The sequence below is a fragment of the Desulfovibrio desulfuricans genome, from assembly GCF_004801255.1.
Classification (GTDB): domain Bacteria; phylum Desulfobacterota; class Desulfovibrionia; order Desulfovibrionales; family Desulfovibrionaceae; genus Desulfovibrio; species Desulfovibrio desulfuricans_C.
Map to the genome: position 1 here is coordinate 1,823,880 of NZ_CP036295.1, position 57,125 is coordinate 1,881,004.

The 57,125-nt window shown below is 58.4% G+C and carries 51 protein-coding genes and 2 pseudogenes (1 of these 53 only partly in view); 23 read left to right on the forward strand and 30 right to left on the reverse strand.

The window, feature by feature from the left end:
* From argH to DDIC_RS07640, 14 genes and pseudogenes are all read left to right on the forward strand, one after another.
* A protein-coding gene (gene argH / locus DDIC_RS07575) for an argininosuccinate lyase (protein ID WP_136399876.1) crosses the window boundary here: on the forward strand, positions 1-245 show its 3' portion. 1,159 nt of this gene lie to the left of the window's left edge; the window shows 245 of its 1,404 coding nt (coding positions 1,160-1,404); the start codon falls outside the window, past its left edge; its stop codon occupies positions 243-245.
* A 14-nt stretch (positions 246-259) separates the two neighbouring features.
* Positions 260-1,132, forward strand: a complete 873-nt coding sequence (locus tag DDIC_RS07580; protein WP_136399877.1) for a hypothetical protein — start codon at positions 260-262, stop codon at positions 1,130-1,132.
* A 182-nt stretch (positions 1,133-1,314) separates the two neighbouring features.
* The gene (fusA, locus tag DDIC_RS07585) at positions 1,315-3,357 is read left to right on the forward strand and encodes an elongation factor G (protein ID WP_136399878.1); all 2,043 of its coding nucleotides are present in this window, start codon (positions 1,315-1,317) and stop codon (positions 3,355-3,357) included.
* A gap of 6 nt (positions 3,358-3,363) precedes the next feature.
* Positions 3,364-4,185 (forward strand): 16S rRNA (adenine(1518)-N(6)/adenine(1519)-N(6))-dimethyltransferase RsmA, encoded by an 822-nt coding sequence (gene rsmA / locus DDIC_RS07590; protein ID WP_136399879.1) that lies wholly within the window; start codon positions 3,364-3,366, stop codon positions 4,183-4,185.
* Between the two features lie 110 nt (positions 4,186-4,295).
* Positions 4,296-4,568, forward strand: coding sequence for an HU family DNA-binding protein (locus DDIC_RS07595; RefSeq protein WP_136399880.1), 273 nt, complete (start codon positions 4,296-4,298; stop codon positions 4,566-4,568).
* Positions 4,569-4,861: 293 nt separating this feature from the next.
* Positions 4,862-5,065, forward strand: a complete 204-nt coding sequence (gene rpsU / locus DDIC_RS07600) for a 30S ribosomal protein S21 (RefSeq protein WP_136401063.1) — start codon at positions 4,862-4,864, stop codon at positions 5,063-5,065.
* Positions 5,066-5,222: 157 nt separating this feature from the next.
* Positions 5,223-5,690 carry a GatB/YqeY domain-containing protein gene (locus DDIC_RS07605; protein WP_136399881.1) on the forward strand — a complete coding sequence of 156 codons (468 nt, stop codon included), beginning with the start codon at positions 5,223-5,225 and terminating at the stop codon, positions 5,688-5,690.
* A 67-nt stretch (positions 5,691-5,757) separates the two neighbouring features.
* Complete coding sequence (locus DDIC_RS07610) at positions 5,758-5,976, forward strand: hypothetical protein (protein WP_136399882.1); 219 nt, start codon at positions 5,758-5,760, stop codon at positions 5,974-5,976.
* 12 nt (positions 5,977-5,988) lie between these two features.
* Positions 5,989-8,406: an endonuclease MutS2 gene (locus DDIC_RS07615; protein WP_136399883.1), complete on the forward strand. Its 2,418-nt coding sequence runs from the start codon at positions 5,989-5,991 to the stop codon at positions 8,404-8,406.
* 18 nt (positions 8,407-8,424) lie between these two features.
* Positions 8,425-10,158, forward strand: coding sequence for a DNA primase (dnaG, locus tag DDIC_RS07620; RefSeq protein ID WP_136399884.1), 1,734 nt, complete (start codon positions 8,425-8,427; stop codon positions 10,156-10,158).
* On the forward strand, positions 10,145-11,914 hold the full coding sequence (rpoD, locus tag DDIC_RS07625; protein WP_136399885.1) for an RNA polymerase sigma factor RpoD: 1,770 nt from the start codon (positions 10,145-10,147) through the stop codon (positions 11,912-11,914). Before dnaG ends, rpoD begins: the two co-directional genes overlap by 14 nt.
* 351 nt (positions 11,915-12,265) lie before the next feature.
* A pseudogene (locus tag DDIC_RS14095) lies at positions 12,266-12,753 on the forward strand (thermonuclease family protein).
* Complete coding sequence (gene queC, locus DDIC_RS07635; protein WP_136399886.1) at positions 12,750-13,502, forward strand: 7-cyano-7-deazaguanine synthase QueC; 753 nt, start codon at positions 12,750-12,752, stop codon at positions 13,500-13,502. The pseudogene DDIC_RS14095 and the gene queC overlap by 4 nt, the downstream one beginning before the upstream one ends.
* Positions 13,502-14,047: a serine/threonine protein kinase gene (locus tag DDIC_RS07640; RefSeq protein WP_136399887.1), complete on the forward strand. Its 546-nt coding sequence runs from the start codon at positions 13,502-13,504 to the stop codon at positions 14,045-14,047. Before queC ends, DDIC_RS07640 begins: the two co-directional genes overlap by 1 nt.
* A gap of 178 nt (positions 14,048-14,225) precedes the next feature.
* On the opposite strand, the gene dxs is transcribed toward DDIC_RS07640, so the two are convergent.
* The 7 genes from dxs to ispG all read right to left on the reverse strand — a co-directional run bounded on the left by dxs (position 14,226) and on the right by ispG (position 22,729).
* Positions 14,226-16,130, reverse strand: coding sequence for a 1-deoxy-D-xylulose-5-phosphate synthase (dxs, locus tag DDIC_RS07645; RefSeq protein ID WP_136399888.1), 1,905 nt, complete (start codon positions 16,128-16,130; stop codon positions 14,226-14,228).
* A gap of 1 nt (position 16,131) precedes the next feature.
* Complete coding sequence (locus DDIC_RS07650) at positions 16,132-17,025, reverse strand: polyprenyl synthetase family protein (protein WP_136399889.1); 894 nt, start codon at positions 17,023-17,025, stop codon at positions 16,132-16,134.
* Positions 17,026-17,028: 3 nt separating this feature from the next.
* The gene (gene xseB, locus DDIC_RS07655; protein ID WP_136399890.1) at positions 17,029-17,289 is read right to left on the reverse strand and encodes an exodeoxyribonuclease VII small subunit; all 261 of its coding nucleotides are present in this window, start codon (positions 17,287-17,289) and stop codon (positions 17,029-17,031) included.
* The gene (locus tag DDIC_RS07660; protein ID WP_247647418.1) at positions 17,286-18,215 is read right to left on the reverse strand and encodes a M23 family metallopeptidase; all 930 of its coding nucleotides are present in this window, start codon (positions 18,213-18,215) and stop codon (positions 17,286-17,288) included. The genes xseB and DDIC_RS07660 overlap by 4 nt, the downstream gene beginning before the upstream one ends.
* Position 18,216: 1 nt before the next feature.
* A complete protein-coding gene (gene xseA / locus DDIC_RS07665) occupies positions 18,217-19,734 on the reverse strand; it encodes an exodeoxyribonuclease VII large subunit (RefSeq protein ID WP_136399891.1) in 1,518 nt (505 codons plus the stop codon).
* A 191-nt stretch (positions 19,735-19,925) separates the two neighbouring features.
* On the reverse strand, positions 19,926-21,656 hold the full coding sequence (locus tag DDIC_RS07670; protein WP_136399892.1) for a proline--tRNA ligase: 1,731 nt from the start codon (positions 21,654-21,656) through the stop codon (positions 19,926-19,928).
* On the reverse strand, positions 21,656-22,729 hold the full coding sequence (ispG, locus tag DDIC_RS07675) for a flavodoxin-dependent (E)-4-hydroxy-3-methylbut-2-enyl-diphosphate synthase (RefSeq protein ID WP_136399893.1): 1,074 nt from the start codon (positions 22,727-22,729) through the stop codon (positions 21,656-21,658). Before ispG ends, DDIC_RS07670 begins: the two co-directional genes overlap by 1 nt.
* 414 nt (positions 22,730-23,143) lie before the next feature.
* Here ispG and DDIC_RS07680 point away from each other — a divergent pair, with 414 nt between their 5' ends.
* The 4 genes from DDIC_RS07680 to ychF all read left to right on the forward strand — a co-directional run bounded on the left by DDIC_RS07680 (position 23,144) and on the right by ychF (position 26,176).
* Positions 23,144-23,818 carry a FlgO family outer membrane protein gene (locus tag DDIC_RS07680; RefSeq protein ID WP_136399894.1) on the forward strand — a complete coding sequence of 225 codons (675 nt, stop codon included), beginning with the start codon at positions 23,144-23,146 and terminating at the stop codon, positions 23,816-23,818.
* A gap of 13 nt (positions 23,819-23,831) precedes the next feature.
* Positions 23,832-24,191, forward strand: coding sequence for a hypothetical protein (locus tag DDIC_RS07685; RefSeq protein ID WP_136399895.1), 360 nt, complete (start codon positions 23,832-23,834; stop codon positions 24,189-24,191).
* An 8-nt stretch (positions 24,192-24,199) separates the two neighbouring features.
* Complete coding sequence (locus tag DDIC_RS07690; protein ID WP_136399896.1) at positions 24,200-24,808, forward strand: FlgO family outer membrane protein; 609 nt, start codon at positions 24,200-24,202, stop codon at positions 24,806-24,808.
* Positions 24,809-25,075: 267 nt separating this feature from the next.
* A complete protein-coding gene (gene ychF, locus DDIC_RS07695) occupies positions 25,076-26,176 on the forward strand; it encodes a redox-regulated ATPase YchF (protein WP_136399897.1) in 1,101 nt (366 codons plus the stop codon).
* A 207-nt stretch (positions 26,177-26,383) separates the two neighbouring features.
* Here ychF and DDIC_RS07700 read toward each other — a convergent pair whose 3' ends face one another.
* From DDIC_RS07700 to DDIC_RS07775, 16 genes are all read right to left on the reverse strand, one after another.
* Positions 26,384-27,505: a glycosyltransferase family 2 protein gene (locus DDIC_RS07700; RefSeq protein WP_136399898.1), complete on the reverse strand. Its 1,122-nt coding sequence runs from the start codon at positions 27,503-27,505 to the stop codon at positions 26,384-26,386.
* A 614-nt stretch (positions 27,506-28,119) separates the two neighbouring features.
* Positions 28,120-29,433: a cell division protein FtsZ gene (ftsZ, locus tag DDIC_RS07705; RefSeq protein WP_136399899.1), complete on the reverse strand. Its 1,314-nt coding sequence runs from the start codon at positions 29,431-29,433 to the stop codon at positions 28,120-28,122.
* Between the two features lie 44 nt (positions 29,434-29,477).
* The gene (gene ftsA, locus DDIC_RS07710; protein ID WP_136399900.1) at positions 29,478-30,713 is read right to left on the reverse strand and encodes a cell division protein FtsA; all 1,236 of its coding nucleotides are present in this window, start codon (positions 30,711-30,713) and stop codon (positions 29,478-29,480) included.
* 68 nt (positions 30,714-30,781) lie between these two features.
* Positions 30,782-31,666 (reverse strand): cell division protein FtsQ/DivIB, encoded by an 885-nt coding sequence (locus tag DDIC_RS07715; RefSeq protein WP_136399901.1) that lies wholly within the window; start codon positions 31,664-31,666, stop codon positions 30,782-30,784.
* Complete coding sequence (murB, locus tag DDIC_RS07720; RefSeq protein ID WP_136399902.1) at positions 31,651-32,541, reverse strand: UDP-N-acetylmuramate dehydrogenase; 891 nt, start codon at positions 32,539-32,541, stop codon at positions 31,651-31,653. The genes DDIC_RS07715 and murB overlap by 16 nt, the downstream gene beginning before the upstream one ends.
* Positions 32,534-33,907: a UDP-N-acetylmuramate--L-alanine ligase gene (gene murC, locus DDIC_RS07725; protein WP_136399903.1), complete on the reverse strand. Its 1,374-nt coding sequence runs from the start codon at positions 33,905-33,907 to the stop codon at positions 32,534-32,536. The genes murB and murC overlap by 8 nt, the downstream gene beginning before the upstream one ends.
* Positions 33,908-34,000: 93 nt before the next feature.
* A complete protein-coding gene (murG, locus tag DDIC_RS07730) occupies positions 34,001-35,065 on the reverse strand; it encodes an undecaprenyldiphospho-muramoylpentapeptide beta-N-acetylglucosaminyltransferase (RefSeq protein WP_136399904.1) in 1,065 nt (354 codons plus the stop codon).
* Positions 35,047-36,225 (reverse strand): putative lipid II flippase FtsW, encoded by a 1,179-nt coding sequence (gene ftsW, locus DDIC_RS07735; protein WP_136399905.1) that lies wholly within the window; start codon positions 36,223-36,225, stop codon positions 35,047-35,049. The genes murG and ftsW overlap by 19 nt, the downstream gene beginning before the upstream one ends.
* A complete protein-coding gene (murD, locus tag DDIC_RS07740; RefSeq protein WP_136399906.1) occupies positions 36,222-37,526 on the reverse strand; it encodes a UDP-N-acetylmuramoyl-L-alanine--D-glutamate ligase in 1,305 nt (434 codons plus the stop codon). Before murD ends, ftsW begins: the two co-directional genes overlap by 4 nt.
* A 10-nt stretch (positions 37,527-37,536) precedes the next feature.
* Complete coding sequence (gene mraY, locus DDIC_RS07745; RefSeq protein WP_136399907.1) at positions 37,537-38,613, reverse strand: phospho-N-acetylmuramoyl-pentapeptide-transferase; 1,077 nt, start codon at positions 38,611-38,613, stop codon at positions 37,537-37,539.
* A 74-nt stretch (positions 38,614-38,687) separates the two neighbouring features.
* A complete protein-coding gene (locus DDIC_RS07750) occupies positions 38,688-40,139 on the reverse strand; it encodes a UDP-N-acetylmuramoyl-tripeptide--D-alanyl-D-alanine ligase (RefSeq protein ID WP_136399908.1) in 1,452 nt (483 codons plus the stop codon).
* Positions 40,130-41,584, reverse strand: coding sequence for a UDP-N-acetylmuramoyl-L-alanyl-D-glutamate--2,6-diaminopimelate ligase (locus tag DDIC_RS07755; RefSeq protein ID WP_136399909.1), 1,455 nt, complete (start codon positions 41,582-41,584; stop codon positions 40,130-40,132). Before DDIC_RS07755 ends, DDIC_RS07750 begins: the two co-directional genes overlap by 10 nt.
* A 117-nt stretch (positions 41,585-41,701) precedes the next feature.
* Positions 41,702-43,843, reverse strand: coding sequence for a penicillin-binding transpeptidase domain-containing protein (locus tag DDIC_RS07760; protein ID WP_136399910.1), 2,142 nt, complete (start codon positions 43,841-43,843; stop codon positions 41,702-41,704).
* Positions 43,844-43,936: 93 nt separating this feature from the next.
* Positions 43,937-44,239, reverse strand: a complete 303-nt coding sequence (locus DDIC_RS07765; protein ID WP_136399911.1) for a hypothetical protein — start codon at positions 44,237-44,239, stop codon at positions 43,937-43,939.
* Entirely contained in the window at positions 44,236-45,219 is a 984-nt protein-coding gene (rsmH, locus tag DDIC_RS07770; RefSeq protein ID WP_136399912.1) for a 16S rRNA (cytosine(1402)-N(4))-methyltransferase RsmH, read from the reverse strand. Before rsmH ends, DDIC_RS07765 begins: the two co-directional genes overlap by 4 nt.
* 8 nt (positions 45,220-45,227) lie before the next feature.
* On the reverse strand, positions 45,228-45,674 hold the full coding sequence (locus DDIC_RS07775) for a division/cell wall cluster transcriptional repressor MraZ (RefSeq protein WP_136399913.1): 447 nt from the start codon (positions 45,672-45,674) through the stop codon (positions 45,228-45,230).
* A gap of 396 nt (positions 45,675-46,070) precedes the next feature.
* Here DDIC_RS07775 and pyk point away from each other — a divergent pair, with 396 nt between their 5' ends.
* Complete coding sequence (gene pyk / locus DDIC_RS07780; protein ID WP_136399914.1) at positions 46,071-47,489, forward strand: pyruvate kinase; 1,419 nt, start codon at positions 46,071-46,073, stop codon at positions 47,487-47,489.
* Positions 47,490-47,492: 3 nt separating this feature from the next.
* Positions 47,493-48,542: an HD-GYP domain-containing protein gene (locus tag DDIC_RS07785; RefSeq protein ID WP_136399915.1), complete on the forward strand. Its 1,050-nt coding sequence runs from the start codon at positions 47,493-47,495 to the stop codon at positions 48,540-48,542.
* A gap of 349 nt (positions 48,543-48,891) precedes the next feature.
* On the opposite strand, the gene DDIC_RS07790 is transcribed toward DDIC_RS07785, so the two are convergent.
* From DDIC_RS07790 to DDIC_RS07800, 3 genes are all read right to left on the reverse strand, one after another.
* Positions 48,892-49,680, reverse strand: coding sequence for a 4Fe-4S binding protein (locus tag DDIC_RS07790; RefSeq protein ID WP_136399916.1), 789 nt, complete (start codon positions 49,678-49,680; stop codon positions 48,892-48,894).
* Between the two features lie 95 nt (positions 49,681-49,775).
* A complete protein-coding gene (locus tag DDIC_RS07795; RefSeq protein ID WP_136399917.1) occupies positions 49,776-50,018 on the reverse strand; it encodes a glycine zipper domain-containing protein in 243 nt (80 codons plus the stop codon).
* Positions 50,019-50,059: 41 nt separating this feature from the next.
* Entirely contained in the window at positions 50,060-50,416 is a 357-nt protein-coding gene (locus DDIC_RS07800) for a hypothetical protein (protein ID WP_247647419.1), read from the reverse strand.
* Positions 50,417-51,407: 991 nt separating this feature from the next.
* On the opposite strand from DDIC_RS07800, the pseudogene DDIC_RS13955 reads away from it, so the two are divergent.
* The 3 genes and pseudogenes from DDIC_RS13955 to DDIC_RS07810 form a co-directional block, all read left to right on the forward strand.
* Positions 51,408-51,571 (forward strand): annotated as a pseudogene (locus DDIC_RS13955) (transposase); the annotation flags it as partial.
* 35 nt (positions 51,572-51,606) lie between these two features.
* Positions 51,607-51,873, forward strand: a complete 267-nt coding sequence (locus DDIC_RS07805; RefSeq protein ID WP_247647420.1) for a pseudouridine synthase — start codon at positions 51,607-51,609, stop codon at positions 51,871-51,873.
* Positions 51,874-51,953: 80 nt separating this feature from the next.
* A complete protein-coding gene (locus DDIC_RS07810; protein WP_136399920.1) occupies positions 51,954-53,456 on the forward strand; it encodes a KAP family P-loop NTPase fold protein in 1,503 nt (500 codons plus the stop codon).
* A 58-nt stretch (positions 53,457-53,514) separates the two neighbouring features.
* Here DDIC_RS07810 and DDIC_RS07815 read toward each other — a convergent pair whose 3' ends face one another.
* The 4 genes from DDIC_RS07815 to DDIC_RS07830 all read right to left on the reverse strand — a co-directional run bounded on the left by DDIC_RS07815 (position 53,515) and on the right by DDIC_RS07830 (position 56,203).
* Positions 53,515-54,747 (reverse strand): hypothetical protein, encoded by a 1,233-nt coding sequence (locus tag DDIC_RS07815; protein WP_136399921.1) that lies wholly within the window; start codon positions 54,745-54,747, stop codon positions 53,515-53,517.
* Between the two features lie 65 nt (positions 54,748-54,812).
* Positions 54,813-55,541 carry a type II toxin-antitoxin system death-on-curing family toxin gene (locus DDIC_RS07820; RefSeq protein WP_136399922.1) on the reverse strand — a complete coding sequence of 243 codons (729 nt, stop codon included), beginning with the start codon at positions 55,539-55,541 and terminating at the stop codon, positions 54,813-54,815.
* A 25-nt stretch (positions 55,542-55,566) separates the two neighbouring features.
* Positions 55,567-55,911, reverse strand: coding sequence for a DUF4875 domain-containing protein (locus DDIC_RS07825; RefSeq protein ID WP_136399923.1), 345 nt, complete (start codon positions 55,909-55,911; stop codon positions 55,567-55,569).
* Entirely contained in the window at positions 55,904-56,203 is a 300-nt protein-coding gene (locus DDIC_RS07830) for a hypothetical protein (protein ID WP_136399924.1), read from the reverse strand. Before DDIC_RS07830 ends, DDIC_RS07825 begins: the two co-directional genes overlap by 8 nt.
* Positions 56,204-57,125: the final 922 nt, after the last annotated feature.

Here is a 57,125-nt window from a genome sequence, read left to right on the forward strand (position 1 = left end):
ACCACATCACCGGGCAGGCCGTAGCCATGGCCGAAAAGGCGGGCAAGGGCCTTGAAGACCTCACCCTTGGCGAGCTTCAGACTCTTGAACCGCGTATCGACGATTCGGTGTATGCGATTCTGGAATACGCTGCAGCCGTAAGCCGCCGCGAAACCCCCGGCGGCACAGGCCCCCGTTCGGTGGAAACCCAGCTCGAACAGATGCGCTACTGGCTTGGCCAGATTCTCGGCAAGGATAACGACTGAGCGAGGTAGACGCCATGTCCCAGTTTGATACCGAATTGCGGCAGGAGCAGGGGGCGGAAGCTCCCTCCCCCGTCTGCTGGCCCCAGTGGGCGGAAGACGCCCGACTGGACGACGCGCTGGCCGCAGCCGCCTACGAGGCTACCCCCGCGCACCTGCGAGCCGCAGTCAAAACAGGGCTGGCGCTGGCGCACATGCACTTTGGCGAAAGCACCGCCAGCCAGCGCAGCGAGGTGCGCAACACGCATCTGGGCTTCTGGCGGCGCGCAATCTCGCACCCCGCGCCCTGGGCCGTCATTGCCTTTACGCCCGCATACGCCGCTGCAGCCCGTCTTGCCGCCGCCTGCGTACCCGCCCTGCTGGGCGGCGTGCCGCTGGTCGGGGCCGTGTGCGTGGGCGGCGCGCCCGCTGGCAACGCGCTGGTAACGCTTGAGCTGGCAGGAGTGGAAGATATTTTTGTCATGGACAGCGCTGGCCTCTGCACCCTGCTGGAAGAAACCCAGCCGGGGCCTGGCAGGCTGGTGCTGCTGCACAGGGGCGAACTGGACGGCGTGGCCGGAGCCGCGCGGGCGCTGGAACTGCCCTGCTATGAAGAACGCCGTTCGCCCGTGCTGTGCCTGCCCAAGCCTGAGGCCTTTGACCTTGAGGCTCTGGCCTTTGCCCAGGCCGAGGCGCTGGACGCGGCGCTCGATACCTCGCTGCGCCTCACCCCCGACGCCACCTACCTTGCGCCAGTGGCGGCCCTTGGGCATTGCCGCGAGCGGCGTACCGGTCCCTTCCCTTACAGCGGCGCGCCGGCGTTCACGCCGGGCTGCGAGGGCTTCTGGCTGCATCCCGGCCTCACGCCCGACTTTTTCCGCGTGCAGCGGCAAGCCTTCGGGCTGCTCTAATCCATAGCGGTTGCGCCGTGCTCGGCGTCCGGTCGTTTACCTTCTGCATACGCCCATCGCCAGGGATACTTGCAGGCGGTCTGCCCGGCCTTTCCCACCAGGAAAAGCCGTTGCGGCCATCCTTGCCCTGCGCCTGAAAAAGCCGTAATCATTCAGAGACATCACGTTTTGGGAGCAAAGCCATGCCCAGCATCAAGCATATCCGCAACATAGGCATTATTGCCCATATCGACGCGGGCAAGACCACGCTCTCGGAGCGCATGCTCTTTTACAGCCGCAAAATCCACCGCATGGGCGAGGTGCACGACGGCGCGGCCACCATGGACTACATGCCCGAGGAGCAGGAGCGGGGCATCACCATCATGTCCGCCTGCACCACCTGCCAGTGGGGCGAAAATACCATCAACCTCATCGACACCCCCGGCCATGTGGACTTTACCATTGAGGTGGAGCGATCCCTGCGCGTGCTGGACGGAGCCGTGGGCGTTTTTTGCGCCGTGGGCGGGGTTGAGCCGCAGTCAGAGACCGTATGGCGGCAGTCGGAAGATTTTGGCGTGCCCAAGATCGCCTTCATCAATAAGATAGACCGGCTGGGCGCGGATTTTGAGGCCGTGCTTGAGGCCATGCGCCAGCGCCTGCAGGCAAACGCCGTGGCGGTCACCATTCCCTTGGGCCAGGGCGAAAATTTTAGCGCCGTGCTTGATCTGGTCAATGAGCAGACCCTGACCTTTGATCAGGCTGATCAGGGGCAGACCATGCACCGCGCGCCGTTTACCGAGCAAGAAGCCGCCCTCGCCGCTCCCTGGCGCGAAACCCTGCTGGAAAAACTGGCCGAGGCCGACGACGCCTTTGTGGACCGTTATCTCGAGGGCGCGTTTACCCTGACCGACGTCAACGCCGCCCTGCGCCGCGCCACGCTTGCCCGTACGCTCACGCCCGTATTTTGCGGCTCGGCCCTGCGCAACATGGGCGTGCAGCCCGTGCTCGACGCCGTGTGCAGCCTGCTGCCCTCGCCCGTCGATGTGCCCGCCCCGGTGGGCCGCGACGCCGAAGGCCGCGACATTGTGGTGGAGGCAACGCCCGACGCGCCCGCCGTGGCCCTGGTCTTCAAGGTATTGCTGGAAAACGGCCGCAAGCTGGCCTTTTTGCGCATGTACGCGGGCCGCATCCATGAAGGGGAAAACCTGCGCAACACGGCAAGCGGCAAGGACGACCGTCTTGGCCGCATCTACCGCCCCCACGCCGACCGGCGCGAGCAGCTCGAATGCGCCGGGGCGGGAGAAATCGTGGTGGTTGTCGGCCTGCGTTCGGCCCGCACGGGCGAGACCTATACCGCCCGCGAGCGGCAGCTTTTGCTGGAGAGCATCGACGCCTACGCGCCTGTCATCACGCTGGCGCTTGAGCCCCGCAACGCTGACGAAAGCAAGATTCTGGACGAAGCCCTCGCCCGCTATACCGAAGAAGACCCCACCCTGCTGGCGCGGCTCGACGACGACACCGGTACGCGCATGGTCTCCGGCATGGGAGAGCTGCATCTGGACGTGCTGCTTGAACGCATGAAGCGCGAATACGGCATCAGCCCCCGCGCGAGCAATCCGCAGGTGGTGCTGCGCGAAACTGTACGCAAGGAGGCCGAGGCGGCCGCTGTGTTTGACAAGGAGCTGGGCAAGGAGCGTCATCAGGGTTCTGCGGCCCTGCGCGTGGCTCCGCGCGCCAGAGGCACGGGCAACACGGTTGAAGTGGGCGATTTTTTGCCGCAGGATGCCGCCGAGGCCCGCAAAATTCTGCCCAGGGTCTACCTTGACGCCGCCCTTGAAGGCGTGCGCGACGCCCTGCAAAGCGGCGATCTCACGGGCTACCCTGTGGAAGACGTGGCTGTCACGCTCACCGCTGTGGACAGGCAGGAGGGGGTGACCACTATCCCCGGTTGCCGCATGGCTGCCGGTCAGGCCCTGCGCGAAGCTCTGGCGGCTGCAACGCCTGTGGTTATGGAACCAGTGATGCGCGTGGAAATTACCGCTCCAGAGGACTTTTTGGGCGCGTCCATTACACTGTTTACGACCTGCGGCGGCAAGGTCGAGGATATGGAAGACCATGGCGGGCGCAAGACCCTGCGCGGTACAGCGCCCCTGCGCCGCCTGTTTGGCTTTTCCACCTCGCTGCGCTCGGCCACGCAGGGCCGCACAGGGCTGGTGATGACTTTTGACCGTTTTGACCTGCCCTGAGGAACCATGCAGCAACACGAATCAACACACGGCCAGCCCCGCGCCAAAAAGAGCCTTGGGCAGCATTTTTTGAAGCGCGAGGATATCTGCCGCCGCATCGCCATGCTGCTGTTGCCCCGGCCCGAAGATATGGTGCTGGAGATCGGCCCCGGCCCCGGTGCTCTGACCCGCGCCATTGAAGAACAGCCCCATGCCCGCCTGCTGTTGCTTGAAAAAGACAACCACTGGGCGGCAGAGCGCCAACGCCTTGGCGAGGCCCGCACCCAGGCGGTGCTGACCGACGCACTGCGCTTTGACTGGCGGCGCATCACGCCCCAAACCCCCTGGAAGATCATCGGCAATCTGCCGTACAACGTGGCCTCGCCCCTCATCTGGGACATTGTCTCGCGCGCAACTGGCTGGCAGCGGGCGGCATTTATGGTGCAAAAAGAGGTAGGACAACGGCTGGCGGCGCAACCCAACACAAACCACTACGGCGCGCTCTCGGTATGGGTGCAAAGCTACGCCCGCCCGCGCATGGAGTTTATTGTGGGGCCAGGGGCCTTTAGCCCTCCGCCCAAGGTAGATTCGGCCGTGCTTTCGTTTGAACCGCTGCCGCCAGAGAGCAGGCCTGCCCACCCCGAGGTGCTGGCGCGGCTTTTGCGCGTGTGCTTTCAGCAGCGCCGCAAACAGCTTGGCGGCGTCTTTCGGCGCAGCGGCCAGCCCGGCCTTGAGGCGGCCCTGGAAAAAACCGGCCTCGACCCAAGCCTGCGGCCCGAGGCCCTTGCCAATAAAGATTTTCAGGCACTGGCCGCTTTTTGGGCCGAGCAGCTTGACAATAATGCATAAAAAGCTTTGAGTTTACGCACTGTCCATTAAACGTAATGCGTGGCATTATTTGCCTCGCTGTATGCTGACAGAACAACTCAAGCCGGGGAAATTTTCAGGAGGATGTGCTGATGACTAAAGCTGATCTGGTTGAAAAAATCGCCGCCAAGGCAAATCTGACCAAGGCTGCCGCCGAACGTGCACTTAATGCTTTTCTTGGCTCTGTTGAAGACGCTCTGGTTAAAGAATCCAAGCTGACCCTCACGGGCTTTGGCACCTTTGCGGTCGAAACACGTAAAGCTCGCCAGGGGCGCAACCCCCGCACGGGCGACACGCTCACCATCCCAGCCTGCAAAATTCTCAAATTCCGTCCTGGCAAGATGCTCAAGGACTCCCTGAACTGAGTTTAAGCCGTTATGCCCTGTGCATAACGGCTTTTTGCTTTGCGCCAACGACTGAGAGGCCGTTGGGCTTTGTTGTTGACTTGCCGCACCGCATAAACCGCAGTCGCATATTGGGGGGCTGTCTGGTTTTGGGCTGCGGCGCCGGGCATTGAAACTGCCAGGCTGGTTGTGGAAAATATTTATTTTTCCGCACTAGGGGCTTGCCTTTTTTTCAGGGGGGAGCTACAACGGCAGTTCATATTTTGAGGGCTATGGTCGTTGACCATGCCCCACCGCCGAAGGGGGTGATTTTCTTGCCCGGAGTTTTTCTTAACGACGACGACTATAACTTCGACATCGCACTGCGCCGCTTTAAGAAGCAGGTAGAAAAGGCCGGCATTCTTTCTGAAATGAAGAAGCGCCAGCACTACGAAAAGCCCAGCGTTATGCGCAAAAAGAAGAAGGCCGCCGCCCGGAAGCGGCTGTTGAAAAAAATCAGGAAGATGAACATGGCCTAGGCGGCAACGCCTTGCGCCGTCTTGTCGGGCACAGCCCGCCAAAGCGGCAGGCCGCGCGGCATCTGACGCCGCCCCTGTTCATTCGGCCAGTTATGCGGGAGGCCCCTCGGGCTTCCCGCGTTTTCTGCTTTTCTCCACCCTTCACCCCACCACCGCCATGACCGTCACCACCACGCTTTTTGAGCAGATCGACAAAGACTACGTCCGGGCCTACAAAGCCAAGGACAGTGTGCGCCTTACCGTACTGCGCCTCCTCAAAACGGCGGTAAAAAATCGCCTGGTGGATCTCAAACGTCCTGGCGGCAGCCTTGCCGATGAGGAGATGCTTGACCTCATCATCAAGGAGGGCAAGCAGCGGCAGGACTCCATCGACCAGTTTACGGCTGCGGGCCGCAGCGATCTAGCCGACAAGGAAGCCGCCGAGCTTGTTGTTCTCAAGGAATACCTGCCAAAGCCCCTCTCGACCGAAGAGCTGGCCACCCTTATCGATGCCACCGTGGCCGAGGTGGGCGCTACTTCTCCCAAGGATATGGGCAAGGTCATCTCTGCCATCATGGCGGGGCACAAGGGCCGTGTAGACGGCAAGGCCCTGTCTGAAGCAGTCAAAAAGCGTTTGCAGCCTTAGGCGGCAGCCGCTTTTCCATTTGGGGAAAGCCCCGTTTCCGTGTCCCGTTTTGAGTTGGCATGCAATCTTGCGGGAGTCGCCTCGTCTTGGAACAGCCAGCCTTGCACAGCTCTCTTGCGCCCACGGGGCGACGGCCCGGCAGCGCCTTGCGGCATTGCCGCCTGCGCAGCCACCAGTAAAGATTGCCGAGCTCTTGCGCAAGGCTGACCTGCCCGACGGTTCACGACTTTTACGCACGCATCACGGGCGCGAGCCCTTTGTGCTGCGCATACCCAAACGCTTTTGAGGCAGTTACCGCATGATCCACGCCCGCACGCTCACCGCTCTTGAATTTCACCGCATTGCCGAGCACCTTGCCTCACTGTGTCTCTCGGGCGTTGGGCGCGAGCGCGCCCAGGCCATTGCCCCGCTGGAAAATGCGAATGCCGTGACGCTTGCCGCCCGCATATATGAGGAAGCCGCCGACTGGGCCAGCCGCCCGGCAACCGGCGGCGCGGTTTTTTGCGTTTGCTCCTTCCCTGATGTGAGCGGTCTGCTGCGCGCTGCGGCTGTCAGCCGCGCCCATGCCTTTCAGCCCGATGTGGACGCCTTTTGGGCGCTGTGTGAAGTGCTGCGCCTTGCCAGGGATGCCCACGCCGCCATTGCCCAGCCCGAAGCCTCAACCCGCTGGCCGCATCTGCTGGCCATGGCCGACGGCTCTCCCCTGCCTGCGCAGCTCACCGCGGCTCTGTTGCGCTGCATATCTGACGACGGCCTGCTGCGCGACGAAAGTTCGCCCGAGCTGTACCGCCTGCGCGGCGAACTGCGCCGCCTGCACCAAAGCTGCATGCGCAAGGTCAAGGATTTTGCCCAGCAGTACAATATGCTGGCCTATTTGCAGGACGAGTTTATGACGCTCTCGTCCGACCGCTACGTGCTGCCGCTCAAGGCCAACTTCAAGGGCCGCATGCAGGGCATCATCCACGACTGGTCGCAGACAGGCGAGACCTGCTATTTTGAACCCATGTTTCTGGTTGAAATCAACAACCGTCTGCAGGAGCTGAAGCGCGAAGAGCGCGAAGAAGAACGCAAGGTCCTCGTCTACCTGCGCACCCTGCTTGAGGCCGAGCTGCCCGGTGCGCGCGCGGCCCTCGAGCTGCTGGCCCAGCTCGACGTTTTGCAGGCCAAACGCAGGCTTGCCGCACTTTTTGACGGGCGCTGCCTGCCCCTGACGCCAGTGGCCGAGGGCATTCAGTTGCTTGAGGCGCGCCATCCCCTGCTGCTGCTCAACCGCACTGCCGAATGTGCCAGGGACAAAGCCAAGGACGCCAAGGCAGCCGCCAGCGCCGCTGCACAAAGCAAGGTGCGGCCTCTGGACATCGTGCTGCGCCCTGGCGAGCGTGCGCTCGTCATCACCGGCGGCAACGCGGGCGGCAAAACCGTGTGCCTCAAAACCCTGGGCCTTATTGCGGCCATGACCCTGAGCGGCCTGCCCGTGCCCGTGGGCGCTGGCTCGCACCTGCCCTGGTTCAGTCGCCTCGACGCCTTTATTGGCGACGAGCAAAGCCTTGCCGACAACGTCTCTACCTTTACCGCCCAGATTGAGCACCTTGCCAAGGCCTGGCGTCACCTGGACGCAAGCAGCCTCGTGCTGCTTGACGAATTTGGCGCAGGCACAGACCCGGCCCAGGGCGCGGCCCTTGCACAGGCAGTACTTGACGAATTGCTGGACAAACATACCTTTGTTCTGTCGGCAACGCATTTTCCCGCGCTCAAGAGCTATGCCCTTACGCGTGAAGGCGCACGGGCGGCCTCCATGCTGTTTGATCCGCAAAGTAAAAAGCCCCTGTTCCGGCTGGCCTATGATCAGGTGGGCGCCAGTCAGGCCCTTGATGTGGCCCGCGAGCACGGGCTTGCCGAGAGCATTGTACGCCGGGCCGAGCACTATCTGCTGCAGGACGGGCAGGACGCCACGGCCCTGCTGGGCAGGCTCAACGACCTGGCCGCCAAACGAGAGGAAGAACTGGCCGAGCTCAAGCGCGAGCAGGATAAAGCCCGCCGTCAGACGCAGGACCTCAGGGAAAAGCTGGACAAGGAGCGTACACGCCTGCACGACGAGGTACGCACCAAGGCAGGCGAGCTCATGCGCGCCTGGAAGGAAGGCCGCGCCACCCACAAGCAGGCGCTTAAAGAAATGTCGCGTCTGCGCGCCTCGCTGGCTCCCACGCAGGACGAAACGGCTGAAAACCAGTCTGTTTTGCCCCGGCCGCAGACGTTCGCGCCCGGGCAGCAGGTGCTGCACACCGTGTTTAACAAGCGCGGGGTTATCACAGACGTGGACGAGCGCCGTGGCCGTGTGCGCCTGGACATGAACGGCGTCAACCTGTGGGCCGAGATGAAGACCTTGCGCGTGCCGGGTCAGGCATCAACCCCGCAAGGCCAGGCAAAAAGCGCCCCCAGAGGCGTTGTGGGTCGCACGTCCGACGATTCGGCCGCCTCATTGCGCCTTGACATGCGCGGCATGCGGGCCGACGTGGCCATAGCCGAGCTTGAGCGTTTTTTGGACAAGGCCCTGCTTGCCGGTTTTGCCGAGGTAGAGGTGGTGCACGGCAGGGGCACGGGCGCGCTGCGTCGGCAGGTGCACGAATTTTTGCGGGACTTTCCGGCTGTGGGGCAGTTTGCCCTTGCTCCGGAAGACCGAGGCGGCGACGGCATGACTATAGTAAACTTTCGCTAACATACGGGCGTGTGACCCATGCAGTCGAGGGATGCAATCCGCGCCATCAAAGAGCGCATCAACATCGTTGACGTGGTGCGCCGTTATGTGGAGCTGAAGCGCAACGGGCCGCGCTGGGTGGCGCCCTGCCCCTTCCATCAGGAAACCAAGCCGTCGTTTTCGGTCAATGAAGACCAGGGCCTTTTTTACTGTTTTGGCTGCCACGCATCGGGCGACGTTTTTGATTTTTACAGCCGCATCAACGGGCTTGATTTTAAAGAAACACTTGAGCAGCTGGCAGCCGAGGCGGGCGTTACCATTGACCGGGGCCCACGCGACCCCCAGCGTGACGGACAGGAGCGCAAACAGCGCTCGGCGCGGCAGCAGATGCTGCGCATGTACGAGCTGGCGGCAGGCCATTTTGCCTCGGCCCTGCAAAGTCCTGAGGCTGATGAATGTAGACGCTATATAGAAAAACGCGGTTTGAGCGATGAGATTGTACAGCGCTTTGGCCTTGGCTGGGCCAGGCGTGAATGGCAGTCGCTGGCTGATGCCCTGCGCAGGGCGGGTTTTGACCTGCGTATGGCCGCAGAGGCCGGGTTGGTGGGGCAATCAAGCGCCGGGAGGCCTTACGACAGGTTTCGCGGGCGGCTCATCTTCCCCATCAAGAGCCTGTCAAACCAGATTATCGCCTTTGGCGGCCGTATAATCGCCGATGAGGAAGAAGCCAAGTACATCAACAGCGCCGACACGCCCCTTTATAAAAAGGGCGAGCACCTCTACGGGCTGGCGCAGGCGCGGCGGGGCATCGTCACCAAGGGCCGCGCGCTGTTGACTGAAGGATACATGGATGTGCTCACCCTGCACCAGTTCGGCTACGACAATGCCGTGGGCGTACTGGGTACGGCGCTGACGCCCGAGCAGATAAAACGCCTTTCGGGTTTTGCATCGCAGATGACGCTGCTGTTTGACGGCGACCGTGCCGGACGCAAGGCGGCGTTGCGCTCGTGCGAAATGCTGCTCACGCGCGGCCTTTCGTGCAGCGTGGTAATCATGCCCGAGGGTGAAGACATAGACAGCCTGCTGCGCGGCGCAGGGCCGGATGCCTTTGAGGCTTTGCAGGCCCAGGCCCCGGACGGACTGCGCTTTTGCGTGGATGTGCTCAAGGCCCTTGCCCCGCGCGAAACGGTGGAATGGGCGCACAACTTTTTGCGCCAGCTTGATATCCCCGAGCTGATCAGCCCGTATATTTCACGGCTGGCGGCGCACCTGCAGCTTTCGGAAGCCGACCTGCGCGAGGGCCTCGCGGGCACGCGCGGGCAGCGCAAGGACGGACAGGCCCAGCCGGTATCGACTGCCCGGTCGCGGCAGAATATACGCGACCGACAAATAATGATGTTTGCCGTGCGCTACCCCCACCGCCTGCGTGACATGCAGGAAATGGGGGCAGACCTTGCCCTGAGGTCTGATATAGCACGGCGGCTGTGGGACAAGATAGAAACCCACGGCCCGGAAGAAGTGTTTCATCAGCTTGACGAACGGGAAAAAAACTTCTGGTGCAAATGTCGCGGCCCGGAAGCCGCGCCATGCGACAGCGGCGAAAAGGAACTGGAATTGTTGCGACAGTCGCTAGACCGATATTACGCGTCAGCACAGGCATCATCATTGTCGGCGGCCATGCGGGCCAATACCGGCATAGGTGACTTTGAAGCTGATTTGGATTATCTTCGCGCACTTAAGGAAACCTTGGAGAAAGGGCATGAGCAATCTTAAAGATATCCAGCAGATACAAACCCTTATTGCCAAAGGCAAAGGGGCGGGCTTTCTGACCTTTGAAGAGGTCAACAAGGCCCTGCCCGTCGAAATGAGCACGCCTGAGCAGTTTGAGGAAATAATCGGCATCTTTGAACAGCTCGAAATCGTCATTGTTGATTCGGAAAAGGACGGAAAAAAGATTTCCGCCGCCACCACCGAAACTGACGAAGACATTACCGAAGGTTCGCTGGATCTGACTGAAGACGAGGACACAGCAGACTATTCCTCGCGCAGCACCGACCCCGTGCGCATGTACCTGCGCGAAATGGGCGCCGTGCCCCTGCTCGACCGCGACGGCGAAGTTGTTATCGCCAAAAAGATCGAAATGGGCGAGCAGGACGTGCTGTACGCCCTGGTCGAAGTGCCTGTGGCCGTTGAAGAACTCATCAATGTGGGCGAAGACCTGCGCCAGAACCGCGTCAAGCTTAAAGATGTGGTCAAAACCATTGAAGAGGACGACCCCAGCGAAGACGAAATGAACCAGCGCACCCGCGTTATTCTGCTGCTGGACGAAATTAAACAGACCTTCAAGAAAAAGCGCAAGATTTACAAAAAGCTCGATGCCTGCGCCTGCATGGACCGCCGCGTCACCGCAGTGCAAAAAGAAATCATCAGCTTCAAGGACGAAATCGTCACCCGCCTGCGCGACATCAAGCTGGAAAAAACGCTCATCGATCGCATCATTGAAACGGTCGAAGACTACGTACGCCAGATGCACAACTGCCAGCGCGACCTTTCGGCCTATATCCTTTCCACCGGGCGTACCCAGGCGGAAATTCAGGCAATGTTCGACGGCCTGGACAAGCGCGAGGTAAACCCCAACGATGCGGCCCGCGACCTCAAGCTGAGTGTGGACGAGCTGTTTTCGTTCAAGGAAATGATCATCGGCAAGATCGAAATTCTCAGCCGCCTGCAGGAAAAATGCTGCCACAACGTCACTGATCTCGAAGAAGTGCTGTGGCGCATCAAGCGTGGCAATACCGCCGCCATGCGCGCCAAGCAGGAGCTTATCCGCTCCAACCTGCGCCTGGTCGTGTCCATTGCCAAAAAGTACACCAACCGCGGCCTGCAGTTCCTTGACCTGATTCAGGAAGGCAACATCGGCCTCATGAAGGCCGTGGACAAGTTTGAATACCAGCGCGGGTACAAGTTTTCCACCTACGCCACATGGTGGATACGTCAGGCCATCACCCGCGCCATTGCGGACCAGGCCCGCACCATCCGTATCCCCGTGCACATGATCGAAACCATCAACAAGCTTATCCGCACCTCGCGCTACCTTGTGCAGGAGCTGGGGCGCGACCCCACCCCCGAGGAAATTGCCGAGCGTATGGAGTACCCGGTGGAAAAAGTCAAAAAGGTGCTCAAAATCGCCAAAGAGCCCATCTCGCTTGAGACGCCCATCGGTGATGAAGAAGATTCGAGCCTCGGCGACTTTATTGAAGACAAAAAAGCCGTTGCGCCAGCTGAAGAAGTCATCAACACCAAACTTTCCGAGCAGCTGGCCGCCGTGCTGGCCGACCTTACTCCCCGTGAGGAGCAGGTGCTGCGCAAACGCTTTGGCATTGCAGAAAAGAGCGACCACACCCTTGAAGAAGTGGGCAAGCTCTTTAACGTCACGCGTGAACGCATCCGGCAGATCGAGGCCAAGGCGCTGCGCAAACTCCGCCATCCCGTCCGCAGCCAACCTCTGCGTTCCTACTACGAAAACTGATTATTTCCTCGCAAGCCCGACGAGTTACCTGCTGCCGGGCTTGCGAGGTAGTTGTTGCCCCTGCGCATTGCGCCACACCGACAGCAACGGATGAGCATAGCACCCATGCTGAGCAAAATGCCAAAGTTTATACGCAGGCCCTCTCTTTGGGACGGCAAAAATCATGTTACACTACAGGCCGTTGCACTGGTTGTCCTGTGCCTGCTGGCACTCGCAGCCTACGCCGGGCCAGCCCCTGCCGCCGAGCAGATCGCCAACCCGCAGGGCAAGGTAGCCAAGTGCTTTGACGGCGACACCCTCAAGCTCACCGACAGGCGCACTGTTCGCCTGGCGGGCATAGATACGCCCGAGATGGACCATGGCAAAACCAGGCCGCAGTACTACGCGCGCGAGGCCATGGACCAGCTGACCCAACTGGCGCAGGGCAAGGAAGTGCGCCTTGTGGCCGTAGACGCCAAGGGCAAGGATCATTATGGCCGCATTGTGGCCGACGTTGTCCTGCCGACGGGCGCTCGCTTTCAGATACCCTGGTTCGCAACGGCGCTGCCTTTGTCTACCCGCACAGCGACCTCAACCCCCATTTTCTGGAGCGGCTGCGCAAGTTCCAGCATGAGGCCATAGCGGCCCGGCGCGGCTTGTGGGCGCATCTGCTCACCCTGCCCGCCGCCAAAAAAACCTACCTTGGCAACCGCGAATCCATGCGGTTTTTCCCCACCGACTGTGCCGAGGTACAGCATATAAAACCACGTAACCGCGTGTTTTTTGGCACACTTATGGACGCATTTATGGCTGGGTACGCCCCGGCCAGACCCTGCAACTTTTGGCCTACAGTAAAATGAACACCACCTCGCCGCTGCTGGAACAACAGGCACTTGTCGTTTTTTCTGGCGGGCAGGATTCCGCCACCTGCCTTGCCTGGGCGCTCAGCCGCTTTCAGCGGGTGCTGACCCTGGGTTTTGACTACGGCCAGCGGCATTCTGTAGAACTCGCCTGCCGCCAGCGCGTACGCGAGGGCCTTGCGCGGCTCAACCCCCTGTGGGCCAGCCGCCTTGGGCCGGATGCCCTGCTCAACATCGATATTTTTCGCCAGCTGGCCGATACGGCCCTGACCTCGGACACGCCCATCGACGAGCACGGAGCCAACGGACTGCCCAATACCTTTGTGCCGGGCCGCAACCTTATCTTTATTTTGCACGCGGCCGCCTGGGCCTATGCCAAAAACATCCGGCACATGGTGCTGGGGGTCTGTCAGAGCGATTATTCCGGCTATCCCGACTGCCGCGACGACAGCATCAAGGCCATGCAGGTGGCGGTAAACACCGGTATGGACGCGCACTACACCCTGCACACGCCGCTTATGTGGCGCAGCAAAAAAGACGCCTGGATGCTTGCCCGCGAGCTTGGCGGCGACCCCCTGGTAGACCTGATTGTGGAAGAAAGCCACACCTGCTACCAGGGCCAGCGCGGACAGCGCCAGCCCTGGGGCTACGGCTGCGGCGCCTGCCCGGCCTGTCGGCTGCGCGCCGCTGGCTATACCGCCTATGCGGAGGAGCAGGCCGCGCAAAACCGGCAAAAGGATGACGCCTGATGTCCAAAAAACAGCTCAGCGCCGCGCAGGGCGTGCAAGCGGCCTGCATACTCTTTGAACTCAACAGCAAAACCGTTGACATCATCAACATGGCCAGCAGCGCGCACATGCCCGACGAATACCTTTCCGGCCCAGGGGCGGAGATGTTTTGCTCCGAGTGGCGGGCTTTTGTCCATGCTGTGGTCACGGCGGCCCTGATGCAGCATGCGCCCAATACAGTATTTTTGGCTTACCTGCGGCAGACGCGCAATCTGCTGACCGCTGCCGGCAGCAATGACGCCCCGGCGGACGAACAGGCCATGGAAGCCGCCGTCACCGCCTTTGTGGACGGCCCCTTTGCCCAGTATATGCCCCTGCTTGCGCAGGAGCAGCAGGTGCGCTGCCCCGAGCTTTTCTGCCAGCGCCTTGCGGTGCAGGCCGCCAACCTGCGCGGTCAGGCAACCCCGCCGGACGACCACGCCAAAGCCCGCCTTGCGGCCATTATGGCCATGGTCATCAGCGCTATATGGGACAAGCTGGAGCAGTACGACATTCAGCCGGAATAACGCTCTGCCGCGTAATATCTTTACTGTGCCGACGGTCGCTGATGACCGGACCAATCGGGCGCATTGCCGCAAAACCAACCTTACCCCCAAATGCATAACGCCGGGATTTTGATGCTCACGTACGCATGTACGCAGCGTTCAACATCCCGGCGTTTTTTTAAAAAAGCTCTCTGCTGCCCTATTTTTTTTCCAGCAGTTCCAGCATGGCCTGGGCAATGTTGTTGGTGCGCAGGCCTACAAGCTCGCGCAGGCGCAGCTGGCTGCCGTGCTCCACAAAATGGTCGGGCAGGCCAAGGCGCTTGATGCGCTGGCCGCGCATGAGACCGTGATCGTTCCAGAATTCCAGCACGGCAGATGAAAAACCGCCAGCCAGCACGCCTTCTTCAACCATCAGGATGCGGTCAAAGGATGCGGCGATATCAGCCAGCTGCTCTTCGGGCAGGGGTTTAAGCCACACGGGGTCAAACACAAAAGGTTTTACGCCTGTCTGCCGCTCAACAATCGTCGCAGCCTCAAGGGCCGGGTGGGCGCGGTTGCCTACGGCTATGACGGCAAGGCCCTCGCCCTGCTGCAACACTTCGCCCCTGCCGGGGGTCAGCAGACGGGGCGCGCCGTCCGGGGCAACGCCAAAGGCGCTGCCGCGCGGGTAACGCAGGGAGCAGGGGCCGGGGTGGCACAGGGCCGTGTGCAGACAGTGGCGCAGCAGATTTTCGTTGCGCGGGGCCAGCATGGTAATGTTGGGGATATGCCGCAGGTAGGCGATGTCAAATGCGCCGTGGTGCGTGGCCCCGTCCTCGCCCACAAGGCCCGCCCGGTCAACGCAAAAGGTCACCGGCAGGTTTTGCAGGCATACGTCGTGCACCACCTGGTCGTACGAGCGCTGCAAAAAGGTTGAGTACACCGCAAGCGCGGGCCTGTATCCCTGACTGGCAAGGCCTGCCGCAAAGGTTACGGCGTGTTGCTCGCAAATGCCCACATCCACAAACCGGTCGGGGAACCGCGCGCGGAATTTGTCCGTACCCGTGCCTTCTGGCATGGCCGCCGTTATGGCGATAATCTTATCGTTATGCTCGGCCAGTTCGACCAGCGTATTGCTGAACACCGAGGTAAACGACGGCACTTTTGCTGTGGAAGCCACCGGCTGCCCTGTTTCGGGCGTAAACAGGCCGATGCCATGGTACAGGGTGGGGTTTTTTTCCGCCGGGCCATAGCCCTTGCCCTTTTGGGTGCGCACATGCAGCAGTACCGGGCCGTCCTCAATGGCGGCGGCCATCTCGAGGTGACGGCGCAGGCTCGTGATGTCGTGCCCGTCCACCGGGCCGATGTAGTTAAAGCGAAAGGCCTCGAACAGCATGCCCGGCGTAAAGAAAGACTTGAAGCTCCACTCGCCGCGCATGGCGTAGACCGCCAGCTTTTGCCCGATGCGCGGTATGGAGCGCAAAAAATTGAGCACTTCCTTGCGGGTCTGGCGCACCCAGCGCTGCGAAAGAGTGCGGCTCAAAAACAGCGACAGCGCCCCCACGTTGGGCGAGATGGACATCTCGTTGTCGTTGAGCACCACAATGAGCCGCCGCCCCATATGTCCGGCCAGGTTGAGGCCTTCAAAGGCCTCGCCTGCGGTCAGTGAACCGTCGCCGATAACGGCCAGCACATGGTGCTTGAGACAGGAGAGGTCGCGGGCCAGCGCCATGCCCAACGCCGCCGAGATGGATGTGGAGGAATGCCCCACCCCAAAATGGTCGTACGGACTCTCCGCCATACGCGGAAAGCCGGAAATACCGCCAAAAGACCGCAGGGTGTGAAAGTTTTTGGCCCGGCCCGTCAGCAGCTTGTAGGCATAGGCCTGATGGCCCACGTCCCAGATAAGCTTGTCGTGCTCCACATTAAACGTGGCCAGCAGGGCCAGCGTCAGCTCCACCACGCCCAGCGAGGGCGCAAGATGCCCGCCGTTGCGTGAAACAGTCTCAATGATGCGGCTGCGCACCTCGGCAGCCAGTTGCGCAAGCTGCGCGTCCGAAAATTTGTTCAGCTGGGCCGGGTTTTCAATGCCGTCCAGCAAGGCGCTTTGCTCTGTCGTATCCATCTCAGGCCGCCCTGTTTACCGTGTAGTCGGCCAATGCCCGCAAAAAATCCGCCTCCGGCCCGTCAAACGAGGCCAGCGCCTTCTGGGCAGCCAGCGCCTGCTCACGCGCAAGTTCGCGGCTTTTTTCAAGCCCCAGCAGCGCGGGATAGGTGCTCTTGCCCTGCTCCTCGTCGCTGCCGGCCGGTTTGCCCAGGGTCGCGGTGTCGGACACGACGTCGAGTATATCGTCTGCAATCTGAAAGGCTACGCCAAGCGCAGCGCCATACGCGGCTATGGCCTCGCGGGCGGGTTGCTCCGCCCCGGCAAGTATGGCGCCGCACAGGCACGACGCCCGCAGGAGCGCCCCTGTCTTCATGGCGTGCACGGCGCGCATCTGCTCAAGCGTAATGGAGGTAGCGCCGGTATAGATCATGTCCCATTCCTGTCCGCCCACCATGCCGGAAGACCCCGCCGCCAGCGCAAGCTCGGCAACAGCCGCAAGCACGCGTTCCGGCGCTTCGGGGGTACGGCACATGACAACAAAGGCGTCGGTAAGCAGCCCGTCGCCAGCAAGAATGGCCGTGGCCTCGTCAAAGGCCTTGTGGTTTGAGGGCTTGCCGCGGCGCAGGTCGTCGTCGTCCATGGCGGGCAGGTCGTCGTGAATAAGCGAATAGGTGTGGATCATCTCGATGGAAGCGGCAAAAGGCATTGCCCGCTGCGGCGAAAGGCCGCACAGCGCCGCCGTGCTCAGGCACAAAACCGGCCGCAGGCGCTTGCCCCCGGCCTGAAGACTGTACAGCATGGAATCCTTGAGCCTCTGGGGCATGTCGCGCCCGTCAAGGCAGGTGGCCAGATAGGCTTCCACATCCTTGCCCCGCGCGTGCAGCAGGGCCTTCATGTCAGCAACGCACATCATCGCCTATTCCGCCTCCTCTTCTGCGTTCAGCCCGCCATCGGCCACTGCTCGCGTCTGCAGCGGCTGCGCCTGACCATCCTGCCAGACCTCAAGCTCGTGACGGGCTTTTTCCAGCTGCTCGCGGCAATAGCGTGAGCAGGCAGCACCTTCCTTATACAGAGCCATGCCCTTTTCCAGAGGCAGATCGCCGTTTTCGAGCGCCGCCACAATTTCCTGAAGCCGGGCCATCTTTTTTTCAAAAGTATTGTCAGTTTTGGCGCTCATGGATTTTTTTCCTTAACGGCGTTGGCGGTGGTCAAAAAAGGCTGCGGGTCAACCGACTCGCCCTGCACCATGAGTGAAAGATGCAGATGCGGCCCGGTCACGCGCCCGGTAGCGCCAACCAGCCCCACAACCTGGCCCTTGCGCACCTTGTCGCCATTTTGCACCAGTATTTCAGAGAGGTGCAGATACGCGGTAAACACCCCTTCGCCGTGATTGATGTACACTACATTACCAGAGAAGTACAAATTACCCGTAAGCCCCACCTGGCCGTCTGCGCAGGCAAGTACCGGCTGCCCCTGCGGGCCGCGCAGATCAAGCCCCTTGTGCACGCCGCGCGGCTGGCCGTTGAACACTCGCTTGAGTCCGTACAGGCTTGAGACGTCGCCGGGCACAGGCCGCACAAAGGGCAAAACCCACAAACGTTCAGGCAGGCGCTGGGCCAGCGCCTGACGCACAAGCTCCCTGTCGGCCTTGATGCGCGCCATCTCAGCCGCCGGAGGGTCAACGTATTTTTTATCCACAGTGATCTTTTGCACCGGGCGGTCTTTGTCAAAAAAAGTAATTTGGCGGGTCGCCGCTGGGGCATCCTTGCCGTTGCCCGTGGCCACGGCAAGATCGCGCGCCGATTCTTTTTCTTCCAGCGGCACGGGCAGCAGCATGACAGCCTGCCAGCGGGGGGTAGCCCCGGCAGCAGTGTTGGTGCTCACCTGCTCGGCCCTGGCCTCATAGGTTTTGCCCAGCCAACGGAAAGTAAACGTCTTGGCAGGCGCGTTGCTGACCGCCAAAGCGGGAAAGGCGTCGCCCCTGGCTACGGACTCTGGCGCGTCAAGTATGAGCGAGGGCGCAGCCAGCGCGGCAGTCCCTCCCAGACAGATGCTCCACGTCAGCAGCGCCATGATGAGGCGTACAGGCACAGATACGGACATATCAGCTCTTCCGTCCTTGTTTTTGGGCAACCTGTGCGACTTCTGACGCGGCGGATCGTTCCGCATCCGGCTGCACCTTGCTAACCACGGCGGCAAGGCTGCCGTCCGCCAGCCGCACAGATATGGCGCTGCCCACAGGGGCTGCCGCTACCGAGCGCAGCAAACCGCCATCCGCGCCGCGCACCAGCGCATAGCCCCGTTTGAGCGGTGCAAGCGGGTTGGCCGCCGACAGCGCAAATTCCAGTTTATCCAGCTCGCGCCCCGAACGGGCGAGCATTTCCTGCTCTGCCGTTTGCAGACGCTGGTGAGCGGCATCAAGCCGTTGCTGTTGGGCTGTCAGCAGGCGCGGCATGGCTGCCGCCATATTGGCCGCAAGCGCGTCAACCCTGCTGGCCAGCAAGTCCAGCCGCGCCGGGCTCAGGGCTGTCCGCAGCGCACGTGCAAGGCGGTCGCGCCGGGCTTCGACGCTTTCGACCCACTGCAGGGCGGCCCGCTGCAGGCGGTGGTGCAGGCCTTCAAGCTGTTCCCAAAGGCGGGCCTGATGCCGCATGGGCGAAAACCAGCGCAGGGCGCTTTCGTACTGGGCAAGACGTTGCCCCGCCGTTTCAAGCCGCCGCCGTGCGGCACGCACCAGGGCTGCCTCCGCCTCGTCCACCAGCTGAAAAAGTTCGGCCCGCGCGGGCCAGAGCAGTTGCGCCGCGTGCGAGGGCGTTGCCGCGCGCAAATCTGCCGTCATGTCGGCAAGGGTAACGTCCACCTCATGCCCGATGCCCGCCAGCACCGGCAGGCGCGACTCAAATACGGCCTCGGCCACGGCCTCTTCATTAAAGGCCCACAGGTCTTCCAGCGAGCCGCCGCCGCGCACCAGCACGATAACCTGCGCCCAGCCCTGCTCGTTGGCCTGCTGCAGCGCCCGCACAATGGCCGGGGCGGCCTCAGCCCCCTGCACCAGAGCCGGAAACAGACGGATGCGCGCCCCGCTGCCACGGCTGGACGCCAGCTCCATAAAATCGTGAATGGCCGCGCCCGTTGGCGAGGTGATGAGCGCCACCCGCTGCGGATCGTGCGGCAGGGGCCGCTTGCGCTCGCGGTTGAAATATCCCAGAGCCGCCAGCTTGCGCTTGCTGGCCTCAAAGGCCTGCGCCAACAGCCCCTCGCCCGCTGGCTGCATCAGCTCCACGGCCAGCTGGTACTGCCCGCGCGGGGCATACAGCGTGATGCGCCCGGCGCACAGCACATCAAGGCCGTTGCGCAAAAGCTCCAGCGGCGACGGGCGCGGCGAATCAAAGACCTCGCCCGTCAGCGGGTCAAAGCCCTGGCTGGTCTGCCGCTGCATGTGGCGAAACCACACGCACTGCAACTGGGCGTCCGCATCCTTGAGCGTAAAGTAGACGTGCCCCGAGTTGGGACGGGTAAGGTTGGTCACCTCGCCCCGCACCCAGACAAAGGGAAAACGCCCCTCGAGCGTTTTGCGCAGCTGCTCCGTAAGCTCACGGACAGACAGTATGGCTTCCTGCATGGTGCTCCGTGCAAGGCAGATATTGAGGCCTTGCTGGGGCTGCGTTGTCGAAAGGGCGCTGTACGCGCCCCTTCAACAATACTGGTCAGCCCGGTCCCCCCCCAGCGCGCATGACGCCGGTTGCCCGGCCCAATGCTGGAGGCGGGGGATTTAAAGGCCAGGAATGTTCTCTTGCCTATCTGTTGGCAGCGTTACCCCTGCTGCTGTTCCCAGCCTTCGCGCACCTTGGCGGCCCAGGCCGTAAAGGCTTCCGTCATGGCGTCGGCGGGCAGCTCGCCCTTTTCGCCGCTGCGGCGGTCCTTGCATTCCACAATACCCTTGGCAAGGCCCTTGCCGCCCACCACGAGCTGCATGGGGATACCCAGCAAATCCGCATCCTTGAACTTGACGCCGGGACGTTCGTCGCGGTCGTCCATCAGTACATCCACGCCCATATCCCTGAGCATGGCGTAGATCTGCTCGACCTTGGCGGTGACCTCGTCGTTGCGCGGGTCAAGGTTGAGCAGGATGCAGTCGTAAGGGGCCAGCGGCGGCGGAAACACAATGCCGTGCTCGTCGTTGTTCTGCTCGATGGCTGCTGCGGCCACGCGCGAAACGCCGATGCCGTAGCAGCCCATGATCATGATCTGTTCCTTGCCGTTTTCGTCAAGGAATGCGGCGTGCATGGCGTCGCTGTATTTGCGGCCAAGCATGAACACGTGGCCCACTTCGATGCCGCGCGTAAGCTCGATGCGCCCCCCGCAGCGGGGGCACTTGTCCTCGGGGGTGATGGCGCGCAGATCGGCCCAGGCAGCAACGGCAGCGTCGCGCTTGAGGTCCACATGTACAAGATGGGCGTCGGCGGCGTTGGCCCCGACCACATAATCCGTACCCGCCTGCAGCTCGGCATCGGCGTAAACGGGGACGCCCAGCCCCACAGGCCCGGCAAAGCCCACGGGGGCCTTGGTCAGCTCCTGCACGGTGGCGGCGTCTGCCATCACCACATCCTGCGCGGCAAGCAGGTTTTTGAGCTTGATGTCGTTTACTTCGCGGTCGCCGCGCACAAGCACGGCCACGGGCTTGCCGTCCACCCTGAAGAGCATGGTCTTGACCACAGTGGACGCGGCCACGCCAAGCAGGGCCGCCACTTCTTCAACCGTATGCGCGTTGGGGGTGGCTACCTTTTCTGCCGGGGCGCAGGCCTGGGTGCAGGGCTGTCCGTTCCAGACCACCTCGGCGCGCTCGACGTTGGCCGCGTAGTCGCAGTGGTGGCAAAAGGCGATGGTATCCTCGCCCGTATCGGCCAGCACCATGAATTCGTGCGAAAAGTTGCCGCCGATGGAGCCGGAGTCGGCCTCCACAGGGCGGAACTTGAGCCCAAGGCGCTGGAAAATACGCTTGTAGGCAGCGTGACAGGCCCAGTAATTCTGCTTTGAGCCTTCTTCGGTGGCGTCAAAGGAGTAGCCGTCCTGCATGATAAATTCGCGCCCGCGCATAAGGCCGAACCGGGGGCGGATTTCGTCGCGAAACTTGGTCTGTATCTGGTACAGGCGCACGGGCAGCTGGCGGTACGAGCGCACTTCGCCGCGCACGAGGTCGGTGATGACTTCTTCGTGCGTGGGGCCAAGGCAGTATTCGCGCTCGTTGCGGTCCCTGAAGCGCAGCAGTTCCTTGCCGTAGTGCTCCCAGCGACCCGATTCTTTCCACAGGTCGGCGGGCTGCACCATGGGCATCAGCAGCTCTTCAAAATTGGCGACGGCCATTTCTTCGCGCACAACGCGGCTTATTTTTTCAATTACCCGCAGGCCCAGCGGCAGATAGGTGTACATGCCCGAAGTAAGCCTGCGCACCATACCGGCACGCAGCAAAAGCTTGTGGCTGATTACTTCGGCATCGGCCGGGGATTCCTTGAGGGTGGGAATATAGCAGTTGCTGAAACGCATTACTGTGATTCCTTTTCGTTGAGCAGTTGTTGCAGTTCTTCCATAAAAGCCGCCAGCAGGGCATCCTGCCCCTTGACCGAGCGGATGACCTCGCCCTTGCGAAATATGATGCCCTTGTCGCGCCCGCCAGCAACGCCCAGATCGGCCTCGCGGGCCTCGCCGGGTCCGTTGACCACGCAGCCCATGACCGCCACCTTGATGTCGGCCTTGGAGGTCGCCAGGCGGTCTTCCACCGCGCGCGCGAGCGAAAAAAGGTCAATCTCCGTGCGCCCGCAGGTGGGGCACGATATGATCTCCGGCCCACGCGAGCGCAGACCAAGGGCACGCAGAATTTCCCACGCCACGGTTACTTCTTCCGCCGGGTCGGCGGTGAGCGAAACGCGCAGGGTGTCTCCAATGCCCTCGTGCAGCAAGATACCCAGCCCCACGGCGGATTTGACCGTGCCGCGCATGAGCCCCCCCGCCTCGGTCACGCCGATGTGCAGCGGGTAATCGCACACTTCTGCAAGCTTGCGGTACGAGGCGATGGTATCGAGCACCGATGAAGACTTGAGCGAAATTTTGGTGTCGTAAAATCCACGGGCCTCAAGCATGCGCACATGGCCCAACGCGCTCTCGACCAGCGCCTCGGGGCAGGGGCCGCCGTACTGCTGCAGCAGGCGCTTTTCAACCGAGCCGGAGTTGACCCCCACGCGAATAACCGCGCCATGGGCCTTGGCGGCATCTACCACGCGGTCGACATGCTCCCTTGGGCCAATATTGCCGGGGTTGATGCGCAGGCCCTCAAGCCCGGCCTCAAGCGAAGCCACGGCAAGGCGGTAGTCAAAGTGGATATCCGCAATAAGCGGCAGGCGCGTACCGGCGCGGATGGCGTGCAGGGCCGCAACAGCAGCCTCGTCGGGCACGGCCACGCGCACGGCCTCGCAGCCGCGAGCTTCAAGGCGCGCAATCTGCGCCAGCGTGGCCTCGGCATCGCGGGTATCGGTATTGGTCATGCTCTGCACCATCACAGGTGCGCCGCCGCCAATGGAAAGCCCGCCCAGTTTGATGGCGCGGGTTGTGCGCTTGTGCATGCTTCCCTCTCAAAAATATCATGGAGCTGCGGCCACAGGCCGCAGCGTTCCGTAAACGAATCTTGTATGCTATTTCCCCTTGCAAGCCAAGTGCGCCGACAGGCTGCGGCGTACGCCGTTTGCCCCCCCCCAGCAACCACAGGTAGTAAAAATTTTGCCTGCGCCCGCCTGCCCGGCAATGGGAAAAAGTTAACTCTGGAACGTGTCTTGCAAAGTTTTTGACCAAAGGCCGCGTGCAGACGTTTTTTCCGTCTGCACTCAAGTTTGCGGCCATCATGACGATAAGAATAAGGAATAGAGCTGCACCCAAGGCTGCGGGCAACGGCCCAAACGCGCCGGCAGACGGCCTGCAACATGGCAGGGCGTATCCCGCCGCACCGCACAGGGCGCTCGCGAACACTTATTGGGGTTTATATGCATATCATGCCGCGTCTGCTTATACTTTGCGCACTGTTGCTGCCGCTCGTACCCGGCTGCACCAAGAGTGGCCCGTCGGCCCTTTCGCCCGGCTACACTGATGCCGTGGAGCTCAAGCTCAAAAGCCGCGAGCTGGCCGAGCAGATGCTGGCCACCATGCCCAACGACGCTATACAGGGTTTTGTGGCCATGCCCACGGCTTTTGTTAACCAGAACAACACCTCGCAAAGTTCGCCCATGGGCAGGCTTATGGCCGAATCGCTGTTTTACGAATTTAACCAGCGGGGCTTTCCCACGCGTGAATACAGGCTCAACGGCGTCATCAACGTGCAGGGCGGGCGTGATGATCTTGCCCTTGCAGCCAACCAGATGGTCTCCACCACCGGGCAAAAGTGGGCTGCGGTGGTTGTGGGCACATATTATGTAGACAAGGACGCCACCTTTATCAATGCGCGCCTCGTTCGTACCAGTGATGGCCTTGTGCTGCGCACGGGCCAGCTTGTGCTGGTAAATACGCCCATAGTGGAGCGCATGGCGCAGGCAGACACGCCCCCGCCGGTCAAGACAGCCGACAACAGCTCCGCAGCAAAGGCCAGACCAGCCCCAACCTCGCTCTACACGCCTGCCAGCAGCATCAGCAGCGGCACGCTTACTATCAAACAAGGCCGGTAACGCCGGAATTGCCATGAAAACATTGTTAAACAACATTTGCGCACTCTGCCTTGCAGTATCGGCAGCCCTGCCCCTGGCGGCGCTGCCGTCGGCCCCGGCCCTGGCGGACAGCATGTCGACCTACAGCGGCCAGAGCGCTTCTGACGCACAGGCAAAGCGCGAGGCAACGGACCGGGCCAACTACCTTTACGACGCCAACAAGCACAGCCTGGCCTATCTTGACCAGGCCCGGCAGTTTCGTGAACAGGGACGTTATGAACTTGCGCGGCAGCGGTATCTTCAGGCTCTCTCCATTTGCGCTGACGACCAGACCCTGTCTGTCATCAAAAGAGAGCTGTCTGGCATTGAACTGCTTTTGCGCACCATGCGCTGAGGATTGACATGAACCGCTTTTTTATCACCATTCTTGTACTTGCGGCCCTGCTGTTTCCCCTTACGGCAGCGGCGGCGGGCAATGTGCCCAAGGCGGCAGAAAGCCTCGCCAAACAGCTTGACGAGCAGCTCATGATGCGTTTTTCGGGCGACAGCCAGGACATGAGCCGCAAGGACCGCGAATCCCTGGCCAGGGCGCGCATCATGATCATGGGCACTACCCCCGTGAACATCAACAACCTTGACGAGGCCTCGCCCCTGGCCCGCCAGATGACGGAAGAAATCTCGCGCTGGCTCATCAATGCGGGCTACCGATTTCAGGAGCTGCGCAAGGGCCGCGACATACGCTTTGACAAGCTCAAGGGCGAGTTTATCCTCACCCGCGACGTGCGCCAGCTTTCCAGCTCCAGCGGCACAAGCCAGGCCGTGCTGGCGGGCACGTACATTGCCACCAGCGAGCAGGTGCGCTTCAGCATCCGCCTTATCCACACCTCAAGCAACGAGGTGCTGGCCATGGCCACGGCCACGGTGCCCATTACGGACGATCTGCGCCCCCTGGTGCGCGAGGCGGGCCCCGGCGACGGCCTGACGCCCACCGTGCGCACGCGCCTGCAGTAGCTCGCCCTTGCTGCGGGTGATCGTAGTATGGCCCGCAGGCTTCTTGCTTCACTTGCGCTTTGCGTCTATAACATGCCCGCGCCTGTCTGCATGACGGCGCGGGTTGCCTTTGGGGCAACGCATGGTTCCTGATTCCGTCTTGCCCGCAAGGGCAAAACCGTAGCTGATTTCTGAACCCAGGCCGCCGACGCTTTCGGCTGCCAGACCCGCGCGGGCACGCCGCCCACTGCGGGCTATACGCTTTTTTGCGCACGGCAAGGAGACAACATGTCGCTCAGCATTGGTATTGTGGGCCTGCCAAACGTAGGCAAATCAACCCTGTTCAACGCCCTGACCAAAGCCCAGAACGCTCAGGCCGCCAACTACCCCTTTTGCACCATCGAGCCCAACAAGGCCACCGTGGCCGTGCCGGACAAGCGGGTGGACGCGCTGACCGCCAAGGCCAAGCCCAAAAAGACCATCTACGCCAGCGTTGATTTTATCGACATTGCCGGTCTGGTGCGCGGGGCCAGCAAGGGCGAAGGGCTGGGCAACCAGTTTTTGGGCAATATACGTGAATGCGCGGCCATTGTGCATGTGGTGCGCTGCTTTGAAGATGAAAACATCACGCATGTGGACGGCGACGTTGACCCACTGCGCGATGTGGACACCATTGAAACGGAACTTTTGCTGGCCGACCTGCAAAGTGTTGAAAAACGTCTGGACAAGCTGCAAAAGCTGGCCAAGGGCAGCAAGGACGCCAAGGCGGCCGCTGAAATAATGCAGACCCTGCTGGCCCAGCTCAACGACGGCAAACCGGCGCGCGGCTTTAGCCTGCCGGAAAACGAACTGTTCATGACCACCTGGCGCGAGCTGGGGCTGCTCACGGCCAAGCCCGTCATATACTGCGCCAATGTGGATGAAGCCGCCGTGGCCGACGGCAACGGATTTTCCGCCACGCTTGAGGCTTTTGCCAGGGAGCGTCAGGCGGGTTTTGCTCGCATCTGCGCCAAGCTTGAGGAAGAGCTGCAGGGCCTGCCCGACGAGGAACAGGCCGAGCTGCTGGCCTCGTACGGCATTGACGAAAGCGGCCTTGTGCGCATCATCCACACCGGCTACGACACCCTTGGCCTGTGCAGCTACTTTACCGCCGGGCCGGACGAAGTGCGCGCCTGGACGATCCACAAGGGCTGGAAGGCCCCGCAGGCGGCTGGCGTCATTCATACCGATTTTGAACGAGGCTTTATCCGCGCCGAAGTGATCTCGTACGACGACTACATGAGCCACGAGAGCGAGGCTGCCTGCCGCGCCGACGGAGTGCTGCGCGTGGAAGGCAAGGAATACCTCGTCAGCGACGGCGACATCATGCACTTTTTGTTCAACGTCTAGGCGGCCGTTGATCTGCACCGTCCACCTGGCCCGAGGGATTGCAGGGGATCAAAAACCGGCTTTGCCGGCATAGTTGCTGTCTCAACCCCGCTGTTTCAAACCCGGCGCCTCCCCTGGGCCGCTACATACTAAAAGGCGAGTTGCTGTCAAATGCAACTCGCCTGTAATTTTTCAGCTGTAAAAAACGGCACTGCTGCCAACATGGGGTCAGATCATCGCCCGGTATTTCATGAGAAATGCTCTGGCTAACGATTCACGAACACTGCTCGGGATCACAGTTGCTTCAAAAAGAGAATTGAGCACCTGCGCGTCCAAGGGGAGCATTGCAATTTCCGTAAACCTCCCAAGCACTGCGCTCAAAGCATCGGCAAGATAGCCGCAATCTTCAAAATGCCGGGCATGCATGCGCAAGTGACATAAATACAATTTGAGGGTGTCATTGTTTTTGATTGCTTCCGGGATGTAAAATTTCAAGCTTTTGCACAATGATATGGACGCTAACCGTACTACCTTCATGGATTCTTCATACGACACGTCTTTTAGGGCAACAGCCTTGCCCAGTATTGATGCCGCACGCGCAATATAGCCAGCCGAGACTCCTTGCGGCGGAAAGTTCCCATTGCGTGCCATGGTTTTTTCTAACGCTTTGTCGATGCGGTGAAGTATCTCCAGTTCCGTGTCCCCCATAATTTCCCTGTTGGTGGACAAAGACTGCGAATGCTTTCTGTACAGCGCCAGCGCACTGTTATTGACTACAAAATTCTTTTCACTTACCGCTGCCCGCAACCAGTACTCGTAGTCTTCATGCGCCAATAGCGATTCGTCAAAAAGGCCCACATCCTCCACAAGACTGCGCCGCACCATAAATGAGTGTATTGGCGCAATGTTTGAGGCGCAAAGATGCAGTGCAAAATCACTTTTGCACAGGCCCCACATGCTGATCTGATGATTTTCCCTGTCAAAAATAAGGCAATTACTGATTACGGCATCAGCGGAGGGAGTATTCAGAAGCATTGCGCTCTGCGCACTCAGATACTCAGGGACGATCAGATCATCCGCGTCCAGAAAAAGAACCGCATCCCCATCAGCCTTTTTAATCCCCGCATTTCTAGCAGCGGAAACCCCCGCGTGCGCAATACTGATAACGCGAAGGCGGCTCCCCTTTTGCTCAGCGATGCTTTCAAGAACATTCAGGCTGTTGTCTGTTGAGCCGTCGTCAACTGCAATAATTTCGAGCTCAAATTGCCCTGCCTGATCTTGAACATTCTTTATTGTTTCAGGCAGATATTGTGCATAGTTATGTACGGGAATAATCACTGATGTTTTCATACTTCACCGTTTCACAGTTGATATAAAAAAGCACGCACTAGTACAGGCAACCGCTAAAAAAATAAAGAATATACTAACTATACTACATAGCTAAAATTTAAACCACATACACGTTATCACAACACAATAATTCACCGCAAAAGAGTTATCAAGCGACGCGCATCGCGCCAATCACCTGTGTTCTCGCCCAATCTGCGACACTGTACGTTCAACAGTTGCATAATGCATATACGCCATATCTGGAAAATAGCGGTCGCTTTCAATCATGGGCTGCAACCATACAAGGAAATTTCATGTTTTTGAAAAAGTAATATCCAGAACAGGTATTTTCAACCTATAACCCATGTGCATGACTTCAGCAATATCTTGGTCCACCACTTTGAACGCCAGCAACCAACGGGTTTGCAGCAGCTGAAGCACCGAACAACAATCGATACAAAAAAAAGCCGCAACCCACGAGGAGTTGCGGCAAAAATGCGGACATTCACGCCCCGCTCTGGGAGGCCCCCAATGGGCCTCCCGGCGGGCATTTCAGGGCCGAAGAGGCAAGCCCTGAAAATCATGAGCCTTCTGGGGCCGGCCACCAGCCAGCCCCTGCACCATGGCTGCGGTTACTAGTCAGCCTGCGTGCGAATGAAGGTTGGAATTTCAAAATCATCTTCGTCATAGGTGAAGTCTTCATGGCCGGGATTGTGCGCACGGCGGCGCGGCTGGCCTACAACTTCACGCTTCTGCAGGTACGAAGGACGGCTGCTGTTTTCATCATACCAGCGTTCCACTTCAGCACGGCGGGGGGTCTGCGGCAGGCGCGTTTCCGCACGTTCCTGCTCGTCCATCATATTTTGCTGTGCAAGGCGCGAGGTGGCGCGGCGCGGTTCGGCAACCACTGCGTCCGGGCCAGGCTTGCGGAAGTTGGTGACCGTGGCGGCAGGGGCCTGCACGGGCTGGATGACCTGAGGAGAGTCAATGCCGGTGGCAATGACCGTAAGGCGAATTTCGTCGCCGATATTGTCGTCAAACACGACGCCAAATATGATGTTGGCGTCTTCGGGCGTGGCATCACCAATGATTTCGCCAATTTCTGCGATTTCGTCAGCGGTGATGTCAGTGGGCGCGGTGATGTTGTAGAGCACGGCCTTGGCGCCCTCAAGCGAAACATCTTCGAGCAGCGGGCTCATGATGGCGCGCTGCGCGGCCTCGCGGGCGCGGTTTTCGCCAGAAGCGATGCCCGTGCCCATCAGGGCCAGACCGGCTTCGGCCATGGTGGTGCGCACGTCTGCAAAGTCGAGGTTGATCAGGCCTTCACCCACGATAACGTCAGAGATGCCCTTGACGGCGTAGTACAGCACATCGTTGGCTTTCTGCAGCATTTCGGAGAAAGGCGCTTTTTTGGGAGCAAAAGCAAGCAGGCGATCATTGGGAATGGTGATCAGGCAGTCAACATGCTGCTTGAACTCCTCAAGCCCGGCTTCGGCGGCACGTTTGCGTTTGGCGCCTTCAAAGCTGAAGGGCTTGGTCACCACACCAACGGTAAGCGCGCCCATTTCCTTGGCGGCCTGAGCCACCACAGGGGCCGCGCCGGTGCCGGTGCCGCCGCCCATGCCAGCGGTGACAAAGACCATGTCGGCGTCGCCGATAGCTTCACGAATGCTGCCCACACTTTCCACGGCAGCCTCGCGGCCAATGGAGGGGTTGGCGCCGGCGCCAAGACCTTTGGTGAGCTTTTCGCCCAGCTGCACCTTGACGGAAGCGCCGTTCTTGTTCAACGCCTGTACATCGGTATTGGCGCAAACAAACTGGACTCCGCGCAAGCCAGAGGCAATCATGTTCTGCACAGCGTTACCGCCGCCGCCGCCTACGCCAATGACTTTGATCTTGGCATTGCTGGCCAACGAGGTATCGATATCATCTATGATAGACTGAGCCATTGCACCTCTCCTCTGTGCTGTCCTCAAATGCCCGCTTGAGGTTGTTATGAAATGTCCGCAAACCACTTTTTCATTCGCGAAAGTACGCCGTCAAAAACGCCGTTTTCGCTACGTGTGGTAAATTTTTTCTGCCCGGAAAGTTCCTTCTCCGCGCCGTAACGCAACAGGCCCACCGCAGTGGAAAACTTGGGGCTGTTGACCACGTCCTTGAGGCCCCCGATGTTGCGCGGGTAGCCGATGCGCGTGGGCAGGTTGAATATCTGCTCGCCCAGTTCCTGGCAGCCGTCGATCAGGGCCGTGCCGCCTGTAAGCACAACACCGGCGCCGATCATGTCTTTGTAGCCAGAGCGCACAAGGGTCTGGTCCACAAGGTAAAGAATTTCTTCCATACGCGGCTCGCATATCTCGGCCAGCACCTGACGCGAAAGGCGGCGCGGCTCGCGGCCGCCCACACTGGGTACTTCGATAAATTCGTCGTTGCGTACAAGGTCGGCCAGGGCGCAGCCGTATTTGAGCTTGATTTTTTCCGCAGAGGCGATGGGCGTGCGCAGGCCAAAGGCAATGTCGTTGGAAAGGTTTTGTCCGCCAAGGGCCAGCACTGCAGTGTGCTTGATGGCGTCGTTGGCAAAAACGGCGATATCGGTGGTGCCGCCGCCAAGGTCAACCAGGGCGACGCCGATCTCACGCTCTTCTTCAGTAAGTACTGCTTTGGCGGAAGCCAGCGACTCAAGGGCGATGTCGGCCACTTCAAGCTGGCTGCGGTGGCAGGAGCGCACGATGTTTTGCGCGGATGAAACAGCGCCGGTGACAATGTGCACCTTTACCTCAAGGCGCACGCCAGCCATGCCGAGCGGGTCGGCAATACCGCGCTGGTTATCAACTATATATTCCTGCGGCAGGATATGGATAACTTCGCGGTCGGCTGGTATGGCCACGGCCCGCGCTGCGTCAAGGGCGCGCTCGATATCGCGCTGCGCCACCTCGCCGCCTTTGACGGCAATGACGCCGTGGCTGTTGATGCCCATAATATGGCTGCCCGCAATGCCCACGTACACAGAGTGTATCTCGCAGCCTGCCATGAGCTCTGCATCTTCAACCGCCTTGCGAATGGACTGGACGGTCTGCTCTATGTTGACCACCACACCCTTGCGCAAACCGGTAGAAACACTGGTGCCGATGCCCACCACATCTACAAGACCCGACTCCGACAGTTCGCCCACCACAGCGCAAATCTTTGTGGTGCCGATGTCGAGGCCAACGATGAGCTCGGACTTGTTCATGCCATTCTCCTCAAAACGCCTGTCTCCGGGTCACGGCGGCACGCCGCAGGGCTTATGCCGCAAGCTTCTTACGCAGGTTGGTTAAGCAAAACCCAGACATTGCCGTTAACAGACCGAATTTCGCGCACATTGCGCAGCTCGTGCCTACGGGCCAGATCACCCAGGGTTAAACTTAACCGGGAAAGGTTGCCCTCCCAATCATCTGTGGCGATGGAGAGCCGCAGTTCCCTGTCTTCCAGATAAATTTCAATGCCCTTGCCTGGGCTGATGCTGACAGACGAAACTGCTCCAGCTTCCACCGGCAGCAAACCGCTCTGCATGCCCTTCATCAGTCGCGTCAGGTACGGCAGGTCGTCTTCCGCTCCGGATTCAACCCGCAGAGTAGGCAACGAAAGAAAGTTTTTGCTTTCCACAGGGGCAATTATCTCGCCACGCTCGTTGGCGTAATACAGCACCCCGTCCTTATGCACCCAAAAGGTAGGCAAACGCTCTTTCAGCTTGATCACAAACCTGTCTGGCAAAAGTCGCTTGACCGAAGCTTCTTCAACCCAGGGCGTCTTGCGCAAGTTTCGCTCGACCTTGGCGATGCTGACGGCAAGGCTGTTGTCCCCCTCGCGGATGCCGCCGTACTGCAGCACCATATCGTGCGAGAGCCGCACGTTGCCTGTCACATCGACATGGCGGGTGGTAAAAAAATCGCTGGTAATGGCCTTGTTGTAGAGCCATAGCGACGAATAGCAAACTCCCGCAATGATCAAACCCAGACCGGCCAGCAGCACTGTCAGCGCTGCAAGGCTTTTCAGGCCGCTAAAGCCCTTGAGCCTTTTAAAAACCCCCGCGACAATTCCCCCAATGCGAACCCCGGAACCATTGCCGCTTTTTTTTGCGGGCGCAGACGACCGGGTGTAGGAGTTGCGGGCCTTACGACCGTTTTTTTTCAGGGCAAGAGGCATGGCACTATCCTGACCTCCGGTTCAAGCGCAATGCCGAACCGCTGCAGCACAGCTTCCCGGGCCTCTTGCAACAGAGCCAGGGCTGCTGTGGCGCTGCCCTTGCCTTCGTTAATCAAAAAATTTGCATGCAGGGTTGAAAAAGCCATTCCCCCAAGCTTTCTGCCCTTGAAGCCCGCTTCATCCAGCAGCCTTCCGGCAGACATTTCAGGCGAGGGGTTTTTGAACACGCACCCCGCGCTCCAGGCCGTCACAGGTTGTTTAGACTTTTTCTTAAAAAAGTTGTGACGCATGCAATTACAGATGCCATCCCTTTCAGCAACGGTCAAGCCAAATGTGGCTTCCAAGACGATAAAATCATTCTTTTTCCCGTTGATACTAAGGGTGCGGTAGCCGTATTGCAGTGCACTTGCGCTGATACGCTCAATAGTGTTGTCTATAACTACCTGTACAGAATGGATATTTTTGCATGTTTCCGTACCGTGCGAGCCAGCGTTCATGGCTACCGCCCCGCCCACGCTGCCAGGTATGCCCACCAGCCCCTCAAGACCAGAAAGGCCGCTTGCAGAGCAAAAACGCAGCAACCGCGCCATGGGAACGCCCGCGCCTGCGCGCACCAAAATTTTACCGTCAGCCTCGCCCGCAATCTCCGGCCCGTCGTAAAAAAAAGGCCGTATCAAGACCAGGGGCAGCTCGCCGTCCTGCGCAAGAATATTGCTGCCAGCGCCCAATACCAGGGGAGTGCCGCCCAGAGCCTTCAATTTATCTGGTAGTAGATAAACATCCTCCCGCTGCTCAAGCACAAGTTCGGCAATGGCCGTTCCGCCCACCCGCAGGGTGGTGCGGGGCGCAAGAAAAGGCGCGGGCATCTCACGCATGGTTCTGTCCCTCAATCCACGCGGGGCCAAGCCGGGTAATACTGCCAGCGCCGAGGGTAAGCAGCACGTCACCCGCCTTGAGTATGCCCGGCAGGGCTGCGGCGATGTCGTTTAGCGTCTGAAAATACTCCACAGGCGTGGTGGAAACCTGACGAATGCCCTGCGCGAGGCTTTGGCCGGAAACCCCGGGGATGGGCTTTTCGGACGCGGCGTAAATTTCGGTAAGCAGCAGCTGGTCAACGTTGTCGAACACCTTGCAAAACTCGCCAAAATGGGCCTGCGTGCGACTGAAGCGGTGCGGTTGAAACGCCGCAACCAGACGACGACCCGGAAAAACCTGCCGCGCGGTGGCAAGTGTGGCCGCAATTTCCGCCGGGTGGTGCCCGTAGTCGTCAACCACGGTCACGCCTGCCCGCTCGCCCTTGAATTCAAAGCGACGCCCTACGCCGCCAAAGCCGTTGAGGCCTTCAGCGCATTTGTCAAAGCTGATGTCTACTTCCATAGCCGCGCCGATGGCGGCAAGGGCATTGAGCATGTTGTGACGGCCCGGCTGGGGCAGGCTGACCTTGCCCAGCTTTTTGCCGCTGCGCCATACCTCAAAATTGTTGCGAACGCCGCACTCAAGCGGCACAGCGCGCAGCACGTTGTCTTCAGCAAAGCCGTAGGTCAGCACAGGGCGCTTAACCCGCGCGAGCAACGCGCGTACGCCGGGGTCGTCGCCGCAGACGATGTTCAGGCCGTAAAACGGCACATTGTTCATAAACTCCACAAAAGCGGCGTCGATGCCATCGCGGGTCTTGTAGTGGTCGAGATGATCCTCGTCCACGTTTGTGACGACATTGATGATAGGCAGGAGGCACAAAAATGAGCCGTCCGATTCGTCTGCTTCGGCTATCAGATATTCGCCATGGCCGAGGTGCGCGTTGGTTCCGTAGGCATTGAGCCGCCCGCCGATGATCACGGTAGGATCAAGCCCGGCGGTATCAAAAATGGACGCGGTCAGCGACGTGGTGGTGGTTTTGCCGTGCGTGCCAGCTATGGCGATGCCCTGACGCAGGCGCATGAGCTCGGCCAGCATTTCCGCACGCGGAATAATGGCGATATTGCGGCGGCGGGCTTCGGCCAGCTCTGGGTTTTCATCGCTGATGGCCGTGGACTTGACGAGCACCTGCACGTCGCCCACGTTTTCCGCCGCGTGGCCCACGGCTACCTTTGCGCCAAGCTCCCGCAGGTGCCGCACAACAGCCGAATCACTCATGTCAGAGCCGGAGACCTCGTAGCCCTGATTGAGAAGAACCTCGGCAATACCGCTCATGCCCGCACCGCCGATACCAACCATATGAATACGCCGAATCTTGCTGTTCATGCTATACCTTTAAAGAAAGTCTAGATAATTTGAAGGGTTGAGTTTTCCCACAAATATCGCCACGGGCGCACTGCATGCTACCCAGAGAAATGACTACGCTGTTTCTTCGAGAACGGCCACCACGCGCGCGGCAGCATCAGGCCGTGCGGCGGAAAGCGCCGCCTCGGCCATGGGCTCGCGTTCGCCGGGCATGGTCAAAAGCCGCAACAGTATGTCCGACATGTGCTGTACGGCCATGCGACCCTCGGGAACAAGTACGGCTGCGCCGCTGCGGGTCAGCACCTCGGCGTTGCGGGTCTGGTGATCGTGTATGGCATAGGGAAAGGGCACAAGAACCGAGGGCAACCCGGCGGCGCAAAGCTCCGCCACCGTGCTGGCTCCGGCGCGGCACAGGGCGACGTCGGCCCAGGCATAGGCCCCGGCCATGTCGTCAATAAAGGCGGAGACGCAACCGGGCGCATAGCCCGCAGCCACATAGGCCGCGCGCACGCTGCCTTCGTCGGTGGTGCCGGTCTGGTGGCGAATTTCCACCCCTGCGCCACGAAATTCCGCAAGATTTTCCAGCATAAAGGCGTTGAGAGCGTGCGCGCCCTGCGATCCGCCCATGACCAGCAGGCGACGGCTCTGCCGCTGACGGTCGAGCTGCCCCACTTCGCTGACGGCGGCACGCACGGGGTTGCCGGTAAAAACGCATTTTTTCATGTCAAAACCGCTGGTGTTGGGCAGCGAAATACAAACGCGCCTCGCCAGCCGGGCCAAAAAGCGGTTGCTGGCCCCGGCGACGGCGTTCTGCTCGTGCAGCACGCCGGGCACGCCCAGCAGCCTTGCGGCCATCATGGGCGCAAACGCCGCATATCCGCCAAATCCAGCCACCACGTCAGGCCTGAAGCGGCGGATGATGCCCATGGCCTTGACCACGGCCAAAGCCATCTGCGCGCCCGCTCCCACGGCCTTGAAACCACGGCCAAGCAGCCCGCGCACGGGCAGCCCCTCAAAGGGGATACCCGCCTGACGCATCAGGCGTTCCTCCGGCCCGTAGAGCGAGCCCACAAACAGCAAGTTGGCATTGGGATTGCGACGCCGCAATTCCTCTGCCACAGCCAGTGCCGGAAAAATGTGCCCGCCGGTTCCGCCAGTCGTCAGGAGGATGTTGTCCATGTGTCCGCCGTCCTTGAAAAATTCATAAGCAGGCCCACGCACAGCATGGTGGCCAAAAGGTTACTGCCGCCGTAACTCATCAGGGGCATGGGCACGCCCTTGGGCGGCGCAACCCCCATAACCACGGCCAGGTTCATGACCGCGCCCATGGCAAGAATGGTGGTGAGGCCAAAAGCCGTAAAGCGGTCGCGCAGGTTGCGCTGCCCCATGATGATCTTGTAGCAGCGCCAAAAAAGCAGCGCGAACAATATCATCACCACGCTCACGCCCACAAAGCCCATTTCTTCTGCCAGCACGGCCATGATAAAGTCGTTGTGGGCTTCAGGCAGATAAAACATCTTTTGCTTGCTGGCCCCCACCCCCACGCCAAAAAAGCTGCCCGAACCGATGGCCAGCAGCGACTGCACCAGCTGGTAACCGGTGTTGTGGGCATCCTGAAAAGGATCAAGAAAAGCCAGCAGGCGGCGCAAACGGTAGGGAGACGAAATGGCCAGCGCCATTGCACCGCCGCAGGCCAGCGCTACGGAAAAGAACAGATAGATAAACCGCGTGCCGCCAGCCACGCACATAAAAAACAGAATGCTTGCCAGAACAACGGCGCTGCCAAAGTCGGGCTGCAGCAGCAGCAAAAAGCAGAACAGGCCTGTGACTGCAAAGGGAGGGATGACGCCTCGGCTGAAGGTTTTGATGAGCTCCTGCTTGGAGCTCATGAAATACGCCAGATACAGGGCCAGGGCGATTTTGACAAATTCCATGGGCTGGATGGAGATAAAGCCCAAAGGAATCCACCGTTTTGCACCGTTGATTGCGGGCGTAAGCGGCGAGAGCGTCACCAGCAGCAGCAACAGCGCAAAAAAGAGGGCGGGATACTGCATGCGGTACAGCCAGTGCCGGGGCAGAAGCGCCGCGCCCCACAGAGCCGCGCCCCCGACAAGGGCAAAGATGACCTGACGCTTGAAAAAGAAGTATTTGTCGCCGTTGACCTGCTCGGCAACTATGCCGCTGGCCGAGAGCACCATGACAAGCCCAATGGCAAGTATGATCAGCATGATGGTAAACAGCCACCAGTCAAAGGGAGCAAACGGCCCTTCTTCCGTAGCCCGCGCCATGGCGCTGTTGACCTTGGGGGTCTTGGATTTGCCGCTGAAGAGGTTCTTCATGACAGCATACCCACTATCCGTTTAAAGTCTTCGCCGCGCTGTTCGTAGTTTTTGTACAGGTCATAGCTTGAGGTGGCGGGTGCAAGCAGCACCACATCGCCGCTCTTGGCGTTTGCGGTCGCAAAGCGCACGGCCGGTTCCATTGTTTCGTACCAGCTGATGGGCACAATACCCTGCCAGGCCTTTTCAAAGTGCTCGCGGCTGGCCCCAAACAGCACCACCTCGCGCACCTTGGCGCGCAGCAGGTCGGCAAGACCAGCCAGATCGCCGCCCTTGAACTTGCCGCCGCAAAGCAGCCGCACCGGGCGGTCAAAGGCTTCAAGCGCAACCTGCAATGCCGATACCGTAGTGCATTTGGAATCATTGACGTACAACACGCCGCCCCGCTCGCGCACCCGCTCAAGGCGGTGCGGCAGAGGCTTGAAGCGCTCAACCGCGCGCGCAGCGGCGGCTTCGGTCACGCCAAACAGGCGGCAGGCCTGCCAGGCCGCTTCTTCATTGATGCGGTTGTGCGCGCCCATAAGGCAACTGTGGGGGAAGCGGTCAGTCGCCTTGACAAAAACCTTACGGGCCTTGAGAGCGTACTGCATGGCAAGATCGTGCAGATCCTCGCCAAGCACGGCCAGATCATCTTCGTCTTGACCGCGGAAAAGACGAAACTTGGCCTCGATATATTCTGCCATGTCCTTGTGGTAATCGAGATGGTTGGGCGTGATATTGAGCAGAATGCCCGCGCGCGGACAAAACGTGGTGCATGCCTGCAACTGGAAGCTGGAAATTTCAAGTACGAGTACGTCGGCCTTTTTGCTGCCAAGCACGTACTCTGAAAGCGGCGTGCCTATGTTGCCGCCAAGAAATACGGCGTAGCCCTGCTCGTGCAGCATGGCAGCCGCCAGCGAAGCCGTAGTGGTTTTGCCGCTGGTGCCCGTAATAGCCAACACCGGCTCGTCGTCCAGATACCGCCAGGCCAGCTCCATTTCAGCCAGAATTTCGGAAACCTGCGTATCCACAAGCCCTTCAAGCCTGGCCACCGGCATGCCAGGGCTGGGCACCACAAAGACGGCGCCCTCAAACTGCGCGGCAGAGTGCTCGCCAAGCTGCACGTCAATGCCAAGGGCCGTCAGCTCCGCCAACAGGGTTTCCCTGCCGGTCATGGCCTTAAGGTTACTGTCGAGCAGCCGCACCCTGGCCCCGGCGCGGCGCAGCAAACGGGCCGCCGCAAGACCGGAGCGCCCCGCTCCAACAACCACGGCCAGCTCGCCCGCCGTAATACGTTTGCCTCGAATTTTCTCCAGTGCCATATCCCCTCTCCTAACGCAGCTTGAGAACAGAAAGCGCCACAAGACCCAAAAGGATGGAAGTTATCCAGAACCGGATGATGATTTTTGATTCAGGCACGCCCTTGAGTTCAAAATGGTGGTGCAAGGGTGCCATACGAAAAATACGTTTGCCGCCTGTCCAGCGAAAGTAGCCCACCTGAAGAATAACGGAAAGGGTTTCGGCCACAAAAAGGCCGCCCACCACCGAGAGTACAAGTTCCTGCTTGCACAGCAGGGCCAGATACCCGAGTACGCCGCCAATGGAAAGCGAGCCCACATCGCCCATGAACACCTGGGCGGGATAGGCGTTGAACCACAAAAAGCCCAACCCTGCGCCCACAAGCGCGGCGCAAAAAACCGTCACTTCGCCCACGCCGGGCATATAAGGCAGCAGCAAATATCCTGCAAAACGGGCGTTGCCTGTAATGTAGATGAATATGGAAAATACCAGGCAGGCCACGATGGAGGGTCCGATGGCAAGGCCGTCGAGTCCGTCAGTAAGGTTTACCGCATTGGAAGAGGCCACCATGACAAACACCCCAAAGGGCAGGTAAAACCAGCCAAGATCGACCGTCACCTCCTTAAAGAAAGGGATGGTCAGCTTGCTGCTGTAGTCGGGGTTGATATACAGCAGCACCATGGCGGCGCAAGCCACCATGAGCTGCCCGGCCATTTTGGCCTTGCCCGAAATTCCCTTGTTTTTGTGGTGCCGCAGCTTGGTCATGTCGTCCCAGAACCCCACGGCCCCAAAACCGGCAAAAACCAGAACAGCCTGCCAGATATAGGCATTATTGAGGTCAGACCACAACAGCAGGCTGATGGAGAGCGTAAACAGCATGAGCAACCCGCCCATGGTGGGCGTACCGGCCTTGCAGGCGTGGGCTGCCACGTCTTCGTGAATGTACTGGCCGCACTTGAGGCTGCGCAGCCAGGCGATAAAGCGCGGGCCTATGAGTATGGAAAGCACAAGCGCAGTGAGGAGCGCGGCCAACGAGCGGAAGCTGATGTACCGAAAAACGTTGAGTACCGTCCATTCGGACGAAAGGGGGACAAAAATATTATAAAACATGCAGCCAATCCGTTCTTATGGTCGTGTGCAGACCGTTATACCCGCCGTCGGCTGACGGCGCAGAATCATCACCATCAGCCCCGCACGGCTTCAGGCTCGGTCAGCGTTTGCAGCAGGCACTCAAGCCTGTTGCCACGCGACCCCTTAAACAAGGCCACGCCCCCGGTTTTGCAGTCGGCAAACGCCCCCTGGGACAGCTCTGCCCATGCAGATGCAAAGGACGCAGCGTCATATACCTCGAACCATGGGCCTGTATAGCCCCCGCAGGTCAACCCCGCGCGGATATTTTCGCCATGGCCGCCTTTCCAGAATATTGCTGCAGGCTTGAGGTCGGCCAGGTGCCGTCCTAGCGCCTCGTGCTCTTCCGCAGCCTGAGAGCCAAGCTCCAGCATCTCGCCGAGCACCGGCACAAAAAGCCGCCCGGCGGCCCGCTCTGCCGCCGCGTCGAGCATGCGGCGCATGGAAAGCGGGTTGGCGTTGTACGTGTCGTCGATAAACAGCCACTTGCCCACGCGCGTCTGGTTAAAGCGCTGCACGGGCAAACTGCTTTGCGAAAGGCCCTGGGCAATCTCCGCTGCGCTCAGACCCAGCTTGTGGGCTACTGCTGCCACGGCAATGACGTTTTCCGCCCCGTACTCGCCCCTGAAGGGGGCCGTAACCACGCAGCGCGTGCCGTCAAGCCACAGGTGGTACAGACCGCGCCTGTCATCGGGCGCGTCACCCGCCGCCGCAGCGCTGGCGTCTGCCGCCGCGCTGGCTGCCGGGGCCGGTCCCGCGTACGACGCCCTGTACTCCACCGCCCTGCCTGAGGCGCTGAAAAAATGCAGCTCCGCCCCGGTTGCCCTGGCTTCGCGCACAAGCTCGGGATAGTCGGCGCAGACAAGGCCAATGCCGCCTGGCTTCAGATTGGTCAGCAAGCGCGATTTGTGCCAGGCAACGCCTTTTTTGCCCAGCCCCTCTGTGTGGCCGGCGCCCACGTTAAGGATAAGGCCAATGTCGGGGCGGAGTACGGACGACAGTTCTTCCATGTCGCCCTCGTGGCTGATGCCAGCCTCCATAACCCAAAAATCTTCGTCGCCGTCGGTGGCCAGCATGGCGCGGGGCATGCCGATCTGATTATTGTTGTTCAGGGCGTTTTTGGCGCTTTTGCCGCGCACGGCAAGCACCTGCGCCAGCACTTCCTTGAGCGTGGTCTTACCCGCCGTACCGGTCACGCCCACGACCTTTGCGCGGGTTTTGTCGCGCCACAGGGCGGCTATGCCGCCAAGGGCCTTGACCGTATCTTCCACAACCAGCACGGGAACCCCCGCGCCGGGCAGGGGCCGGGAGGCCAGCACTGCCGACGCGCCAAGCGCAACGGCCGCAGGTACAAAGTCGTGCCCATCCACCCGGCTGCCGGGTATGCAGACAAACAGCGCCCCGGGCGCGGCTTCGCGACTGTCCGTAATGGCGGCAGTCAGCGCAATGTCGCCGTCAAGGGCGCTCAGGCCCAGATGGGCCGCTATTTCATTATACGTCAGGCGCAATGCAAAAACTCCCTAACTACTTCCTGATCACTGTAATGGTGTTTGACACCCTGGATGATCTGATAATCCTCATGGCCCTTGCCTGCAATAAGCAAGGCATCGTCCTTGCCGAGCATTTTCAGCGCCTTGAGGGTGGCCTCGCGGCGGTCGACCTCAACCATCACCTCGCGGGCGGATGCAAGGCCGGGCAGCACATCCTGCAAGATGGCCTCCGGCTCTTCAAAACGCGGGTTGTCCGAGGTGAGCACCGCCACGTCGGACCAGCGCGCCACAGCCTCGCCCATGAGCGGACGCTTGGTGCGATCACGGTTGCCGCCGCAGCCAAATACCGTAACAACGCGTTTGAATCCAGCCCCGCGCAGGGCCTGCAGCACGTTTTCGAGAGCGTCCGGCGTATGCGCGTAATCAACAAATACGTTAAGTCCTTGAGGATTTTCTACCCGTTCAAGCCTGCCGCTCACGCCTGTAAAACTTTCTAGAGATTTGAAGGCTTCGGGTTCAATGCCCATTTCAAGGGCCACAGCCTGTACCGCGAGCAGGTTTGAAGCGTTGAACGCGCCCACCAGCGGCGAGCGGAGCTCCCACTTGCTGCCTTCAAGGTGCATGCGCATATGGCAACCCTCGGTACCGGCAGAGAGCAGCTCGCCCCAAAGGTGGCGCTTGTTCAGCGCGCCCTTCTGCAGACCGAACGACAGCGCCGTGGGGCACAGCTCGAGCAGCCGGCGACCCCAGGGGTCGTCGGCGTTGACGGCCATGGCCTTGTCGGGGCGGGGCAATTCCAGGAAAAGGCGCGCCTTGACCTGAAAATAGCTCTCCATGTTCTTGTGGTAGTCCAGATGGTCCTGCGTGAGATTGGTAAAAGCCGCGCCCGAAAACGGCACGCCGCACACCCGCTGCTGATCGATGGCGTGCGAGGAGACCTCCATCACCGCCACATCTACGCCCGCTGCGGCCATGGCGGCCAGCATGGCGTGGACGCTCAGCGCGTCGGGCGTGGTGAGGGGGGCTGCCTCCGAATGGCCGGGCCAACGGTAGCTGACCGTGCCCATGACGCCAAGCTTGTGCCCTGCCTGGGCAAACAGCTGCTCAAGCAGATAGGAGCAGGTGGTCTTGCCGTTGGTGCCGGTAACGCCAACAATCTTGAGGGGCAGTTCGCTGGTGCGCCAGCGGGCCTCGGCAAGCCGCCACAGCGCCTCGCGGGGATCGCTGTGGTGCACGACACGGCAACCGCCTGCAAGAGCGGCCGCCTCCTCGGCGCCGCCAGGGCGGCATACGACAACCGAAGCCCCTGCGGCCACTGCGGCGGGAATAAAACGGGCCCCGTCTTCATTAACGCCGGGCACGGCGACAAAGATATCGCCGGAGGCAACCTGCCGTGAATCGACGCGCACCTCAATGCCGCCGCGTCTGCACTGCTCAAGAAGGGCCGCAAATTCCCGTTCCATACCAACCTCACTGCATATCAGGGGTTCATGACCCCGCCAATTATTCCGGCGGCGCGCGCCTATCAACCCGCAACCCCGCGCGTGAGGCGTGCGCCAGCCGGAAGCAACCTGCCAATGTTACCGTTCGGAAAGCCAGAGAATGTATTCGATATTTTTGCCTTCTTCAGGCCAGGCCACGCCCGGCGCAGGGGTTTGCTTGACCACCCTGCTGCCCGATCCCTTGAGCTCGGGCACTACACCGGCGCGCGCAAAAAGCTCTACCGCGTTGCGAACCGACTTGCCCATCACGTCCGGCACCTTGCTGCTGGCCTTGGCCAGATGTCCGGGCAGGCGCATGCTGTCGTCAGCCTGTTGCGGCGCGTTCAGCTTTCTGGGTTCGGCAACATACGGAGCGTCGATGGCGGCAACCTTGAGGCCGCGCTGCCGCGTTTTGACGGCCGGGCCTTCGCCGGTTGCGGCGTTCTTTTCCGCCTCGGCGATCTTTGTTTCATTAAACATGCCCGTGTAGGTCACCATGCGCGAAGCCACTTCCTTGAACACAGGGGCGGCCACAACGCCGCCGTACTGGTTGCGCGTGGGTTCATCCACCATGACCATCACAAAATACTTGGGCTTGTCGGCAGGGAAAAAGCCCACAAATGAAGCCAGACGCTTGCTGCCGTATGTACCCGACCGATGGTCTGCCTTCTGTGCCGTACCGGTTTTGCCGCCCACGTCAATGCCGTCCACGCGGGCGCGCTTGCCGGTACCGTCGCTTTCTTCAACAACGTCGCGCATCATGTGCATGACTTCGCGCACGGCGGTTTCGGAGTACACGCGGGGGTGCACTTCATCAACAGCCCCGTCGTCGCGGGTAAGGCGCAGGGGCTTGTACACGCCGTTGTTGAGCAGCGTCAGGTAGCCCTGAGCCATCTGCAGCCCGGTGACGGAAATACTTTGCCCAAACGAGGTGGACATGATGTCTACTTCGCTCCAGTCGCGCGGGATGCGCAGGATGCCCCGGCTCTCGGACACGGGCACGCCCGTGCGCTGCCCAAAGCCCAGTGCGTGCAGATATTTGTAAAATGTGGGCGCGCCCAGCGTCAGGCCTATTTTGGCCATGCCGATGTTGGACGAATAGCGCAGCACCTTGGACGCAGGCAGGGTTCCCTGACGCGAGGTATCGCGGATGGTGAAGTTTTTGGTCACCCACTTGCCGCCCTCGCAGTCAATAAGGGTGTTGGGCGTGACCTTGCGTTCCTGAATGGCGGCGGCCATCACAAAGGGCTTGAACGTCGAACCCGGCTCAAGGGCATCGGCGGCCAACCTGTTGCGGTACACCAGCGGAGAGAAGTCCTTGTAGTTGTTGGGGTTAAAAAACGGGTACTGCGCCCAGGCCATTATTTCGCCCGAGGCCACGTCCACCACCAGCGCTCCGCCCCATCGCGCGTCGTATTCACGCACGGTGCGCGCCACGGCTTCTTCAACAAAAAACTGCATCTGCATGTCGATGGTGAGGGTCAGATCCTGCCCCACCGGCTCGCTCTGCCCTTCTTCGTGCAGGTAAAAGCGGCGGCCCATGGCGTCGCGCTGCACTATCTGGCGGGTGGGTATGCACCCCAGGCGCGAGTCAAGCGAGCGCTCAAGGCCTTCAAGGCCCTTGTCGTCCAGGCCAACAAAGCCGAGCAGCTGCCCCGCCATGTGCTTGAAGGGGTAAACGCGATCATATTCCTTGCTCAGGCCGATACCGCTGATGTTGGCCTTGCGCACCGCCTCGGCGGTGTAGTCGTCAACCTTGCGCTTGAGCCATACAAAGCGGCGCTTGGTCTGCGCCAGATCGTCGTAGAGCTTTTGCGGCTCCATGCCCAGGATGGGGCCGAGGGTATTGGCCATGGCCTGAAAATCGGTGATGTCCTGCGGACGGGCGTAAATGGACTTTGCCTCTACGCTGCGGGCAAGCACCTGACCATTGCGGTCAAAGATCATGCCGCGCCGCCCGGTAACCAGCTCTGTGGCCGTGTGCTGCCTGCGGGCGCGCTCCGCAAGGCGCGGCCCTTCCATCATCTGAAGATACCATGCCCGCGCCCACAGCCCGACCCACAGCATGCAGAAGATGCTCACAACCAGTTTGATGCGCGCGCGCGCCCAGTCTACATTGCCCATCCATGAAGGCGACGAGGCGATCTTGTCCGCCGATACGTTGCGGCTGGCCTGCGGTTTGGCGGGACGGGAGGGGGCAACACTGGATACGTTGCGCTTGGTAGAGCTGAGTTTGAACATGGCGTTTCCAAACTTGGCGTCGCCGTGATGACGCCGGGCTTTTTTCCGGGCCTGGTCATGCGGGCGGCCAGGCATTGGAGCGTTCCGAAGTTTTTACTGTATTTCCATACGTCTGATCTGGCCGGGCTTTGGTTCGCGCATGCCGAACTCATCCGCCTTGCGGCGCAGCTCGTAAGGAGAAAGCAACCGCTCGCGTTCCACTTCAAGCTTTGCCCTCAGGGCGCGGCGCTCGCGGACGGTGTTTTGCTGAATGTTAATAAAATATGTCGTGTCCATACGCTCGATGTTGCTCCACACGAGCACAAGGCCCATGACCATGCAGCTCAGCAGCCCCAGCACCAGCGCCAGCAGCCAGCCTCTGCCGCCCTGTTGGCCCGTGGCGGAGTTGCGCTTCATGATCCGGCAGCCTCGGCTATCTTTTCCACCGCGCGCAGCTTTGCGCTGCTGGAGCGGGGGTTGACCGCCTGCTCTTCGGGCGTGGCGGTTACGGGCTTTTTGAATAGGATGCGCACCTCGGGCTGATGGTGGCACACGCACACCGGCAAATGGCGCGGGCAGCGGCAGCCCTCGGCCCAGTGGCGCATGGCATGTTTGACTATGCGGTCTTCAAGCGAATGAAAGGTGATTACGGCAAGCCTGCCGCCAATGGGCAGATAGGCGAGGATGGCGTCCAAAAATCGCCGCAGCTCGCCCAGCTCGTCGTTAACGGCCATGCGCAGGGCCTGAAAAGTGCGCGTAGCTGGGTGACGGCGGGCCTTGGCCCGCCAGGCGGCGGGATAGGCCTTTTCGACCAGCGCCGCCAGCTCGGCGGTGGTGTCTATGCTGGCCTTTTGCCGAGCCTCGACAATAACGCGGGCAATGCGGCCAGCCTGAGGCTCTTCACCCAGCATGGCGATGCATTCCTTAAGCTTGGCAAAACTCTCGCGGTTTACCCAGTGCCACGCGGAGGGCTGGCCGGAATTCTGGTCCATGCGCATATCGAGCGGCCCGTCGCCATGAAAGCTGAAACCGCGCTCCGCCTCGTCGAGCTGCAGCGACGACACGCCTATGTCCAACAGCGCTCCGTCTATCTTGTCCCAGCCAAGCGTTGCCAGCGGATCGGCAAACTCGCTGTAATTGCAGTGAAAAAAGTGCGCCCTGTTGCCAAAGGGGGCCAAACGCTGCCGGGCCAGGGCCATGGCTTCCTCATCCCGGTCAAGGCCGCACAGCTCAATGTCGCTGGCCGTGCCAAGCACTGCCGAGGCGTGCCCGCCCAGCCCGAGGGTGCCGTCAAGATAGCGACCGCCCGCATGCGGGGCGAGGGCTTCGAGCGTTTCCGCAGGCAAGACCGGCACATGCCGCACAGGTTCAGTATTTTGATGTAAAATTTCCGTCATGGTGCGGCCTACAAACTGAGATTTATGCCAAGTGCGGTGAGTTCTTCGGACACATCCTCAAGCGGCAGTGCATTGAAGCTGTCCTGATCCCATATTTCAAATTTGTTCAGCATGCCCACCAGCATCACATCCTTGTGCAGGCCCGCCTCGCGCATGAGCACCTGAGGGATGCGCACGCGCCCCTGAGCGTCGGGTTCAAGCTCCTGGGCAAGGCCCATGACCTTTGTCTTGAAGTGCGAGAGCCGGGGCGAAGGCATGGGAATTTTGCTGAGCTGCTCCGTGACCAGATCCCAGTCGGCGGGCATATAGGCAACAAGCCGTCCGTAAAAAGCGGTAAGCCAAAACATGCCAGAGCCGCCGTCCGCGGTCAGTCCATCGCGGTATTCCGGCGGCAGCATGAGTCGCCCCTTGGGGTCTAGGCTGCGGGAAAGGCTTTTAGTGAACAGTTTTTTCACAATTTCCCACTTTTTACTACTTGTTACCACTTTTTCCCACTTATGCACCAACCCCCGCATGGTGTCAAGCAATGTCGTAAAATTGGCTTCATCTGCGGTTAAAAAGGTTATTAACCTCCTGTTTTCACCCCCGTGCGCATGGGCAACCGGGTGGTAAACGGTGGTAAACTACCTCCAGGTTTACCACCCACCACCCCTTGCTGCGGGCAAACACCCCCAAGGCGCAGTGCAAAACAAAATTCCGCGCTGCGACAAAACTGGTTCATTTACGGAGCATTTAGACTGAATGCCTTGACAATATGCGGGAAAACCAAGACTATTTGCTTCAAGCCGGAACTGTCGATTGTTTGCCTGCTGGCGCCCTTTGCGCCGTCGGTTTCAGCCAAAGGAACAGATATGAGAACAAAAATTGTCGCTACTATCGGTCCCGCTTCCAACAGCAAAGAAAAACTTCATGAACTGGCCGAGGCCGGGGTCAGCGTATTCCGCCTCAACTTTTCACACGGCGGCGCGGCAGATTTTGTCAATATCATCAAGAGTATCCGCGAGGTTGAAGCCGCACTGGGGCGGCCCATCACCATTATGCAGGACCTTTCCGGCCCCAAGATCCGCCTTGGCGTGCTGCCCGAAACCAGCATCACGGTGACCAAGGGCATGGAGCTGCTGCTCGGCCCCACCGACAAGCACACCGACGAATTTCCCTACCTGCCCTTTGACCACGACGTTATCCTTGAAAGCCTGGAACCGGGCGACCGCATGGTGCTGGCCGACGGCGGTCTGCAGTTTGTGGTAACCGAACGGCGCGCCGACGGGCTTGTGCTGCTCACGGCCGACAACTCGGGCATTGTCACCTCGCGCAAGGGTCTGGCCCTGCCGGGCAAGGCCACCAAGGTGCGGGCCCTGACTGAAAAGGACAAAAAAGACCTCGCGGACGGCCTCAAGCTGGGCGTGGACGCCGTGGCCATTTCGTACGTGCAGACGGCGGACGACGTGCGCGAAGCCAAAGAGCTGATCGCGGCCGCAGGCAAAAGACTGCCCGTGGTGGTAAAGCTTGAACGCCAGAGCGCCGTGGACAATCTGGCCGAGATTCTGCACGAGACCGACGTTGTCATGGTGGCTCGCGGAGACCTTGGCGTGGAGTGCCCCCTGCCCCTGCTGCCCTCCCTGCAAAAGCGCATCATCAGCGCCTGCAACAAGGCTTCGAAGCCGGTTATCGTGGCCACGCAGATGCTGCTCTCCATGGTCAACAGCCCCGCCCCCACCCGTGCGGAAACCACGGACGTGGCCAACGCCGTGCTTGACGGCGCAGACTGCGTGATGCTGTCGGAAGAAACCGCCATGGGGAACTTCCCCGTCGAGACCGTACGCTACATGCGGCGCATCACCGACGAGGCCGAGCACCTGCTGCTGCTCAACCGCAAGCTTGAAGAACCCGACAGCGACAAGGGCATACCCGAATTTTTGGCGTATTCCGCCTGCCTGCTGGCCGACAAGGCTTCGGCCAAGGCAATTGTTTCGCACAGCCTCACGGGCAGCTCGGCCCGGCAGGTTTCTGCCCGCCGCCCCCCGCAGGACATTTACGCGCTTACACCCGACCCCGTTTCCATCAAGGCGCTCAACTTTGTCTGGGGCGTCAAACCCATATTTGTTGAAAATCCGCAGGACGAGCCCAGTCACCTTATCCGGGCCGAAAGCTTTATCCACAACAGCACGGACTTTGATCCGGAGGACTGTGCGGTTATCACTGCAGGTCAGGTCAAGGGGTCTTCAACCACCCCGCGCGGAACTAACCTTGTAAAAATTTACTGGAAGTAGCCCATGGCCCCAGAGCAACGGAAGGTTCTTGATGTTCCCATGAACATCAATGAGGAATACTACCAGATCAGTGGTGAGATTCTGTCGAGCTTTCCCAAATTCCGGCCGCCTGTTGATCTGTTCAGCTTTCGTGAGGACATTGCCGTTCTTGCGCCTTACAGCGTCAAGGGCGCTCGCCTGAGCAACGAACAGGTGGAAGAGGTGGCCAATTTGTGCGCTGCGGGCGATTTGTTTGTATCGCGCTCTGACCATCCCATTTATTCGCGCCACATCGTCAAGCAGCTTGACCTTGTGCTGCAGGACAACAACCTCAAGGAAGCGGAAATTGCGGATATCTGCATCCGCGCCCTGCTCATGCGCTGCAGCGATTTTTTTGAACAGCCCGTCAAGGCGCTGTTTGAACCGCTGTATCGAGACCTGATGGTGATTACAGAATACCTGTGGAACGACAGGCACCACATCAACACATTTATGCGCCGGCTGTTTCGCAAAAACCATCTGGCACGGCATTCCATCAACAGCCTGATTGCGGGGCTGTGGTTGTGGCTGCAGAATTCGGGCGAATACCGGCGCAAAGACCTGGACCGCATGGCCCTGGCCCTATTGCTGCACGATGTGGGCATGTGCAAGGTTCCGCCTTTTTTGCTCAGCAAGCCGGGCCCCCTGAAGCAGGAAGAAAGGGACAAAATAGTTCTCCACCCCATCGTGGGCGTCAAACTGATGCAAAAGATGGATGTGGCCTTTGAAGAACTGCTGCGGGCCTGCTTTGAGCATCACGAACGGCTTGACGGCTCGGGCTACCCTCAGCGCACCAAGGGCAACCAGGCGACAAAGCCGGGCAGGCTGTGCGCGGTGGCTGACTCGTTTGCGGCCATGATCTGCGAGCGCCCTTTCCGAAAAGGCAAGGAGATCATGCAGGCGGCCAAAGAGCTGGCTAGCGACACGCGTTATGATCAGGAAATGACCAACTCGCTGTTGACGGGCTTTGCCGCAGGAACCATCGGCCAAATGGTGGACATGGATCAGGTGGTGGACGCCCCGCAGCCGGAATAACCGGCAGCACCGGCACCACAGGAGTCTGTCAGGATATTTGCCGCACGCCGCTGGCTGCGGCGCAGCTATCACAAAAAAATTCAGGCCGGGTCAGACGCAACCGCACGTTGCAGCTGAACCGGCCTTGTTTTTTTGTACAGAACAGCGAATTTTCCACAGCTCTATTTGCCGGTAGGTCTGCTCGACGGGCACGCGAGCCGGGCCTTTGCTGGTCGGGGCCGACATGCTGGCGCAGGCAAGGTTGCAGATGCGCACGCTTCAAGCCAGGCAGCCAAGCTCGGCCGACACTGCAAGCCAGTTGGGCTCAAAGTATCACAGCTGACGGTGGCAGCTATTCGCGCATGCCTCGCTAGCCCGCAAAAAACACTTCTGGTTCGCGCCGCGCCAGGCATGTGCCTTCAAGCATGCCGATAATCCTGTTTGTCTGCGGATCATCAAAAAATTTGGCCTGTTCCGGACAGACTTTTACGCAGGCGCAGCAACGCAGACACCCCTGTGCCACTTCCGCCGGGTTATTCTCGTTAATAACGCGCATCGGGCACACGCTCACGCAGAGCCCGCATCGGGTGCAGCTTTCACTGGTGTGCGGCCTGATGTCCGCCGGGGGCGGCAAAGCCTTGTAGGGCCGCTTGCCGGGCACAGCTGCCGCAGCCGATCCGCCTCTGGCGATGATGCGGGCCGTATCGCGGCCAAAGTTGCTCAGCGCGGCCATATCTGCCGCATCAGGTCGGCCTGTTGCCACCTTGCGGGTATAGCTGTGCTCCGCCACAAAGGCCCCGGCAGCAGGGACTGCAAATTTTTGCTCCAGCATCGTGTCCACTGCCTCCAGCAAGGCATCGTCATAGTGCCTGTTGCCGTACACGGCCAGGGGCACGACGCTTGCGCCCTGCCCCTTCAGGCGGGACAAGGGTTCGTGCAGCAGCACAGGTATGCGCCCCGCATACACGGGAAAGGCAAAAACCAGCACATCACCGGCGGCAATACCGAGCGACGCCGCCCGTCCCTCGGGAAAAGTCCAGTCCCGATCCTGGGCGCGCGGCAGCGACAGCTCGCGCGACACTATGTCGGCCAGCTCGTGCGCCATGGTGCGGCTGCTGCCGGTAGGGCTGAAAAATACCGCGTAAACGCTTGCGCTCATCTGCTACCCACCTCTGTTGCATGAAAAAGCGGGCCGTTGCTACAGCCCGCTGGATAAATGCATGTATTCGGCGCAGTGCCTTGAGGCTCAGCCAATTACCAGGCCTTGCCCTTGCTCTGCTCGTGCCCCACTATACCGCCAGCCAGTGCGCCAACACCCGCGCCAGCCAATGCGCCCCACGCGGCGGATCCGCCTGCGATAGCGGCCACGCCAGCGCCGCCAAGAGCGCCGATGGCTGCGCCGCTGGCAATGCCCTGCTGGGTTTTGCTCATGTTGGTGCAACCGATACCGCTGGCAAAAACGGCTGCCAGCAGGGTGATGATCAATAATTTTTTCATATAAGCTCTCCCGAAAAACCCGTCAGTCAACGGATTTGCTATTACTTGGCATCCAGGCGGGGCTCGATGATCTCACGCCAGATCACATTCATGACCGGGCGTTCAAGACGCTGCGGGTTTGCCGCATACCAGGCGTCCACCATTTTGACGACCTCTGCACGGCTCACACCCTTAAAGGCCTTCATCCAGCCTTTTTCAAAGGGCGAAAGTGTGTACACCGGGCGTTTGCCTTCTTTTGCAGCCTTTTCCGCAATTTTGCCGTTGACAAAATATTCAACGGTTATGGCTGTTTCCACGCCAAAAAGAAAGGCGAGCTTTTCCGTTTCAGGGGTTTTTTGCCACACGGTGCCCGTAAACTGATCCACAGGGTTTGCCTTGAAATTTTCGGATTCAGGCATAATTTCCGTAGCGTGAACCGGAGCGAACGCCAGGACAAGTGCAAGGCTCAGGGCCAAACACAAAACCGACTTTTTCACGATATGCTCCTTGAGTTGAATAGCCCTTTGCAATGCCCGCTCTGCAGGTCGCTGCCGTGCAAGCGGTTTAGGCCGGGCGGCGATGCCGCGGGGGTACAGACCCCAATCTCTGGCAACAGTTTACCCAAAACTACGCTGATATATCAAGCGCGAAAAACAGGTTGCGGCTCTTGGGCTGCGGGCGGTACGGAGCCAGCATGGAGGCCGCCAGATGACCGGAATCGGCAGGCGTAACGACGCACAACCATTTTAAATAAAGATACCCCGATCTAGCATGACACGGGGTATCAATGGCGACAACAGCAATTTTCCTGTGGAGTATGCGCAGGTTAATGGATGTTACGCGTCCGCATAAAAATGTTTGACGCAATTTGCGCAGACCTGCTTGCCCAAATTTTGCTGCTGCGCCAGAAACGTCCGCATTGCAATATTGCCCATCACCCTGCAAAGCATCACATCGAAAAAATCTGTGGTCCTGACATAGGAGCACAAGATTGAAACGTAGCAGGTTCACCAAAGAACAGATTATTGGGATATTGCGGCAAGCCGGATTTTGTGCGGTTGGTCAATAGCGCAAAAGACGGCCTGGGGATTGCGGATAGTTATTTGCTTGGAAAAGAATTCATTTGACCGTGAGGTTCTATTGCAGGCTGCTTTTTTCCTAAATAGTAATTATGTTACGGCAGATATGGAGCAACACATTACTCTGGCTATTTCTTTACAAGACTAATCATCAACCTGGCCTAGGATCAATGCCATGTGTTGCATTGCTGGCAATGCGTAAATAGCGCTGCGTATACATTCACTTGCTGGTTGGTTTCAACAGCTTTCCCGGTAGATGGCGAGGCAGAGCTGACCTTCCCCCGAAAAGCATGCCAGTGAAAGTTAGTGCTCATGACATAGGAGCACAAGATTGAAACCCAGCAGATTCACCGAAGAGCAGATTATTGGGATATTGCGGCAAACTTAGGCAGGAGTGCGCGTTGTCCATGCCGGCAGAATGGCATCTGGGATGCGGCCTTTTACAAATGGCGCAGCAAGTTCGGTGGAATGAATATCTCAGACGCCAGACAGCTGCTGATCGCGCGCGGGATCAGGCGGCCAATGCCGCTATGGGGTTTGTGACGGCATTGGTGGCCCTGTGGCCGCGCGTACAGCAGGCGGGGTGTGGTGTGGGCGGATGGAACCATCAGCGCCTGAGGTGGGCGGATGAAACCATCAGCGCCCACTGCTGGCGTTGGCACATCCACGGCGTGCGCAGCTGGCCACGCCGCCTGGTGGATGGCGTAGCGCTCATCTTGGGCGATGAGAACCACTGCCTGGAAAGCTACAAGAGAGAGGTTGAGGGGCAGCAATTGCCGCCCGAGATGTGGGAGTGATCGCACGAAAAAATTAATTGTAAAATAATAAATGTAGATATAATTTTTAAGAAAAGTCAAAAAGTTTTAAAGGAGTTCCTATGAGTCAGAATGACGGAATAGATAATTTTGTTACGTCTGAGGCTGGAATCGGGTGCGTTCGGCTTGCTGATGCCCCTGATACAGCTTCATATGAGGGACTCCTTGATGAGCGAAAACAGTTTATTCAGCATTTGTCCACGATGGTCAAAAATACTTGTGGCCCATACGTAATGGGGCTCACATCCCCTTGGGGGAGCGGAAAAAGTTATTTTTTGCATACGTGGCAAAAGCAATTGGAAGAGGACACTGCCTTTTGCGTTTATTTTAACGCTTGGGAAAGAGATTACTCGGGTGATCCACTACCAAACTTGATTGCAGTTGTGGATGAATATGTAAATTTAGAAAAAAATAGCAAGAAGACATTCATTGACCAGGCAAAAGATTTGATGAGTAAGATGATAACATATGTTCCTGCATTGTTAAAAATGGGGAGTGCAGCATCAACAGCGACAGGACACTCTGTGGTTGGTTCAGGCCTTAAAACTATAGATTCTGTCGCTTGTGATATAGTAAAAAATTTACAAATCACTAACAATATCTCATGTGATTTTAAGCTTCAACTTGAAGAATTTGCTCATATAATTCGCGGAGAAGTATTCGATTATCCGTTGGTTATTATTGTTGATGAGTTGGATCGGTGCCGCCCAGATTACGCAATCGAGTTACTTGAACGAATTAAGCATTTGTTCAATGTGAAAAATGTAGTTTTTCTCATAGCAGTCGATGGAGTGCAGTTGCTACAGCAGGTTGAGCATACTTTTGGCCTAAAAAGTAATCTGTCTGAAGGAATTGATACTCGGCTTAATTACTTGGGGAAATTTTTTGACATTTTTTTTGAATTACCCTTCCCAAACAAGCAGCACTTTGCAAACGCAATGCTGCAACGCCTTCCTGAAATTAAATTTTACGCACAAAAATTTTCAGACAAAGAATTTCTGCATAATAATTTTATTGAAGTTCTTACTGGAAACAAAATATTATTTGAAAATTGTTCATTAAGAGATATTATTCAAGGTATTGAAAGATTTTCTGTGTTGCTTAGGGGCTATAGAGACCTTTCATTTGAAGAAGTATTTGTTGCTCTTCACATAATTATGATGAGTAAAAATAGAATGAATAGCTTCACTTCAATATATGAATATTTGAAGAAAATTTTTAATATTAATGAAATTAACACTCTATTTTCGACATGCTTTGTTCAAAATCGTTTTTATCGTGAAAAAATGGTAATTTTTCAAAAATTTTACAACATTAATGATGTATCAAGTGCTGCACATTTATGGATATGCTTAAAAATGCTTTATAACTTTGGGAGCTTTAGACCAAGTGATAATGAATTTATTATGCATTTATACAATTCAATTTTGAATGGGGAATCAATCCTTAAATTTTGTCCAACTCTGACGCTCACTCGTGGCGATGATATAATGCCGTTTAACGAGATTGAACTAAAATTAGCACCAAAACTTCAGTTTATTGAATCGTTTTCCTCAAATATATGATGTTTTAATGTAAAAATATTGCATCGTATAATTTTTATTTATTTTAACATTATATTATTCAATCGTTGCAAAACATTTTCCGTACTCCTTTTGGTGTGTGCGTTATTATTTGTTGCACATGACCGGGGTAATCGCGATGTTTGCTGAAAAGATGAGCATTTCGCTCTAGAAATATTTTTAGCCGTTGAGCATCAATATTTTGATCAATGTATGGATTTAAATGAAACTCAAATTTTAAAGTTGATATTGGCGGATTGGAAATGCCAAAAAATGCCACAAAATTTATGTGTGACTCTTCATTAAAAAAATTATTTAATATTTCTTGAATTTTAACAGCATAAATACTGCTTACATTAGAATTAATGGTGTTTGTTTTTCCATCACATAAAAATATACCAAGAAGATTATTTTCATCTTTTACCAGCTGGCAAGCTTTTCTTTTAAGTCCATTGTACAACGGGTTTTTGTCATACCTGTCATAGTATCTGCTTCTGTAGCCGCAGCCCCCATAGCCATCGACTTCGCTCAAAAAAAACGAAATGCGGTGTCCTTCGACAGTGAAAGTATACGTGTTCTCGCATGAAACGGTATCTTGTATCTTTTGGATTTCAGCTTTGAGGATAGCCAAATTTTGAGGAAAGCGACTTTCAGGAAATATTTCCGGGACACCCTTCTCTTTACTATCAAAATAGGCTGCGCACGCCCAAGAGCTAGGAATGTATTCCATCATAATTGATCTGGCTTCGCTGCAAAATTCAAAAGCAGGATAATCTCGATCAAACTGGTCGAATACCGTTTTGACGTCGGCAGATAATTTGATTTTTTTATCAAGTGATTCCCAAAAAATATCAGGATTTCTTCCTTTTGAGTTCCTTTTTTCGTACTCAAAATTGCCCAACTTGCTAAGCCATCTTGCTATGACGACTTCCCATTCTGCAGAAATTGCCTCTTTGTAGTCAGAAGAGTTCAGTTTCGTGACGATTTTCTTCCGATTTGAATTGCCTTGAATGCGCAAAACAGTGTCTTGAATCTCATCGAACTCAAATATTGTGCATTCTTCTTTGTCAAAAAATAAAGTCCAAAAAGGATTCATTCCTTGGGCGTAAAGGCAATGCTCGCAAGAGTCTCTAATAGTCGCATCCCTTTCTATGACAATTTCTTTATTGCAAATAGGGCATCTGCAAGTCTCTGTGCTATTATTCATGCAGATTTCAACTTTCTGCATTGACTTGCCTTGTGGCATTTTTTTTACAGAAAGCGGTCCAGATTCGTTCATTGAAATTGTGACCATGAGCACTAACACTCCAATAAAACTTGCTAAAAAATTTGCATATTATCTGTGTTATTAAGGCGTTACTAAGTTCTTGCAAGACGGTTAAAAACATCAATGCGCAACTGCATAAGGTCATTGAGTTGAATATCGATGCCGCGCTGTCCATAAAATCTCGCGCTGTCTATTCCTTTTTCAGGAGTAAGGTCTAATTTTTTCCTGAGGCCAGCAATATAAGCGGGATCATAATCATTATGTCCTTGCTTACCCCGTTTAATAATTTTTTCAACCTCTTCCCCATCCTTCTTAATAGAGCATGTGAATCCGTCATCAATCAGCTCAAAATCAAATTGGGCCAAAACCTCTTTGAGATCGTTGAATTTTAAATTTTTATCCCCCTTAACAACCTTACGAGAATGTTCAGAAAACCATTTGCTTATGCACGATATCTCATCATCCCTGTTTGGACATATTTCGTGGGCTGCAGTTTTGCGAGTGAACTCAAAAAGTTCGTCATCAGAACAGCCTTCGACCCAATAGTTATTCAAACTTAAAAAATATAGTGTGCTAAGAAGCGCAGTTCTTTTATTCCCATTATGGAAGCAGTGATTTGAAATGATAGAATGAAACAAGGCGGCAGCCTTATCGAACTGCGTCTCGAACATTTCTTTTTGGCATGCTGTCATATTGGGACGCGCACACGCTGATTCAAGAAGCCCATGATCTTTAACTCCTGGCGGTGAGATGGGGTCATCAGTTGATGCATAGTGGTCAGCAAGAAAAAAATGAATATTTTTTACTTCTTCAACATTCATTTGAATCTCTCCCTGTGAGTTTATGCTATTTTAACGGTGCATTACCTTCTACCGCATCCGCCAGTTCTGCCGGGGCTTTTTCAAGCGACAAATAGAGAGTGCCCGGCTTTTCCGCCTTCAGCTCGGCATCGGTTGGGCCAGACGCTGCGGCTGAGAACATGTTCCAGCGCCAGTCATCCTTACCGGAAACGCCTTTGCCGTCCGGTGCGTAATCAACAATAGCCAATCGGGCCGCGCCGTGGTTGGGGAAGTATTGCGTTTGCAAGGCTACACCAACCATCTGTGCGCCGGTGGCCTGCGCGTGATACTTGGCAGCGGCAACCACGGTGGCGGCAAGCTGTTCCTTGGTGAGTTCATTCTGGTTATGCATGGGCAGCAACTTGCCATCTTTGCCTTTGACTACAGGCACTATGCGCAGCAAAAGTTTGGTGCGGCCAGTGCTTCTGCGCTTGCACTACGGCGTAAGGTACCGGCTTGGCTTTGGTCATGTCCCAAGGCGCAGCGACTTCTTCTTTTGGGGCTTCAGGCGTGTTTTTTTCGGATGGGTCAAGAGCCATTGCGGCTCCAGCCGCTGCGATGCGCTCCTCCATGGTGGCGGCGTTTGCGGCGGTTTGAAGCGCAAGCAGGATGAACAACGCCCCAAAAATATGAAATTTTTTCATAGATTGCCTCCCTTGGGTAAGTTAAGCGACACTATGGCACCACGCTCGTTCCCAGAGGTGCTTTATCCCCGGTCAGTTCCTTGGTGCCACGAGCGGGCAGCAGTATGACCAGTGTGGGCAGTGCGCCCTACAAGACTCCTCAGCCGAGGATCTCTCTGCCTTCTTCTCCCGCTCTGCCTTTTCTACCCTGTGCACGTAAAAGTTCATCCTGAAGCGCCACCGTTCTGGTGAGCAGCATTTCCCTTTTCTTTTGCAAGCGGGCAATCTCTGCCATGGCCTCGGCCAGTTCCAGGGTTGATGCTGGCGCACCATGCCCCGGCCTCTGCCCTAGCACATGCGACAATCATCTTCAGTGCCTGCCCCCAAGAGCAGTCGCAGTCGGCCGCAATACCCTTCTGCAGTATGCATAAGTTCTTGCATGTGCACGGGCTGGTCTAGGGCACGCTGCCCAATCAGCATTGGCCCCTGCCAAAGTTAAGCCAGTGGAGTGAGCTACGGTGATAGGCGTCAAGGATCTGTGGCAAAAGCGGCCAGAGATTATCTTGGCGCTGCTCGCACTAATACCTCTTAACTGTTCGATCTTCTTTAGCAATCCTTTTGCCAGTTGCGGCACGAAAACAGATGCTTGCCAGCAAACAACCTCAATACTCTGATATAATTATGTTTATTTTATATTTTCATAACATGAAAATTTATTATTTGAATAACTAATTTATTTTGTTCATTTTTAAAAAATCATTCGCACAAAAATCAATGATTCAAGTGCCCTACAACTCAAATGCAAAAACCTGTAAAAAAATATCAGGGAGACAGAAATATGGCAACAGAGCGCTATCATATGCTTTTGGACTGGAGGGGAGAGCAAACATTACCTTTGCCGCCTGGACAGCAGATTGGCAAGGCTCGGCCTCTGCCCGCTATG

What these genes read in the sequence shown, in the direction of transcription:
- DDIC_RS07690 (WP_136399896.1), top strand. Translation starts at nt 24,200, where the DNA reads ATGAACCGCTTTTTTATCACCATTCTTGTACTTGCGGCCCTGCTGTTT.
- DDIC_RS07805 (WP_247647420.1), top strand. Translation starts at nt 51,607, where the DNA reads ATGGGGTTTGTGACGGCATTGGTGGCCCTGTGGCCGCGCGTACAGCAG.
- dnaG (WP_136399884.1), top strand. Translation starts at nt 8,425, where the DNA reads ATGCAGTCGAGGGATGCAATCCGCGCCATCAAAGAGCGCATCAACATC.
- ftsW (WP_136399905.1), bottom strand. Translation starts at nt 36,225, where the DNA reads ATGAAGAACCTCTTCAGCGGCAAATCCAAGACCCCCAAGGTCAACAGC.
- mraY (WP_136399907.1), bottom strand. Translation starts at nt 38,613, where the DNA reads ATGTTTTATAATATTTTTGTCCCCCTTTCGTCCGAATGGACGGTACTC.
- DDIC_RS07640 (WP_136399887.1), top strand. Translation starts at nt 13,502, where the DNA reads ATGTCCAAAAAACAGCTCAGCGCCGCGCAGGGCGTGCAAGCGGCCTGC.
- DDIC_RS07755 (WP_136399909.1), bottom strand. Translation starts at nt 41,584, where the DNA reads ATGGAACGGGAATTTGCGGCCCTTCTTGAGCAGTGCAGACGCGGCGGC.
- DDIC_RS07800 (WP_247647419.1), bottom strand. Translation starts at nt 50,416, where the DNA reads ATGCCTGAATCCGAAAATTTCAAGGCAAACCCTGTGGATCAGTTTACG.
- DDIC_RS07790 (WP_136399916.1), bottom strand. Translation starts at nt 49,680, where the DNA reads ATGAGCGCAAGCGTTTACGCGGTATTTTTCAGCCCTACCGGCAGCAGC.
- DDIC_RS07820 (WP_136399922.1), bottom strand. Translation starts at nt 55,541, where the DNA reads ATGAATGTTGAAGAAGTAAAAAATATTCATTTTTTTCTTGCTGACCAC.
- murB (WP_136399902.1), bottom strand. Translation starts at nt 32,541, where the DNA reads ATGCGTGAGATGCCCGCGCCTTTTCTTGCGCCCCGCACCACCCTGCGG.
- fusA (WP_136399878.1), top strand. Translation starts at nt 1,315, where the DNA reads ATGCCCAGCATCAAGCATATCCGCAACATAGGCATTATTGCCCATATC.
- dxs (WP_136399888.1), bottom strand. Translation starts at nt 16,130, where the DNA reads ATGGATACGACAGAGCAAAGCGCCTTGCTGGACGGCATTGAAAACCCG.
- murG (WP_136399904.1), bottom strand. Translation starts at nt 35,065, where the DNA reads ATGGACAACATCCTCCTGACGACTGGCGGAACCGGCGGGCACATTTTT.
- rsmA (WP_136399879.1), top strand. Translation starts at nt 3,364, where the DNA reads ATGCAGCAACACGAATCAACACACGGCCAGCCCCGCGCCAAAAAGAGC.
- DDIC_RS07825 (WP_136399923.1), bottom strand. Translation starts at nt 55,911, where the DNA reads ATGCATAACCAGAATGAACTCACCAAGGAACAGCTTGCCGCCACCGTG.
- DDIC_RS07670 (WP_136399892.1), bottom strand. Translation starts at nt 21,656, where the DNA reads ATGCGTTTCAGCAACTGCTATATTCCCACCCTCAAGGAATCCCCGGCC.
- DDIC_RS07660 (WP_247647418.1), bottom strand. Translation starts at nt 18,215, where the DNA reads ATGTCCGTATCTGTGCCTGTACGCCTCATCATGGCGCTGCTGACGTGG.
- DDIC_RS07810 (WP_136399920.1), top strand. Translation starts at nt 51,954, where the DNA reads ATGAGTCAGAATGACGGAATAGATAATTTTGTTACGTCTGAGGCTGGA.
- DDIC_RS07765 (WP_136399911.1), bottom strand. Translation starts at nt 44,239, where the DNA reads ATGAAGCGCAACTCCGCCACGGGCCAACAGGGCGGCAGAGGCTGGCTG.
- ychF (WP_136399897.1), top strand. Translation starts at nt 25,076, where the DNA reads ATGTCGCTCAGCATTGGTATTGTGGGCCTGCCAAACGTAGGCAAATCA.
- DDIC_RS07760 (WP_136399910.1), bottom strand. Translation starts at nt 43,843, where the DNA reads ATGTTCAAACTCAGCTCTACCAAGCGCAACGTATCCAGTGTTGCCCCC.
- DDIC_RS07715 (WP_136399901.1), bottom strand. Translation starts at nt 31,666, where the DNA reads ATGCCTCTTGCCCTGAAAAAAAACGGTCGTAAGGCCCGCAACTCCTAC.
- DDIC_RS07595 (WP_136399880.1), top strand. Translation starts at nt 4,296, where the DNA reads ATGACTAAAGCTGATCTGGTTGAAAAAATCGCCGCCAAGGCAAATCTG.
- queC (WP_136399886.1), top strand. Translation starts at nt 12,750, where the DNA reads ATGAACACCACCTCGCCGCTGCTGGAACAACAGGCACTTGTCGTTTTT.
- DDIC_RS07605 (WP_136399881.1), top strand. Translation starts at nt 5,223, where the DNA reads ATGACCGTCACCACCACGCTTTTTGAGCAGATCGACAAAGACTACGTC.
- ftsA (WP_136399900.1), bottom strand. Translation starts at nt 30,713, where the DNA reads ATGAACAAGTCCGAGCTCATCGTTGGCCTCGACATCGGCACCACAAAG.
- xseA (WP_136399891.1), bottom strand. Translation starts at nt 19,734, where the DNA reads ATGCAGGAAGCCATACTGTCTGTCCGTGAGCTTACGGAGCAGCTGCGC.
- DDIC_RS07685 (WP_136399895.1), top strand. Translation starts at nt 23,832, where the DNA reads ATGAAAACATTGTTAAACAACATTTGCGCACTCTGCCTTGCAGTATCG.
- xseB (WP_136399890.1), bottom strand. Translation starts at nt 17,289, where the DNA reads ATGAGCGCCAAAACTGACAATACTTTTGAAAAAAAGATGGCCCGGCTT.
- ispG (WP_136399893.1), bottom strand. Translation starts at nt 22,729, where the DNA reads ATGCACAAGCGCACAACCCGCGCCATCAAACTGGGCGGGCTTTCCATT.
- ftsZ (WP_136399899.1), bottom strand. Translation starts at nt 29,433, where the DNA reads ATGGCTCAGTCTATCATAGATGATATCGATACCTCGTTGGCCAGCAAT.
- DDIC_RS07830 (WP_136399924.1), bottom strand. Translation starts at nt 56,203, where the DNA reads ATGAAAAAATTTCATATTTTTGGGGCGTTGTTCATCCTGCTTGCGCTT.
- pyk (WP_136399914.1), top strand. Translation starts at nt 46,071, where the DNA reads ATGAGAACAAAAATTGTCGCTACTATCGGTCCCGCTTCCAACAGCAAA.
- murD (WP_136399906.1), bottom strand. Translation starts at nt 37,526, where the DNA reads ATGGCACTGGAGAAAATTCGAGGCAAACGTATTACGGCGGGCGAGCTG.
- rpoD (WP_136399885.1), top strand. Translation starts at nt 10,145, where the DNA reads ATGAGCAATCTTAAAGATATCCAGCAGATACAAACCCTTATTGCCAAA.
- DDIC_RS07615 (WP_136399883.1), top strand. Translation starts at nt 5,989, where the DNA reads ATGATCCACGCCCGCACGCTCACCGCTCTTGAATTTCACCGCATTGCC.
- DDIC_RS07650 (WP_136399889.1), bottom strand. Translation starts at nt 17,025, where the DNA reads ATGATGTGCGTTGCTGACATGAAGGCCCTGCTGCACGCGCGGGGCAAG.
- DDIC_RS07700 (WP_136399898.1), bottom strand. Translation starts at nt 27,505, where the DNA reads ATGAAAACATCAGTGATTATTCCCGTACATAACTATGCACAATATCTG.
- murC (WP_136399903.1), bottom strand. Translation starts at nt 33,907, where the DNA reads ATGAACAGCAAGATTCGGCGTATTCATATGGTTGGTATCGGCGGTGCG.
- rsmH (WP_136399912.1), bottom strand. Translation starts at nt 45,219, where the DNA reads ATGACGGAAATTTTACATCAAAATACTGAACCTGTGCGGCATGTGCCG.
- DDIC_RS07680 (WP_136399894.1), top strand. Translation starts at nt 23,144, where the DNA reads ATGCATATCATGCCGCGTCTGCTTATACTTTGCGCACTGTTGCTGCCG.
- DDIC_RS07580 (WP_136399877.1), top strand. Translation starts at nt 260, where the DNA reads ATGTCCCAGTTTGATACCGAATTGCGGCAGGAGCAGGGGGCGGAAGCT.
- DDIC_RS07815 (WP_136399921.1), bottom strand. Translation starts at nt 54,747, where the DNA reads ATGGTCACAATTTCAATGAACGAATCTGGACCGCTTTCTGTAAAAAAA.
- DDIC_RS07785 (WP_136399915.1), top strand. Translation starts at nt 47,493, where the DNA reads ATGGCCCCAGAGCAACGGAAGGTTCTTGATGTTCCCATGAACATCAAT.
- DDIC_RS07795 (WP_136399917.1), bottom strand. Translation starts at nt 50,018, where the DNA reads ATGAAAAAATTATTGATCATCACCCTGCTGGCAGCCGTTTTTGCCAGC.